Here is a 56,763-nt window from a genome sequence, read left to right on the forward strand (position 1 = left end):
AGCCGGAGCGCCGACCCGACCCGCGCGAACGGCACCTCCGCGCGGAGCAGCGCGTCCACGTCCCGGACCACCACCGCGTGCCCGGTCGTCTGCACCGTCTCGAACCGGGCGGTGAACGCGCCGCCGGGGTCGGCGTGCCGAGCCAGCATCCAGAGCGCCCCACCGGCGAAGAGCGCCGGAATCCCGATGATCAACAGCACCGTTCCGAGCAGCGCCCGCACGACCCGCATCCGCTCCGTCCCCCTCCGTAGCCGAGTACCCGGCCGACCTTACCGACGTCGGCCTCTTGATCAGCGGATATCCACGGTCGAGGATCCGGAAAAGCCGTCGGCCCGCCGGATCACCGGCGGGCCGGGGCGTCGATTCGTGACTCAGGCCGTCGGCTCCCGGCGGGTACGCGCGAACGCCAGCCCGCCGAGCAGCAGGCCCGCCGCGCCGGCGACCAGTCCGGCGATGCCGAGGCCGGTCGCCAGGCCCACGCCCTCGGCCTCGACCGCGTCGTCACCGTCGTCGTCCGCCGGGGCGGTGGGGCTGGCCGACGCGCCGGCCGCGGTGAGGGCGAGCACCGGCGCCGGGTTCTCCGGCTCCTCGGCGCCGGGCGTCGGCTCCTCGATCCAGCGCTGCACGTTGCCGTCGGAGTAGGTCTGCAACGTCTTGAAGACCATCCGGTCCACCTGCGGCAGCGGCCCCAGCGAGACCGGGAACTCCTGGAACTCGCCGGGCTTGACCCCCGCGTTCCCGGCGGCCGTCCAGGTCACCTTCGACACCACCTCGCTGAGCTGGCTGCCGTGCACCTCCACCGGCGGGTCGACCTTGCGCCTCTCCACCGCCACCGTCCAGCCGGGCACCGGCATCGTCGACACCGAGCCGACCGGGGCGTTCTCCGGCAGCACCACCTCCACCTTGGTGGTGGACGCCGTGTCGCTCTCGTTCGGCACCCGGAACGCGATCCGGGCGTACCCACCCTGTGTCGCGTCCTTCGGGTTGACCGTGACGTGGGCCGACGCGGGCGCCGCGAAGCCGAACACCGCGGTGGCGACGGCGCCGAACGCCAGCGCGGCGGCGGCAGTGAAGGAACGCCGGTGACGGATCATGGACGGGGACCTCTCTAACGGATCGGCACGGTGGCGGTCACCGTGGCCTGGTCGATGTCGGACGTACGGGCGGTGACGCGCAGCTGCCACTCCCCCGCCGCCGGCAGGTTCATCTCGCCGGTCGCGTGGTTGTCGGTCAACGGCAGCAGCGGAACCTCGATCGGTTCGATCCCGGCCGACGGCAGCGCGGCGGTGGCCTTCCACTCGACCACCGGCTGCGGCCGGTTGTCCTGCGTGTACGCGTAGAAGTGCACGGTGTTGTTGCCCCGCTCGGCCGGGTCGATCTCGATCTGGAGCGAGAAGAGGGAACTCGACACGGTGGTCGAGAAGTAGCCGGCCTCGGAGCCGGCCACGTCGGTGGCGGCGGTGCGCGCCGGGGTGGTCTGCACCAGGATCGCGGTCACGCCGAGTACCACCGCGGTGACGGCCAGCTCCACCCAGACCGCCCGGCGCACCTGTCCCGGCCGCTCCACCCCGGTACGCCGGCGCACCAGCTGGCGGGAGTACGCGGCCACCCCGATCACCAGCGCGAACAGCGCGATCTTGGCCAGCACCAGCCGGCCGTACGTGGTGTCCACCAGGGCGCCCGGGGTGGCCACCTCGATCAGCGCCTGGACGGTGCCGGCGAGCAGCAGCGCGGAGACCGCCAGCGCCGCCCAGCGCGACCAGATCGGCAGGATGGCGCCCAACTCCCGCTCGTCAGCCCGGGGCAGCAGGAAGCCGGCGAGCATCACCAGCCCGCCCAGCCAGACCGCCATGCTGCCCAGGTGCACCGCGTCGACGACCACCGACACCGCCGGCGCCGGCGAGGCCGCCGGGTGCCCAGCCACCGGCCAGGTCAGCAGCGCGGCCCCGCCCAGCACGCCCAGGATGACCAGGTCGGCCCGGCCGACCGGCCCGGCCAGCAGCGGGCGGAGCAGGAACGCCGCCGCGGCCAGCAGACCCAGCCGGACCAGGTGGGCGGCGCCGAAGGTGCTGCCCAGCACCGCGCTCAGCCCCTCCCCGGTCACGTCGAAGAGCCCACCGCCGGCCGTGTACGGCACCTGGAGCAGCAGGTTCGCCACGGTGGAGAGCGCCACCAGGCCGAGGCCGGCCCAGACCAGCCGGGCCGGGCCCCGCCGGGACAGCCGCCGCGGCCAGAGCGCGGCGAGCACCAGCGCCGGGCCGACGAGCAGCAGCAGCCCGACGTAGCCGACGTACTTGGCGACCTTGACCGCGGTGCCGACCACCGGGTCGGCGCGGCTGTCGTCACCCGTGTCGACCGGAGGCGCCGAGGGCGCGCCGACCGAGTAGGTGAACGCCCCGGAGACCGGGTGACTGTCGGCGGAGATCACCCGGAAGCTGACCAGGTAGGTGCCCCGCCCGGCGGCCGGGTCCACCGGGATGGTCACCACCGAGCCCTCGAAGGTCGGCTCACCCCGGTCGGCGCGGTCACCGTCCGGGGCGATCACCCGGATCTTGCCGGGCACCTTGCGTACCGACTCGCTGAACGTCAGCACGACCTCGGCCGGGGCGCTCGGCAGCACCGAGGAGGAGACCGGGCTGCTGCTCACCAGCACCGCGTGGGCGCTGGCGGGGCCGGCCGGGGCGATCAGCAGGGCGACGACGGCGACCAGCAGGCCGGCGGTGGCGGTCAACCGGGCGGACCAGCGGCGGATGGCGACAGTCATGCCGATCATGCTCGCCGACGACGGCCCGCCGCGGCGACCCGGCGTCACCCGCGCCCCACCGCGACTGCCGTCGACAACGGCCGGTCCGGCTCGCCGCTGACCCGGCCGAGCGCCCAGAGCAGGCCCGCCTGGACCACGGCGGCCAGGTGGCCGACCTCGTGCACCAGGGCCGTGGTGGAGTTGGCGATGTCCACCGCACTGGTGCCGGCCAGGCAGACCGCCAGCACCAGAGCCACCGGCACGAACGCGCGGGCCCGCTCGGGCCGCCAGGCGGCCAGCGCGAAGCCGACCGCCAGCGCCACGTCGAACGACGCCATCTCCCGGCTGGTGTGCGAATCCACCGACACCCCCAGCCCGGCGAGCAGGATCGGCAGCGCGATGGCCAGCTGAGCGACCGCGGCCACCGCGACCGCCACCCGCAGCAGCTGCCGGCGGGCGCGCGCCGCGGCCGCCGCCGTCCGCCCGGCGGCCAGCGGGTCGGCGGCGACCGCCGCCAGCACCGAGGCGGTCAGATCCGGTACGGCCACCGCCCGCACCCGCACCAGCCGGGTCACCCGCTCGGCCCGGGCGAGCCAGTCCCGGCAGCCCGGGCAGCCCTCGGTGTGCGCGTCCAGCGCCGCCGGCGCCGTCCGCGGATCCACGCCGTCCAGCCGCGCCGACAGCGCCGCGCGTACGTCGTCGCATGTCATGAGCGGGTAGTCGGCCCGGGATCGGGAAAAGTTCCCGGCGTGGCGCAGGACATGGAAGGGCCGAAGGACCCTCCCGCCCGGCACGGCGCCGCGTAACCTGGTCTGTCGTGATCCCCGCACCGCGCGACGCCACCGCCGCCGGTCCGGCCGACCCGGCCGGTGCCGCCCGGCGGGAGTCGGCGACCGGCTGGGCGCTCGCCGCCCGCGACGGCGATCCGGTGGCCCAGGCGGCGTTCGTCCGGCTCACCCAGGCCGAGGTGTGGCGCTTCGTCGCCGCCCTGGTCGACCCGGACAGCGCGGACGACCTCACCCAGGAGACGTACCTGCGGGCGTTCCGGGCGCTGCCGTCGTTCGAGGGCCGCTCCAGCGCCCGCACCTGGCTGCTCGGCATCGCCCGCCGCACCTGCGCCGACCACCTGCGCGCCGTGGTGCGGCGGCGGCGGCTCAACGAACGGCTGGCCAGCCACGCCTGGACCGACCGGCCGCACCCCGACCCGGCCGGCCACCTCGGCGCCGCCGACCTGGTCCGCCGGCTGCCCGCCGAGCGGCGCGGCGCGTTCGTGCTCACCCAGTTGCTCGGCCTGTCGTACGCCGAGGCCGCCGTCGTGGAGGGAGTGCCGGTGGGCACCATCCGCTCCCGGGTCGCCCGGGCCCGCACCGACCTGGTCGAGGCGGTCGGCGACGCCCTCGCCGGGTGATCCGGGAACTTCCAGCGGAGCCGGAACGACCAATGACCGTGACCGCACCGAGCATCCGGGCCGCCCGCTGGCCGGCCCTCCGGCCCTGGCTCGGCATCGCCGCACGGCTGGGCCTGGCCGCCGTCTGGTTGCTCGCCGGCGGCTCCAAGATCGACGATCTGGCCGCCTCCGGCCGCGCCGTGCACGCCTACCAGATCCTGCCTTACGACGTGGCGACCGCGGTCGGCGCCGCGCTGCCGTTCGTGGAGCTGGCGCTGGGCGTACTGCTGCTGCTCGGGTTGGCCACCCGGCTCGCCGCCGGAGTCTCCGCGGCGCTGCTGGTGGTCTTCATCGCCGGGATCGCCTCGGCCTGGAGCCGGGGCCTGGCGATCGACTGCGGCTGCTTCGGCAGCGGCGGGCAACTCGCCCCGGGCCAGGCACCGAGCTATCTCCCGGAGATCCTCCGGGACCTGGGATTCCTGGCACTCGCCGGGTTCCTGCTGATCTGGCCCCGCACGCCCGTCTCGGTCGACGGCTGGCTGACGGGCGACGCACCCGTGGAGGACGAGGATGAGTAGTCGCAAGGCGCAGAAGGGGGCGGCCCGGGTGGTTCGCGAACAACTCGCCCGGGAGCGGCGCCGCAAGCGGACGCTCTGGGTGTCGATCGGTGCCGTGCTGGTGCTGGTCGTCGCCGGCCTGATCGGCTGGAGCCTCTACTCCAGCCAGCAGGCCGACGAGTTCACCGCCCCGCCGGGCGCCAACGAGCCCGGCACCGGCGTCGTGCTCGGCGCCGGACCGGTCACCATCGACCTCTACGAGGACTACCTCTGCCCGGCCTGCAAGCAGTTCCAGCAGGTCAGCGGCGACACGATCGACCAACTGGTCAGCGAGGGCAAGGCCAGGGTCGTCTTCCACCCGGTGGCCTACCTGAACCGCTTCTCCACCACCGACTACTCCACCCGGTCGTCGGCCGCCTCCGGCTGCGCGGCGGAGGGCGGCAAGTTCAAGGAGTTCACCGACGTGCTCTTCGAGCGGCAGCCGCCGGAGGGTGGCGCCGGCCTCAGCGACGACGAGTTGATCGACATCGGGGCGGGCGTCGGGCTGGACCGGGACGACTTCGGCTCCTGCGTGCGGGACGGCACGTACGAGCCGTGGACCGAGCACGTCACCGAGGAGGCCAGCAAGGCGAACGTCACCGGCACCCCGACCATCCTGGTCGACGGCAAGCCGGTCGCCGACCGCAGCCCGGAGGGGATCAGGGCGGCCGTGGAGGCGGCCGGGAAGTGATCCGTGTCCTGCTGACCCGCGCCGGGCTGGTGCTCGCCGGGGCGCTCACCGCCATGCTCGCCACCGCCGCGCCGGCCGCCGCGCACGGCGCGGACGCCCCGGACGGCACCGACTACCGCAGCGCGGTCACGTCGGTCACCCCGGCCCGGCCGGGGCTGAGCGTACGGGTGGTGGAGGCGGGCGCCCGGTTGCAGCTGACCAACACCGGTGACGCCGCGGTGGAGGTGCTCGGCTACTCCGGCGAGCCCTACCTGCGGGTCGGCCCGGACGGGGTGTACGAGAACCGGCGCTCCCCCGCGACGTACCTGAACCGGACCATCGCCGGCGACACGAAGCTGCCGGCCGAGGCCGACCCGGCCGCCGCGCCGGACTGGCGGCTGGTCGACGACTCGTCGACGGTGCGCTGGCACGACCAGCGAGCGCTCTGGCGCGAGTCGGCGCCGCCGCCGCAGGTGCGGGCCGCCCCCGACCGGGAGCACCGGGTGCGGGACTGGGTGGTGCCGCTGCGCGCCGGCGGCGAGCCGGCGGAGATCCGCGGCACGCTCGACTGGGTGCCGCCGCCGGACGCGTACCCCTGGTGGGCGGCGACCACGGTCGGGCTGCTCGCCGTGGGCGCACTCGGGCTGCTCCCGGCCCGGTCCGCGGCCGGTGCCCGGGCGGTGGCCGGGCTCGGCACGCTGCTGGTCGCCGGCGGGCTCGCCGCCGTCGTGTTCACCGTCGGCCGCGAGGTCGACGCCGGCGCCCGGGGCGTCGGCGGGCTGCTCACCGGCCTGCTGGGCGGGCAGGTGTGGGCGTTGCTCACCGGGCTCGGCGCGATCGCCGCCGGGGCCTACGCGCTGGCCCGCCGGCCGGCCGCCGACTTCGCGCTGGCGCTGGCCGGTGCCTGCCTGGCGCTCTTCGCCGGGGTGGCCAACGCGGCGGTCTTCGCCCGCGCCGTCGCCCCGGTGCCCTGGCCCGGCAGCACGGCCCGGCTCCTGGTCGCCCTGGTGCTCGTCGCCGGCGCCGGCGCCACCGCGGCCGGCGCCCTCCGCCTGCACGCCGCCTCCCGCCAGCGCACCCCGACCGCCGCCCCCACCCACCGCTGACCGTCCCGGCCTGCCTGCGGTCGCACGGGCGCCGTGGCACGGCTCGGGATGCCGCCGCGAGCGTTGCGCCGCCGGCCGTCGAACTGGGCGCTGGACGGCCGTTGCCCGGCCACCACCCGCGCGCCACCCGGGCGGGGTCAGCGCGGGGCGGGGGTGAAACCGTACGGCAGCTCCAGCCGGTGCCGGCCGAGCAGGTCCGGGTCGGCCAGCAGGTCGGCGGTGGGGGCGTCGGCCACGATCCGGCCGGCGTCCAGGATCACCGACCGCTCGCACAGCTCCAGCGCGTACGGCAGGTCGTGGGTGACCATCAGCAGGGTGACCGGCAGGCCGCGGAGGATCTCGGCCAGTTCCCGCCGGGCGGCCGGGTCGAGGTTCGACGAGGGCTCGTCGAGCACCAGGATCTCCGGGTGCATGGCGAGCACGGTGGCCACCGCGACCCGGCGACGCTGGCCGAAGGAGAGGTGGTGCGGGGCCCGGTCCCGGTGTTCGCCCATCCCGACCGCGGCGAGGGCCTCGTCCACCCGGGCGGCCAGCTCCGCGCCGCGCAGCCCCAGGTTGGCCGGGCCGAACGCCACGTCCTCGGCCACGGTCGGCAGGAAGAGCTGGTCGTCCGGGTCCTGGAAGACGATCCCCACCCGGCGGCGCACCTCGGCGAGGGTGGCCCGGTCCTGGCTCACCGCCAGCCCGCCGACGCGCACGCTGCCCTCGGTGGGCGTCAGGATGCCGTTGAGGTGCAGCACCAGCGTGGTCTTGCCGGCGCCGTTCGGCCCGAGCAGCGCCACCCGCTCGCCGCGCGGCACGGTCAGGTCGACCCCGTGCAGGGCCACGTGCCCGTCCGGGTACGCGTACCGCACGCCACGGACGTCCAGGCTGGGAGGTGTCGGCTGCACGACACCGATCATCTCAGCACGACGGCAGTGGCGGCGACGGCGGCCGCCAGGACCGGCACGGTGGCCGCGACCAGCCACTGCCCGGCCGTCGCCGCACCGGCACCCTGCCACACCGCCGGCATCCGCCCCGAGTAGCCGCGCGACAGCATCGCCAGGTAGACCCGCTCGCCCCGCTCGAACGCGCGCAGGAAGAGCGCCCCGACGCCGGCGGCGAAGCCGCGCAGCTGCCAGAGGAAGCGTGGGTCGTCGCCCCGGGAGACTCGTGCCACCCGCATCCGGCGGGCCTCGCCGACCAGCACGTCCAGGTAGCGCAGCATGAACGTCGCGATCTGGGTGAGGATCTGCGGGCAGTGCAGCCGGTCCAGGCCGACGATCAGGTCCCGGGTGGTGGTGGTCGCGGCCAGCAGCAGCGAGGCGAGCACGCCCAGCGTGCCCTTGGCGAGGATGTTCCATGCCCCGTACAGGCCGTCCTCGGACAGCCGCAGGCCGAGCAGCTCGACCCGGTCACCGACGCCGAGGAACGGCAGCGCGACCGCGAACAGCACGAACGGCAGCTCGATCAGCGCCCGGCTGAGCAGCCAGCCGGGACCCACCCGGGCCAGCGCCGCGACCACCGCCACCAGCAGGGCGTACGCGCCGAACGCCCAGAACGCGGTGCGCGGGGTGGCCACCACCGCCAGGGTGAAGACCACCATCGCCACGATCTTGACCTCGGGCGGGAGCCGGTGCACCGGTGAGCCCGACTCCCGGTACAGCACGTGCGCGTGTCCGGCGCCCATCGTCGTACCGCCGCTCAGCCGGCGGTACCGGCGCGCTGCCGCCCGTCGACGGCCGCACCGGAGGCGCCGTCGGCGGCGGCTCCCCCGGCGGCCGCCGAGCCCCGGCGGCGGACCAGCCAGAAGGCGCCGCCGGCCACAGCGAAGGTGAGCAGCACGCCGACCACCCCGGACAGGCCGGTGGAGAGGAACTCGTTGTCGACGCCCGAGACGCCGTAGTCGGCCAGCGGGCCGCCGATCTCGTGCTCCCGCTCCGCCCGTGCGGGGCAGTCGCCGCCGGTGATGTTGTCGTCGGCGTCGAACGTGCAGCCCTCGCGCAGCGACGAGTCCAGCCCGTCCGGGTGCGACGAGGCGAAGTTGCTCACCAACCCGGCCAGCAGCAGGGCCACCAGCAGCCCACCGACGACGAACCCCCAGGAACGCTTCCTCACCGGACACCTCCGACGGCCGGGACGGGCGCCGGCGCTGCCGGCTTCAGGGCGCGCAGCGCATAGACGAGGTCGGGCCGCACCTTGGCGACGGTGACCACCGTGGTCGCGGTGATCAGACCCTCGCCGATGCCGATCAGCAGGTGCGCGCCGGCCATCGTGCCGGCCAGGCCGCCCAGGTTGCCGCCCAGGTCGGTGGTGCCGCCGAGCCAGTACTGGCCGACGAAGCCCATCGCCGCGACCACCACGCTGACCAGGGCGGAGACGAACGCGGTCACGCCGAGGCCGGCGGGGGTGCGCGGCAGCACCCGCAGCAGCAGCGCGATCAGCAGGTACGCCGCGGCGGTACCGAGGACCGCCATGTTGGTGATGTTGAGACCGAGCATGGCCACCCCGCCGTCACCGAAGACGAGCGCCTGCACGACCAGCACCACCGCCACGCAGAGCGCGCCGACCCACGGGCCGACCAGCATCGCGGCGAGCGCCCCACCGAGCAGGTGGCCGCTCACCCCGGCGGTGAAGATCGGGAAGTTGAGCATCTGCACGGCGAAGATGAAGGCGGCGACCAGGCCGGCCATCGGGGCGAGCCGGTCGTCCAGGTCGGCTCGGCCACGCAGGACGCAGAACGTCATCGCGACCAGCGCCACCGCCGCGAACACCGCGGCGACGGGACCGTCGATGATCCCGTTCGAGATGTGCATCGCCAGGGTTTCCACGCGACCTCCCACGCGACGGCGGGCCTCTCCACGCCGGCAGGCTCAGCCTATTTCCCGCACCGTGCTGTTGCCAATATGTGGCAACAAGCCATGGTCTTGATCACGGCCACCCCGGGCGCCGGGCCCGGCTCGCGGAACCGGGGGCGACGCGGCGACACCCCGCGCTCCGTCCCGGGCCCGGCTCGCCGTCGGGGCGACCCGCTGGGGTGACTGCCGCGCGAAACCGGCCGGTCGGCCGCCCGGCGCCACCGGCCCGGCCGGCCCGGGCGGCGGTAGGGTCTCAGCCATGACCGCGCCCGAGCGACTCTCTCCCGGCGACCCCGCGCCCGAGTTCAGCCTCCCCACCGACACCGGGGACACCCTCACCCTGGCCGACCTGCGCGGCCGCAAGGTCGTGCTGTACGCCTACCCGGCGGCCATGACGCCCGGCTGCACCAAGCAGGCCTGCGACTTCCGCGACTCGCTCGCCTCGCTCCAGGCGGCCGGCTACGAGGTGGTCGGCATCTCCCCCGACAAGCCGGCGAAGCTGGCGAAGTTCCGCGAGCGCGACGCGATCACTTTCCCGCTGGTCTCCGACACCGACAAGAGCGTGCTCAGCGCGTACGGCGCCTACGGCGAGAAGCAGATGTACGGCCGCACCGTCACCGGCGTGATCCGCTCGACCTTCGTCATCGACGCCGACGGGAAGATCGAGCGCGCGCTCTACAACGTCAAGGCCACCGGACACGTCGCCAAGCTGCGCCGGGACCTCGGGCTGGACTGAGGCTGTCGTACCGGGCCACTACGGTGCGTACGTGGTCCGGTACAAGTACACCCCGGAGGCGCTCGCCGCCGCGGCGGCCGTCGCGCGCAGCGTCACCGAGGTGATGCGGCTGCTCGGAGTGCGGATTAGCGGCGGCTCGCACGCGCACATCAGCCGCCAGATGAAACGCTTCGGCATCGACACCTCCCACTTCACCGGCCAGGCCCACAACCGAGGCGGTCGCGGCCGCCGGATCCCGCCGCCAGCGCTGCTGGTCAAGTTGCCGGAGGGCGCGCGACGGATCCCCGGCGCCCGGCTCAAGCGTGCCCTCGCGGCGATCGGTCTGCCGGAGAACTGCGAGGCCTGTGGCGTCGGGTCGACGTGGCAGGGCACCCGGCTGACCCTGCACGTCGACCACATCAACGGCGACTTCCTGGACAATCGGCCACACAACCTCCGGTTGCTCTGCCCCAACTGCCACAGCCAGACGGCCACCTACGCCGGCCTCCGGCGGCCCGCGGTCGTCGCACCTGACGTGGTTTACGATCCTGAGGCTGTCACTCCAACCGGCTTCCCCATCGGCAGGCGACTACCCAGGCCGCCAGAATCGCCTTGGAAGCTGGTGGAATACAGCATGAAGGGGCCGTAGCCCAACTGGCAGGAGGCACACGGTTTAGGTCCGTGACAGTGCGAGTTCGAATCTCGTCGGCCCTACTCACCATCCTGTCCGATCAACGAGGGCAGGTGGTTGAACATCGCGCCACAGCCATCCGGTGGAAGCGGATCGCTCTCGGATGCGCGCATCCCTGTCGGAAGCGTCACGATCGCGGGCTGCCGGACCGCCGTCCGGGCCAGGATGGCGGGCGTGAGTCTGCGTTTCGTCCTCGACCCCGAGCTGACCCCCGAGCTGCGCGAGCAGATCGTCGCGCTCTGGGTCGACGTCAGCAACGCCGGCGGTGCCGTCGGTTTCGTGGCGCCGGTGACGGCGGCCGAGGTCCGCGCCACCGCCGATCCGACGTTCGCCGGCATCGTGGGCGGCCCGGACCGCCTGCTGGTCGGGTACGCGGGCGAGCGGCTGGCCGCCGTGCTGATCTTCAGCGACAACCGGTTCGACCTGAAGGCGCACTGGTGCGTGCTGAAGCGGGTGATGGTGCACCCGGACACCCAGGGCCGCGGGTACGGCGCCGCGCTGATGCGCGAGGCCGAGCGGCTGGGCCGCGAGCTGGGCTGGGAGGCGCTGCACGTGACGCTGCGCGACGGTCTCGGCCTGGACCGGTTCTACCGCGGCCTCGGCTACCGGGAGATCGGGCGGCTGCCCGGCGCGCTGCGCGTCGCACCCGGCGACGACCGCGACGAGATCCTGATGTGGCTGGACCTCGTCGACCGCCGCGGCGCCGCCTGACCAGCCCGGCACCGAGCGGCTGGTCCGCCGCCGGCCCGGCCGGGTCGGCGCGGTCGACGGTCCAGCTGCGCGCCGGCTCAACCCTCGTCCGGTCGGGTCTGCCGGCGAGTGTGCAGGTGCAGGTCGCGGAGCAGGCACACCTCGGCCAGGTGGTGGATCAGCTCACGGTTGATGTGCAACACCAGCGCCGCCAGCGGTTGCTCGGCGTACGGTCCCTCCGCCTCCCCGCACGGGCGGGCGAGGGGCACCGGCTCCCAGAAGTACTCGTCGTCGGTGAGCCCGTCGAGGCGGTCGCGCAGCTGCCTGGTCCAGTGCCAGGCGAGTTGGTCTCGGAGCAGCGGGTTCCAGGTCTGGTCGGTCATGGACCCAGCCTCCCGCTGATTGCGGACAGAAACGTTCCGTGAGCCGTGCGACGATGTGCGGGTGACCGTCGAGGGGACGACCGAGCGGGTGCTGCGGTTGCTGGCCCTGCTGCAGCGGCGGCCGTCCTGGACCGCCGCCGAGATCGCCGCCGAGTTGGGCGTCACCGACCGTTCGGTGCGCCGCGACGTCCAGCGGCTGCGCACGCTCGGCTATCCCGTGCACGCGACGGCGGGCGTCGGCGGTGGCTATCAGCTCGGCGCGGGTACCCGGCTGCCGCCGTTGCTCCTCGACGACGAGGAGGCGATCGCCACGGCGGTTTCCCTGCGGCTGGCCTCCGGCGGCACGGTCGCCGGGGCGGGCGAGGCGGCACTGCGGGCGCTCGCCAAGCTCGACCAGGTGATGCCGGCCCGGTTGCGCGCCGAGGTGCGGGCGGTGCACGGCGCCACCGCGACCCTGGTCGACCCCGGCGTCGAGATCGACGCGGAGCTGCTGGTGACGCTCGCCCGGGCCTGCCGGGACGCGGTGCGGGTGCGGTTCCGGTACGCCGGCCGCGACGGCGGGGAGCGCAAGCGCACGGTCGAGCCGGTGCGGATGGTCACCACCGGCCGCCGCTGGTACCTGATGGCCCGGGACGTCGACCGCGACGGCTGGCGCACCTTCCGGCTGGACCGGATGCGCGAGGTGGTGGCGACGACCTGGCGCTTCCGGGTGCGGGAGCATCCGGATCCGGTCGCCTACGTGCAGCGGTCCGTCACCGAGGCGCCGTACCGGTATCTCGCCCGGGTGCGGCTGCACGCCGGGCCCGACCGGGTGCGGGAGCTGGTGCCGCCGCAGGTGGGGCGCGTCGAGGACGATCGCGACGGGTGGTGCGTGCTCGTGGTCGGCGGGGAGAACCTGGACTGGCTCGCGGCGCAGGTGGCCCGGCTGGGCTTCGAGGCGGAGGTGTTGGAGCCGCCGGAGCTGCGGGAGGCCGCCGCCCTGCTGGCCCGCCGCCTGGCGGCGATGGCCGGGAGCGGTGCGACTGTCAGCCCGTGAGCTGCCGGGCGTGTAGCAGCCGGGCGCAGCTCTCGGCGAGTTGCCGGATCGGCTCGGCGGCTTCGGGGCGGGTGCGCAGCGCGTCCTCCAGCCGGACCCGCCACAGTCCTGCCTCGACCAGCAGCCGGTCGCCGTCGGTGTTCCAGCTCAGCCGGTCCCGGGTCTCCCGCAGGGACTGTTGGTAGCCGGGCCCGAGCAGTTCGCCGAGTCCGGCGCCGAGCCGGTCGAGGACGGCGTCGTCGGTCACCGCCCGGACGAGCACCCGGGCCGCGTCCCACGCCACCCGGGGTTGGTGGATCACCGGCATGTCGGCTCCTTCGTCGGTGCGACCGTTTCGGTCATCATCGATCCGCACCGGGCCGCCGGCAAGCCCCTGAACGGCGACGTCGCGGCGGCCGGTCAGCCGTCGACGCGTACCGGGTCGCCGACGGCCACGGTGCCGGTCTGCGCGGGCACGAGGTGGAGTCCGAACAGCAGCTTCTGCTCGACCTTGCGGTGGCGGGCGAGGGTGCGCAGCGGTTCCTTTCCGCGTACCCCGGTCTCCTGGTCGGTGGTGGTGACCACGCAGCGGTCGCAGTGCCCGGCGGCGCGGAAGCGGACCCCGCCGATCTCCAGCGGTCGCCCGGCCCAACCGTCCTCGGCCCAGGCCGGGGCGCCGTCGACCACCAGGTTGGGCCGGAACCTGCTCATCGGCACGGGCTCCTCGCCGGCCTCGGCGAGCCAGTCGTTGAGCGCGGCGAGCGAGGCGGTGCTGGTCAGCAGCAGCGGGTAGGCGTCGGCGAAGCTGACCTGGTCGCCGGTGTCGTACTCGCGGTCGCCGGCGGGGATGTGCCGGGTCGGCTCGGCCAGCCAGACCAGCCGGACCGGCCGGTCGAGCAGCCCGCTGAGCCAGCCGTCGGCCGCCGGCCCGGCGGGCAGCGCCGGGACCGGCAGCTTCCGGCTGCGGAAGGTCCGCACCGCTACCGGTGCGCCGCCGGCCGGCTCGGGCACGTCCAGGTCGGGCCGGCCCGGCGCGCGCAACAGCAGGCCGCCGTCGCGCACGGTGGCGCGCAGGGCGACCAGGCGGGTGCTCTCCCGCTGGGTGACGCCGACGCCGGCGGCGTCGACCACCATCCAGCGCCGGTCGCCGGCCAGGCCCCACGGTCGCACCCGGGCGTCGTGGTGGTCGAGCCGGTGACAGCCCTTGACCGGGTACGTGTGGATCCCGCTCAGCCGCATCGGATCACCATGCCACGCCGATGCCGTCTCCCGGGTACCAGTGGTTGGCCGGGGTCTCCCGGTAGGCGAGAAATCGCCGGCCGGTGCGTTCGGCGTGCTCGGCGAGGACGTTGGTGGCGGTGACGTTGTCGGTGAGCAGCAGCGCGTTCGGGGCCAGTCTGCTCTCCACTGCCTCGAACTCGCGCCTCTCGTGGGCCCGGCTGTGGTCGCTGTCGTGCAGGAAGAGGTCGACCGGGCGGTCCAGCGCGGCGATGGAGGCGATCGAGTCGCCGATCACCAGGTCGACCACCTCGGACCAGGGCGCGGTCCGGGCCAGGTAGCCGGCCTCGGGGTTGATGTCCAGCGAGGTGACCCGGCCGGGGTGTCCGTCGGCGGCGTTGCGCAGCAGCGCGGCGGCGAGCACGCAGCTGCCGAGTCCCTTGTCGACACCGGTCTCCACCACGTGGGCCGGGCGGGTGGCCCGGACGATGGCGTACCAGCCGATCCGGCGGGCGTAGCGGACCTGCCTGTCGGCGAGACCGCGGCGGGCGGCGCCGGCGGTTGCCTGCTGGATGTGCTGGCGCAGGGTGTCGTCGGACTCGATCTCGTCGAGGTACGCGCGGACCTGCTTGACCGGGATGTCGCAGACCACGCTGACGAACCAGGCGAGGTGGTGGCGGCTCAGCTTGGTCAGGTCGTAGGTGTAGTTGTGATGTTCGCGCGACGTGAGCAGCCAGCGCGCCGAGGTGCGCAGCACCTTGGCGTCGTGGCGGGCGACCCGGGCCAGCCGCTTGGGGAAGGCGGCCACCGGGGCGAGTGGGGTGCGGGCGATGGCCCGTCGGAGCTTCGTTGCGTCCACCGGAGCGTTGTACCAGCCCGAGGGAAACGGCGGGTGTGAAAGTTTTCATTCACCAGGCGGGCTCGTCGGCACGAACGGTGGGTACGCGAGCCGGAACCGGAATCAGTAGCATCGCGGCATGCGTCATCGCCAGGAGTACGCGGAGCCCGAGACCCGGTTCTTCGACGAGCAGTCGGCGCCGGAACCGACCGAGCAGCCGCGGCCGCGGCGGCGCCGGTGGCGGAAGATCGCGCTGATCACCTTCCTGGTGGTGGCGCTGCTCGGTGGCGGCACCGCGATCGCGGGCGGACTCTACCTCCGTTCGGTCGAGTCGGACATCGACCGGGTCGACGCCTTCAGTGGCGTGCCGGAGGCGGAGCGGCCGCAGGCGGTCGCCAGGGGCGCTCTGAACATCATGATTCTGGGCAGCGACTCGCGCGATCCGGAGAACACCACCGGCTCGCGGACCGACACCATCATCGTCGCGCATCTGCCGAAGGACCGGTCGAGCGCGCAGCTCATCTCCATCCCCCGGGACACCTGGGTGCGTGTACCGCGGTCGAAGGACGGTAACCACGGCGGGCGGGACGCCAAGATCAATGCAGCCTTCGCCTGGGGCGGGGTACCGCTGATGGTGCAGACCGTGGAGAAGTTCACCGGCGTCCGGATGGACCACGTCATGATGATCGACTTCGCCGGGTTCAAGGAGATCATCGACGCGTTGGGCGGCATCGAGGTCGACGTGGAGAAGACGTTCACCTCGATCCACCCGCCGAGGCGCACCTTCCAGAAGGGCGTGCAGCGGATGGACGGTGAGGCGGCGTTGGACTACTCGCGGCAGCGCCAGCAGTTCGCCGACGGCGACTTCGCCCGCATCCGGCACCAGCAGCAGGTGATCAAGGCGATCCTTGACAAGGCGGTCTCCGGGGGCATCGTCACGAACCCGGCCCGGCTCAACTCGTTCGTCAAGGCCACCTCCAGCGCGGTTTCCGTGGACGAGAAGATGTCGCTGCTCAGCATGGCGACGGACCTGCGCGGGCTGCGTGGCGGCAACCTCACCTTCCTGACCAGCCCGACGAAGGGCACCGGTCGGGTCGGCACCGAGAGCGTCGTGTTCGCCAGCACGGAGAAGGTCGGGCCCTTCTACGACGCGGTCCGCCGCGACGCGGTGCCGGAGATCCTGTCCGCCGCAAAGTAGGAAGGTGGACTGGCCTGTCGGCTATGGCGGCAGGACCGGACCGGTCGTATCCTGCGGTCGCCCTCTGCGTCGTGACACGTGACCAGGGGCTTCACGGGGGAAGGGTCAACCATGTCAAGTCAGCCGGTGACGAGCCCTGCCGCACCCACGCCGCACCTCGGCGACGTGGCGCAGCGGACGGCAACGCCGCCACACAACGCCGTTGCTGACCAGGATGTCCTGGTGCCGGCCGGTCCGGAGACCGACGACCAGGAGGCCGACCCGCGCTCGGGTCTGGACACGACAACGGTCCTGCCGTACGCCAAGTCCCGGGCCGCGTCCGGGACGAGCTGGCTTCGCGCCTGGATGATGACGCTCCCCATCGACGTCGCCGCGCTGGTCGCGCCGCTGTTGCTGTCGCAGAACTACTGGCGTGGGACGCTCGCCAACGCCGCGCTCACCGTGGCCATCTTCGCGGCCGGCGGGCTCTACCGGGCGCGCCGGCACGTGAGCATCCTCGACGAACTGCCGAGCCTCTGCGGGCGGCTGCTGGCCTCGGCCGCGGTCGTGGCCATCATCGCGGCGGAGCGTCACTCCTCGGTGGAGTACGTCGGTGGGTTCATGCGGGGCGTGGCGCTGTCGGCGGTGCTGGTGATCCTCGGCCGGACCGTCAGCAGGTCGCTCACCAAGCTCGTCCGCAAGCGCCGGTGGGTGGAGCACAACGCCATCATCATCGGCAGCGGGCCCATCGGGCTCGAGCTCGCCCGGCTGCTGCGCCGCTACCCCCAGTACGGTCTGCGGTTCGTCGGGTGCGTCGACGTCCCGTCGCGCCAGGGCACCGGGGTGCTTCCGATGAGCGGCACCCTGGACGACCTCGAACACCTGATCCGGCTGGTGGACTGCGACGTCCTGGTCATCGCCGACCCGGACTGCCCCGAGTCCGCCCTCATGGAGACCCTGCTACGACCGCGCAGCTCCTCCTGCGACCTCTGGGCCGTGCCGCGGCTGTGGGGCTCCCGCTCCCACGGCGGCTACCCGGATCACATCGGAGCGATCCCGATCGTCAAGATCGGCGACATCTCCCTCTCCGGCCCGCGGTGGGCCATCAAGCGGGCCTCCGACGTGCTGTTCGCCGCGGTCGCGCTGATCGTGCTGAGCCCGGTGCTGCTGCTCTGCGCCGTCGCGACGTTCATCGACGGTGGCCGTGGCATCTTCTTCTACCAGGAGCGGATCGGCCGGTACGGCAAGCCGTTCAAGGTCATCAAGTTCCGGTCGATGCGGCCGGTGAACGAACAGGAATCCCAGACGAACTGGTCGATCGCGCACGACAAGCGGGTCGGTCCGATCGGCCGGTTCATGCGCCGCACCTCGCTGGACGAGCTGCCCCAGCTGTGGAACATCCTGCGCGGCGACATGAGCGTGGTCGGGCCGCGGCCCGAGCGGCCGTACTTCGTCGAGAAGTTTTCGGCGGAGTACCCGACCTACGCGGCTCGCCACCGGGCGCCCGTCGGCCTCACCGGGCTCGCGCAGGTCAGTGGCCTGCGGGGCGACACCCCGATCTCCGACCGGGCGCGGTTCGACAACTACTACATCGAGAACTGGTCGCTCTGGCTGGATGTCAAGGTCGTGCTGCGTACGGTCACCGAGGTGTTCCGCGCCGGGGGTCGTTGACCCGGGCGGCCAGTCAGTGACGCACCAGCGCCCCGGCTCGGGCGGAGGCGCTGGTGCTCACGGGTTACCGGTGGGAGGCGGTCCGCCTCGACGACGTCGAGCGGCGGGCCGCGTTCGCCTCAACGAGGGCCCGGGTGGCGGCTTCTGCGCGCTGACCGACGACAGGATCACGGCATGCCGGCCGGATCCCACCTCCGCGCCGCCGACGATTGCTGAACTGCTTCCCGGTGCCGGTCGGCAACCTCGTCGGCACGCGGCTCGCCGGCGGTCCCGGGCGCAGGCACGGTCACGGGCGCAGGCACGGTCACGGGCGCGGGCGCGGGCACGGTCACGGGCGCGGGCTCGGCCGCCCGCGGCGTGGGCACGCGCGCGGCAGGTACGGCGAGCGCGGCGTCGGCCGCGCGGATGCTGTCGAGCGACCGGAGAAGGGCCCGCCGCAGCCGTTTCGCGGCCGGGCGTTCGACCAGCCGGTGGACGAGGTACGCGAGCAGCAACAGCCCGGCGATCGTCGCCCCCAGCAACACCCACGCGGGAAGGTACGGCCGGGCCGCGGCGATGACGGTCAGGCCGATCTGCGCGTGCAGCAGGTACAGCGGGTAGGTGAGGGCGCCGGCGGTGGTCAGCCATCCCCACCGGATGCGGTCGGACCTACCGTTCGCGATGACCGCCATGACGACGAAGAAGACCGTGACGCAGGCTGCAGCGGGCAGGAAACTGCTCGTGTCGTACGTGTCGATCTCGGCCCACAGGCGGGAGATAGCGATGATCCACGAACACCCGACAATGCCCCACAGCAGTGCGTTCGCCCCGAACCGGTACATCAGGTAGAAGGCGATTCCGGCGATGAAGTACTGGGCGTAGCCGCGCCCGAGGAACATGGAGACCGCGGCGTTGTTCGCCCACGGGGCGGCCAGTGACGCCAGCGTCCACAACGCACAGAACGCCACCACGCGCCGGACGGTCACCCCACGCGCCACCACCACGAGCGCGAACAACACGTAGAACAGCAGTTCCACGGAGAGCGTCCAGTAGGCCTGCTCGACGTCGGGGACACCCATGAGCGACTGCAGCATGGTCATGTTGACCAGGACGTGGGTCCAGTCCCGGTGCGTGGCGAAGACCGGAAACAGGACGAGGACCGTGGTGGTCGCCACGACAGCGAACCAGTACGCGGGGTAGAGCCGAACCACCCGCGCGACCGCGAACTCCCCCACGGAGCGGCCCCAACTGCTCATGCAGATGACGAAGCCACTGATGAGGAAGAACATCTCCACCCCGAGCCAGCCGTACGCCGCCGCGCCGGCCAGCCCGGGGAAGAGCTGATCTGTCGGAGCCCGCCAGGCGTCGTCGCGCACGCCCTCCCCGTGCAGGAGGTGGTACACGACGACCATCAGCGCAGAGAACAGCCGCAGACCGTCGAGCACGACGAGGCGATCGTGCCCGGCACGCCGGACGGCACCGTGAGACTCCATGGCCTTCCTCACTGGGTCGAGCGGCCCGCTGGTCCGCGACGAGCGCTGACGATGGGGCGCGGCAGGCTACCGACGGAACTGCTCAGGGTTCGGCCACACGGCTGCGTACGCCTTGGCGAGCTGCTCACGCACCGCGTTCGAGCTGTGGAAGTCCAGCGCCCACCGCTTGCCGGCGGCGGCGAGCCGGTGGCCTCTGGCCGGATCGGTGAGCACACTGGTCAACTCGTCCACCCAGGCCTGCGCGTCCGCTCCCACCACGACCTCGTGATCGTGCCGTACCCCCGCTCTGCGGGCAACCTCGGGCGTGGTCACCGCGGGAACACCCGCCGCCAGGGCCTGGATCAGCTTCATCTGCACACCCGTACCGCGCCAGACCGGGACGATGGCCGCCGAGGCCGGCGGGTAGTAGGGGGCGACGTCGGGAACGTTGGCGTGGATCTCGACACCGCTGCCCCGGAACGCCTGGACGGAGGCGGGCGGGTTGGTCCCGACGATGTCGAGTACGGCGTTCGGGACCCGCTTCCGCACCTCGGACCAGCAGTTCCTGAGGAACCACAGCAAACCGTCGACGTTGGCCTCGTAGGTCAGCCTCCCGACGAAGAGCACCCGCGGCTCCGCCGCCCGCGGGGTGCTGTCCTCCGGGTGGTCGTACGGGCTCCGCACGACGTACGTGTTCGGCCGCTCCTCGCCCGGCTCGAAGGGCGCCGACACCATCAGCGGCACCTGGCGAGCCACCAGGGCGTCCTCCCGTGCCTGCATGCGCGGCGCCTCGATCTTGCCCACCAGCTTCCACTTCGGGCCGGCGGTCTGGGCGAGCTGGCTGTAGTACTCGCTGCGGAACTCGTCGAGGTCCACGATCACCGGCACCGGCGCGCACCGCTCCACCAGGTGCACCGTACGGAAGACGTTGAGATGCACCACGTCGGGCTGCCACTGCCGGATCTCGCTGGCGAGCGCGGTCGACAGCTCAGGCACGTCGGCGTAGGCCTGCTGGAGCGACGTGCCGGTCGGCAGCGCCGTGGCACAACGGAGCATCGACGTGATCCGGTTGCGCGGCACCAGCACCGTGGACTCCACGGGCAGTTCCTGGGCCTGCCGCACCTCCTCGTCCGAACTGGTCAGGCCGAGGAAGTGGATCTGGTGGTCCCGGGCGAGAATCTCGAGCAGGGCCAGGCTCCGCGGGCGGATCTTCGAGGGGATCCAGGGAGCGACGAAAAGAATCTTCACAGCGGCAGTCTCCTGAGGGCGCGGGCCGAGAACTTGTCCATTGCGGTGCCGTACTTGTCGCAGTATGCAACCAGGCCAGAGCGGTACAGCCGGTTCTTGCCGACCGCACTGGTGCTCGTACTTTCCCGGTGCATGGCCCATGCGGTCCCGACCGACACGACGCGCCAGCCGGCATCGCGCAGCCGCCTGCAGAGGTCGACATCCTCGAAGTAGAGGAAGAAGGAGGGGTCGAACCCGTTGATCTCGCGGAACGCGGTGCTCCGGACCAGCATGCAGAATCCAGACACCCAGGCGACGTCCGCCGCCGCTGCCGACCCACTCTTGTCGAGGTAGTCCAGCATGGGGAGCCGGCTGCGGAGCCGCTGCGACTTGGCGAGTCCCCGCTTCACCCGGTCGGGAACCATGTGGTCGACGCGCAACGCGGCGAGCCATTCCTTGGCCAGGCTCACGTCCGGGCCCGCCGAGATGCCCGGCTCGCCGTCCGCGTACCGCATTTGAGGCGCGACGACTCCGATCTTCGCGTCGTCCTGAAGCGCCCGCACCAGTTCCGCGTACGAGTCGGGCGTGAGCGCGGCGTCCGGGTTCAGCAACAGGTACGCCTCGGCGTCGGGAAACTGCTCCACCGCCGCGTTGATCGCCTTGCCGAACCCCACGTTGGCCGAGCGGATGACGTGCGGGGTGTACTGCGCCGCGATCTCGACACTGTCGTCGGAGGACGCGTTGTCCACCACCACGATGTCGGCGACGGGCAGTTCCCGTAGGCTGCCCAGGCTCATGGGCAGGTCTCGGGCAGAGTTGTGGGAAACGACGACAGCTACTGTTTTCACACTTCGCTCGCGATCCTGGGAGTCATCGGTCACGCCGCCGACCTCGAGTGCCCGGCCGTGTGCGGCACGACCGGCATCGCCCGGTCGCCCCGCAGCACGGCATCACCCACGACGAGCAGCGACGCGTGCTTGAAGAGATAGGTCAGGGACACCGCCGCGGCCGCGCCGACCGCACCGAACAGCGCCGCGCCGCCGGCCACCGTGACGAGAAGCGCGACGGCGCTCACCACGCCGATCTTCGCCACCAGCGCCCCCCGGCCCACGCCCTGCAGCACGGCGCCGCAGGGCGAACTCGCGCAGAACGAGGGCACGCCTGCGAGCATCACCGCGATGACCACACCGGCCTTCGCATAGACCTCGCCGAACAACAGCTCCGCCAGCCACGGCGCGGCGGCCATCCCGACGGCGCTGATCGCGCCGACCAGCAGCACCACGGCGAGGTTCATCCGCCAGAAGAGCCGCCGTGCGTCGCCCGCCCGAGCGGTCGCCGAGTGCGGCACCAGCACGGCGCTGAGCGCGGACGGGATCGAAACGAACGGTGAGAAGATGCGGGACGCGGCGGCGTACAGTCCCGCGCCGGCACCCGGCACGACGAGCGAGACGACCGTCGCGTCCAGGACCCGCGCCTGCGCGGAAACGTTGCTGACCAGGTACGCCCGCGAGTCCAGCACCGCCCGCCACACGTCGGCGCCGGCGGCCGAGCCGGAGACCCGGACCACCAGACGCACGTGGACCTGCCCCAGCACCGACGCGACCAGCAAGCCGTACGCGAGCGAGGCGAAGGGTTCGCCGCCGAGGTTGACGGCGGTCACGAAGATTGCGACCTGCACGGCCTTCCGGCCCAGGATCGATACGACCGCGTGCCCCATCCGGCCGTCGGCGATCGCGAGCGACAACATCGTCTCGACGTTCTTGTCCAGCATCCAGCCGGCCGCGAGGAGCACGGCGATCCACGGCGCCATGGTGCCGGCGGTGAGGCCAAGGCCGATCGCCGCCGCGACGACCAGGCCACCGATCGTGGTGAGGACGTTCAGGCGCAGGCCAGCGCTGACGGCGGCGTCGTGCCCGAGTGCCCGCCACCGTAGGAGGGCGGTCGAGACGCCCGCGTCCGCGACGACGGCCAGGAAGGCCACCGCGCCGAAGTACCCGCCGAAGGCGCCGAAGCCCTGCGGGTCCACGTACCGGGCCAGCAGAACCATCGCGACGGCCTGCAGCCCGCTGCCGGCGATGCGGGAGGCGGCCAGAGCCGAGGCTCCGCCCATCACCCCGCGCACGTTCGGCCGCCGGGACGGACCCGCTGGATCTTCCGAGGCGGCCGGGCCGCGTCCCATCTCCTGCTCACCATCGGCGGCCCCGCCGCCCCGGTTCGCGCTCGCGTGGCCGTCGGGCGTCGGGGCATCGCCGCCCCGGTCACCGCGTCGGTCCTGGTGCTGGTGGTCCTCCACCAGCCACACGGTCGCCACCCCGAGGACGAGGAACCACAGCGGCAGCATGGACTCGGCCACGACGCCGTACGTGGTGGCCACGATCCCGAAGTAGGCCACCGTGAAGGTGAGGCAGAACGCCGGAAGGAGGGTCGGCCGGAGGACACCCTTCCACACGCACAGCACGGCCAACGCCGAAGCCGGCGTGAAGAGGATGACCGCGCCCGGTATGCCCAGTTCGACAGCGGCGAGCAGGATGCCGTTGTGCACCGGCACCCCTTGCGCCACGATCGGATCGATCCGGCCGACGACCTCCACATAGTTGTTGGGGCCGACGCCCCACCACGGTTTGCTGGCCAGGAACTGCAGTGCGCTGGACAGGAGCTGTGCCCGCGCGCCGCCGGCCGGGTCGGCGATCATCCGGAGGATGAACACGGGGGCCGCCGCCAGCACGCCGATGCCGAGCAGTACGAGCCCGATGACCGTCTGCCGGCGCCCGCGGCCGGTGCGGACCTCCGCCGCGCCCCGCCTGCGCAGCATCAACTCGCCCATCACGATCAGCATCAGGACCGCCAGCAGTCCGGTCCGGCTGCCGGTCAACGCGGTCGTCGCGAGCGCGGCGGCGGGCACCCCGTACCGCCCGACGATCGCGGGAAGCTGAAGCCGGCCGAGGCCGAGGCGGCTGTCCGGCCCGGTCGTCAGGTAGTAGAGCGCCAGCACCAGCACGATGGCCTTCGCGAGGTTGACCGGGTGGTTCAGCGTTCCGTTGGTCCGGTCGCCGAGGAAGCGGGCCGCTTCCACGGTCCCCATGGGGTTGAGCGGTACACCGAGCCGCTGGAGAGCAGCGCAACCGAACTGGGCGGCGATGACTCCGGCGGAGGTCAGTCTGAGCGCCGGGACGGCGGACCGGTGCATGGCAAGCAGACATCCCACCGCGAAGGCGAGCGGCGCGGACAGATACTGCACCGCTCCGACCAGCTCCCGGGTGGAGGCGCCGCCGCGTGTCACCATGCCGATGCCGATACACAAGGCCAGGGCGCCGATCCCCGCGGCCAGGACCGCCACCCAGCGCAGCCGCCGCCACGTCGTCGCCAGCAGCACGACGGAGGCGACGACGAGTGCGACCATCCAGGTCGATGGCGCGAAGACCGGGATGGCGATGCCGACGTGCCACGGCACGTCGCCCTTGCCGAAGGTCTTCGGTAGCAGGGCGAGGCAGGTCACCAGGACAGCCGCACTCAGGGCTACCGGCCATCCGGTGCGAGCGATGGCTGAGGCCGACGAACCGGTCCCTACCGTTACGGTCCGGCCCACTGGCGTACTTCCGCGCCCTCGTCGGGCTCCGTGCGGCGTCGCCGCGGCTGCCGCACGCCGGCCGCCACGGCCTTCACGAGTCCCGCGGCCATGGCCCCGCACGCGTAGCCCACGGCGGCTGCGCCCGGTCGCCCGACCCGTAGTCCTTCCGAGAAGACCCCCGCCATCCCCCGCATCGTGCCCTGGCGGCGGGCGTACGTCATGACCGATCCCAGGTAGTAGTCGCCCCGGTCGCGCGGGGTGGCCGAGCTGAGGTACTGGCGCGCCCAGTCGAGCTCGCGGGCCAGCGAGATCGAGCGCGAGACCCCGTCGCCGATCGCGTCGTACCTCGTCAGCGCGTCGTCCAGCTGCCGGACCACCAGCCCGGGCACGTTCCGGGACAGTTGCAGCAGCCAGGTCAGGTCCTGGTGCAGACTCAGCTCTTCGTCCAGGGGCACGGTCATCGGAAGCGACCGCGGGAAGAGGAGCGTGGAGGACGGGAGGAACGCCTGCCCGCGTTGGACCCGGTGCCGCCGCAACAGGTTGTTCTCCAGGCTGTGGCTGGGGTCGTAGGGCGCACGGGGCCAGGTCTCGGAGCCGTGTTCGAAGTCCACCACCACCCTGGTGGACGAGATCCAGGTCGACGACCCGGCGAGGCCGGCCTCGGCGATGTCCCGGACCTGGCGCTCGATCTTCGTCGGATGCCAGAGGTCGTCGTCGTCCAGGAACGCGACCAGGTCTCCGGCGCACCTCCGGACACCGGCCATGCGGGCGGCGTTACCGTTCCGGCGCTCGAGGTAGCGCATCAGCCGAACGCGTGGATCGTCAGGAAGGTCCGCATCGGCCTCCGAGTTGAGCACCACGTGGACCTCGGTGACCGGATGCGTCTGCCCGAGCACGGATTCGACGGCTCGGCGAAGTCCCGGCTTGCCGACCGAGGGGATGACGACGCTGACTGTTGGACGCCACGTCGCGGATCGCGTCGGCACTGTGGGATCCACCCGACCTTCCATACCAGTTTGGCTACGACGGAACCGCAACGCGCTCAGCTCGCTGCCGACCGTACGCGGGCACCACATGTTACAGAGCGCTGGCCTCGGGCGATGCCCCCGTGACCGCACCCCTTCCGCCGGCGGGATGGCCGCCGGCGGACACTACAAGGACAGGGTTGCCCGGATGCCGTTGGCCACCTTGCGCACCTCACTGACCTGCGCCCCGGTCGCTGTCATGCGGATGACGACCTGGCGGTCGATCACGCCTTCGGGCGTGCTCCGCCACCAACCGATCACCACCAGTCCGTATCGGTCCTTCCCGTTGATCTGCGGGGACTCGGCGAAGGTGACGTTCCCGGCCTGGACCCATTGCAGGCCCCACGCCTCCTCGGCCTTCCGGTACGCGGCCTGCACCTCGTCGCCACAGGGCTTCGGGCAGTTCCGGACGATGACCTCCCCGCCGACCTCCGGGACACCGGGACGCGAGATGCCGCAGAGATACCTGGCGAAGCCGGGCCCGCGCTGGCGCGCGTCGCAGGCCCAGGACTCGGGCACCTTGAAGGTGAAGCCCAGGCCGGCCGGACTCTCCTCCCTGACCCGGTCGGTGTCGGCGAACTGCGGCTCAGCGGGCCAGGATCCCGGCTTCGGCGGTTCGACACCGGGGCTGCGCGGTACGCCCGTGGGGAAGGCGACCGGCTCCGGGCTACTGGGTACGGTCGGGCTGGGGGACAGGCTCGGCCCGGCCACGGGTGTCCGGTCGCCGGACTGCCAGGCGAAGATGCCGACACCCGCGCCGAGCGCCACGACCACCGCGACCGCGACGCCGACCCACAGGCCGGTGCGCCGGCGGCGCGTGGGCGCGACCGGCCTCAGTGCCGGATAGCTGGTCGTTTCCGACGTCTGCCACTGCGACGGGGTGGCCGGCTCGGACGACGGCGGAACCGATACGGGAGAGGGCGGCGTCGACACCGGCCACTCCGCACCCGAGGTGGGCCGGGGGTCCTCCGGAGTCTGCTCGACGGCGGCCGTCGAGTTCTGCCCGCCGTCGGCGGGCGTTCCGCTGTGCTGCGCCGTCACCGCTGCCGAGGTCGGGTGGTATTCCAGGTCGAGGGCGAGGAAGATCTGCTCGGCTCTGGTGCCGCTGTCGGCCGCGTACGTGACCCACGGCTCCGGGCCGGAGAAGTCGGCGTGCAGGAAGCTCGGGCGGCCGTCCCGCCCCTTGAGGGCGTTCGCGGTGGAGGCGAAGGCCTCCCTCCAGCGCTGGTCGGCGGCGACGGCCGCGTCCAGGACGGCGACCGTCACGGCCCGGCCCTGGGCGTCGACCGCGGACCAGACCTTGCCTACTTGACACGACCCCAGCATCTGGAGGAATTGGAACGGAGTGCCTGGCTGCATTACCCACCCTCTTCGGTCACGGAGTGGATACTAGCGACCGGGCACCGACCGGTAACCGCCCGCTTGGTCAACGTTGGGGCCGCACGGCAAGATTGCTTCCCGTGGGGTTGAGACGCTGGCTCGCTGCCGCATTCATAATTCCGCTCCTGGCAGGCTGCGGGTCGTCCGGCGATGGCGATGCCGCACTCGGGCCGGTGGCCGCTTGGCACAACCCGGTGACGCCGGGCACCACCGGGATCATCGACCGGGACGGCCGGCCGTTCCAGCTGCACGTGCCGGCCGGGTACGACCCCGCCAGGAAGTTCCCCCTCGTCGTGCTGCTGCACGGCTACGGGTCCAGCGCCACCCAGCAGGAGCGGTACTTCGACCTCACCCCCGAGTCCGACCGCCGCGGTTTTCTCTACGCCATCCCGGACGGCACCGTCGACCGGGACGGCAAGAGATTCTGGAACGCGACCGAGGCCTGCTGTGACTTCCACGACAGCGGGGGGGACGACGTGGCGTACCTCGAACGGCTCCTCGACACCGTGGAGGTGGCGTACTCGGTCGACCCCGCACGGGTCTACCTGGTCGGCCACTCCAACGGCGGCTTCATGGCCTACCGGATGGCCTGTGAACGCTCGGTGCGGATCACCGCGATCGTCTCGCTCGCCGGCGCCGTCGACAACGACACGTCACTGTGCACACCCCAGCGGGCGGTCAGCGTCCTGCAGATCCACGGCACCGCCGATCCGACCATCAGGTTCGACGGCGGCATGAACGGCGGCCACCCGTACCCGTCGGTCGACACCACGCTCGCCACCTGGCGGCGCATCAACGGCTGCTCACCACAGGCCGACACCTCCGCCCCGCCGCTGGATCTCGAACCCCGGCTGCCCGGGGCGGAGACCGGCGTGACGATCTACTCCGTCGGCTGCCGCGACGCCACCCGGGTCGTCCTGTGGGACATCCGTGGCGGTGGCCACACGCCCACGTTCAGTGCGAACTTCGGCCCGGCCGTCATCGACTTCCTCTACGCGGGGCCGCCCCGACCCTGACCACGCTCCCTGGGCGTGAGCTGTCCGCCGCTCCTCGTGGCGGGGCACGTCGCGGTGCCGCCCACCCGTGCGGGCCACCTTGTGTCTGAATAATTTCATGCATAGTCTCAGCCTGTGAATGACGCCGTGCTGGACCTGTTCCACGGGGTCCGGCTCACTCCCACCCAGCGCCGGATCGCGCACTGCCTGGTGCAGCACGCCCCGGCCGCGGCCTACCTGTCGGCGGCCGAGGTGGCCGAGCTGGCCGGGGTCAGCCAGCCGTCGGTCACCCGGTTCGCGGTCGCACTCGGCCACGACGGCTACCCGGCGCTGCGCCGCCGGCTGCGCGAGCTGACCGCCGCCAGCACAGCCGGGCCGGACGGCGCCGGCAACGAACTACAGCAGGCGGTACGCGCCGAGATCGGCAACCTGGACCGGCTGGCCGGGCAGCTCGCCGACCGGGAGCCGATCGCCGAGAGCGGCCGGCTGCTGGCCGCCAGCCGTCCGCTGCCGGTGCTCGGCCTGCGGGCCGCCGCACCGCTGGCCGCGTACTTCGCGTACTTCGCCGCCAAGGTGCACCCGGACGTGCGGGTGCTCGACGACGGCGGCAGCCTGCTCACCGACCGCCTGGAACAGGCCGCCGAGGCCGGGGCGTCCGCCCTGCTCGCCTTCGTGCTCCCCCGCTACCCCCGGGAGACCCTGGACGCGCTGCGCGAGGCCCGGGCCGCCGGCCTGCGCGTGGTGGCGATCACCGACTCGCCGGTCAGCCCGGCCGCCGAGCACGCCGACGTGGTGCTGCCCGCGGCGGTCGGCGCGCACCTCGTGTTCGACCTGCACACCGCCCCGATGACGCTGGCCATGGTGCTGCTCGAGGCGATCTGCGACGCCGCACCGGCCGAGACCCAGCGCCGGCTGGAGGCGTTCGAGGCGTCCGCCGCCCGCCGTCAGTTGTTCCTCGGCTGAGAGGAGACCGAGATGTCCCAGGTTGTCCGCGCCGCCCGTGGCGCCGAGCGCACCGCCCGTGGCTGGCCGCAGGAGGCGGCGCTGCGGATGCTGATGAACAACCTCGACCCCGAGGTGGCCGAGCGCCCCGACGACCTGGTGGTCTACGGCGGCACCGGGAAGGCCGCCCGGGACTGGCCGTCGTTCCACGCGCTGGTCCGTACGCTGACCGACCTGCGCGACGACGAGACCATGCTGGTGCAGTCCGGCCGGCCGGTGGGCGTCATGCGCACCCACGAGTGGGCGCCCCGGGTGCTGCTGGCCAACTCCAACCTGGTCGGCGACTGGGCCACCTGGCCGGAGTTCCGCCGCCTCGAACAGCTCGGCCTGACCATGTACGGGCAGATGACCGCCGGCTCGTGGATCTACATCGGCACCCAGGGCATCCTCCAGGGCACCTACGAGACGTTCGCCGCGGTAGCCGCCAAGCGGTTCGGCGGGACGCTGGGCGGCACGCTGACGCTCACCGCCGGCTGCGGCGGGATGGGTGGCGCCCAGCCGCTGGCCGTCACCATGAACGGCGGCGCCTGCCTGATCGTCGACGTGGACCGCGGCCGGCTGGAGCGGCGGATGCACGACCGCTACCTCGACGAGATCGCCGACGACCTGGACGACGCGGTGGCGCGGGTGCTCGCCGCGAAGCGGGAGCGCCGGGCGTTGAGCGTCGGCGTGGTCGGCAACGCCGCCGTCGTCTTCCCCGAGCTGCTGGTCAAGGGGGTCGAAATCGACATCGTCACCGACCAGACCAGCGCGCACGACCCGCTGTCGTACCTGCCGGTGGGGGTGGAGCTGGCCGACGCCCGGGACTACGCGGCGGCGAAACCGGCCGAGTTCACCGACCGGGCCCGGGCGTCGATGGCGCGGCACGTGGCGGCGATGGTCGGCTTCGCCGACGCCGGCGCCGAGGTCTTCGACTACGGCAACTCGATCCGCGGCGAGGCGAAGCTGGGCGGCTATGAGCGGGCCTTCGACTTCCCCGGCTTCGTGCCGGCGTACATCCGGCCGCTGTTCTGCGAGGGCAAGGGTCCGTTCCGGTGGGCGGCGCTCTCCGGCGACCCGGCCGACATCGCCGCCACCGACCGGGCCATCCTCGACCTGTTCCCGGAGAACGAGTCGCTCGCCCGATGGATCCGGATGGCCGGCGAGCGCGTCGCGTTCCAGGGCCTGCCGGCCCGGATCTGCTGGCTGGGCTACGGCGAGCGGGACAAGGCGGGTGTGCGGTTCAACGAGATGGTCGCCTCCGGCGAGCTCTCCGCGCCGGTGGTGATCGGCCGGGACCACCTGGACTGCGGCAGCGTGGCCAGCCCCTACCGGGAGACCGAGGCGATGGCCGACGGCTCCGACGCGATCGCCGACTGGCCGCTGCTCAACGCGCTGGTCAACACCGCCAGCGGGGCGTCCTGGGTGTCCATCCACCACGGCGGCGGGGTGGGCATCGGCCGGTCCATCCACGCCGGGCAGGTCTGCGTCGCCGACGGCACCGCGCTCGCCGGGCAGAAGATCGAGCGGGTGCTCACCAACGACCCGGCGATGGGCGTCATCCGGCACGTCGACGCGGGCTACGACGACGCCCGCGAGGTCGCCGCCCGCACCGGAGTGCGCGTCCCGATGGCGGAGGGGTGAGCGTGTCCGACGACCTGGTCTGCCGGTTTCGCGCGCTGTGGAACGAGATCGCGCCGGTCGGCCGGGACGGGCGCACCGGCGGCTACCTGCGCTACGCGTTGACCGAGCCGGAACTGCACCTGCGCGCCTGGTTCCGCGACCAGGCCGACCGCCGGGACATGCCGGTCACCGACGACGGCAACGGCAACCTGTTCGCCTGGTGGGGTGACCCGGAGGCGGGCGACGCGGTGCTGACCGGCAGCCACTTCGACTCGGTGCCGCACGGCGGGGCGTACGACGGGCCGCTCGGCATCGTCAGCGCGTTCCTCGCGGTGGACGTGCTGCGGGCGGCCGGCGTGGCGCCGGTCCGGCCGCTGGTGGTGGCCGCGTTCGTCGAGGAGGAGGGGGCCCGGTTCGGCGTGCCCTGCCTGGGCTCCCGGCTGCTCACCGGGGCGCTGTCGCTGGACCGGGTGGCCGCGCTGCGCGACGCCGCCGGCGTGAGCTTCGCCGAGGCGCTGGGCGCCCCGCCGGCCGGCGACCGGCCCGAGCTGCTCGGCCGCTTCTCGGCCTTCGTCGAGCTGCACGTGGAGCAGGGCCGGGCGCTGGTCGAGACCGGCGCGCCGGTGGCGGTGGCCAGCGCCATCTGGCCGCACGGCCGCTGGCGCTTCGACTTCCGCGGCGAGGGCAACCACGCGGGTACGACCCGGATGACCGACCGCCGGGATCCGATGCTCACCTACGCGTTCACCGTGCTCGCGGCGAACAAGGAGGCCCGGCTGCGCGGTGCGCACGCCACCATGGGCCGGGTGACCGTGGAGCCGAACGCCACCAACGCGATCCCGTCCCGGGTGACGGGGTGGCTGGACGCCCGGGCGGCCGAACCGGAGACGCTCGCCGGCCTGGTCGCCGCGGTGCACGGCAAGGCGGTCGAGCGGGCCCGCCGGGACGGCACCGAGCTGACGCTGGCCGAGGAGTCCGCGACCCCGCTGGTCGCCTTCGACGCCGGCCTGGCCGACCGGCTCGCCCGGCTGCTCGACGCGCCGGTGCTGCCCACCGGGGCCGGCCACGACGCGGGCGTGCTCGCCGGCCACCTGCCCACCGCGATGCTCTTCGTGCGCAACCCGACCGGGATCTCGCACTCCCCGTCGGAGTGGGCCACCGACGCCGACTGCGCCGCCGGGGTGCGGGCGCTGGCCCGGGTGCTCCAGGAGCTGGCATGCGCGTGAGCCACGCCGGCGGACCGGGGTCGTTGGGCCCTGCGGGGCCGCTGTCGCGGACGATCCGGGCGGGCCGGCGGGGGTCCTGGGCGACCCCGGACCGCGCGGTGGCGCGCACGATTCAGCTCCGAGGGGGGCGACGGAGATGACCGCGAGCCGCTGGCTGGCCGAGTACGCCTGGCTGCCCGAGCACGCCGAACCGACCCCGGACGTGCTGATCGAGACGACCGACGGGCGGATCACCGCGGTGATGCCGCTGACCGCCGGCAGCGCCGGGGTCACCGCCGGGGTCGAGGTGTACGCCGACGCCGTCCGGCTGCCCGGCCTGACCCTGCCCGGGCTGGCCAACGTGCACTCGCACGCCTTCCACCGGGCGCTGCGCGGGCGCACCCAGGGCGGCCGGGGCGACTTCTGGAGCTGGCGCGACCAGATGTACGCGGTGGCCACCCGGCTCGACCCGGACTCCTACCTGGCGCTGGCCCGTGCCGCGTACGCCGAGATGGCGCTGGCCGGGATCACCTGCGTGGGCGAGTTCCACTACCTGCACCACGGCGCGGACGGCGTGCCGTACGGGGACCCGAACGCGATGGGCGCGGCGCTGGTGGAGGCCGCCGCCCAGGCCGGCGTGCGGATCACCCTGCTGGACACCTGCTACCTGACCGCCGGCGTCGACGGCCGACCGCTCACCGGCCCGCAGCGGCGCTTCGGCGATGGCGACGCGGTGCGCTGGGGCGAGCGGGCGGCGGCGTTCACGCCGGCCGGCGGGCACGCCCGGGTCGGCGCCGCGGTGCACTCGGTACGGGCGGTCCCGGCCGAGCAGTTGAGCACGGTGGCCCGGTGGGCGCGGGAGCGGGACGCGCCGCTGCACGTGCACCTGTCGGAGCAGCCGGCCGAGAACGACGCCTGCCGGGCGCTGCACGGCTGCACCCCGACCCGGCTGCTGGCCGAGCACGGCGTGCTCGGCCCGGCCACCACCGCTGTGCACGCCACCCACCTGACCAGCGGCGACCTGGGGCTGCTCGGGGAGCACCGCACCGGGGTCTGCCTCTGCCCGACCACCGAACGCGACCTGGCCGACGGCATCGGCCCGGCCCGGCGGATGGCCGATGCCGGGGTGCCGCTGAGCCTGGGCAGTGACAGCCACGCGGTGGTGGACCTGTTCGAGGAGGCCCGCGCGGTGGAACTGGACGAGCGGCTGCGCACCCGCCGGCGGGGGCACTTCGCGGCCGCGGAGCTGGTGACGGCGGCGACCGCGGACGGGCACGCCGCGCTCGGCTGGACGGACGCCGGGCGGATCGCCGTCGGGGCCCGGGCCGACCTGGTGACGGTCCGGCTGGACAGCGCCCGCACCGCCGGCGTACCCCCGGTCGGGGTGTTCTTCGCGGCCGGCGCGGCCGACGTCACGCACGTGCTGGTCGACGGGCGCCCGGTGGTGCGCGACGGGCGGCACCTGACCGTCGACGTGCCGGCCGAGCTGAGCCGCGCCGTGGCGGAGGTGACACCGTGAGCGCGAGGAGTGAGCCGGTCTTGCGAGCCCCGCAGTCGCGAACCGAGGTGACACCGTGAGCGCGAGGAGTGAGCCGGTCTTGCGAGCCCCGCAGTCGCGAACCGAGGTGACACCGTGAGCGCGAGGAGTGAGCCGGTCTTGCGAGCCCCGCAGTCGCGAACCGAGGTGGCGCCGTGAGCAGCCTGCTGGTCGACAACATCGGTGAGCTGGTCACCAACGTGCCCGGGACCGGCGAGGGCGGTCCGCTGGGGCTGCGCCGCCGGGCGGCGGTGCTGGTCGAGGCCGGCGAGGTGGTCTGGGTCGGCCCGGCCCGGGACGCGCCGGCCGCCGACCGGCGGATCGACGTCGCCGGGGCGGCGGTGCTGCCCGGCTTCGTGGACAGCCACGCCCACCTGGTCTTCGCCGGTGACCGGGCCGCCGAGTTCGCCGCCCGGATGAGCGGGCAGCCGTACACCGGGGGCGGGATCCGCACCACGGTGGCCGCCACCCGGGCCGCCACCGACGGCGAGCTGCGCGGCACCGCCCGCCGGCTGCGCGGCGAGGCGCTGCGGCAGGGCACCACCACCATCGAGGTCAAGAGCGGGTACGGCCTCACCGTCACCGACGAGGCCCGCTCGCTGCGGATCGCCGCCGAGGTCACCGACGAGACCACCTTCCTCGGTGCGCACGTGGTGCCCGCCGAGTACGCCGCCCGGCCGGACGACTACGTCGGGCTGGTGTGCGGGCCGATGCTGGCCGCCGCGGCGCCGCACGCCCGCTGGATCGACGTCTTCTGCGAGCGGGGCGCGTTCGACGCCGACCACACCCGGGCCATCCTGACCTGCGGGCAGGCCGCCGGGCTGGGCGTGCGGGTGCACGCCAACCAGCTCGGCCCCGGGCCGGGCGTCCAGCTCGGCGTGGAGCTGGGCGCGGCCAGTGTCGACCACTGCACCCACCTGACCGACGCCGACGTCGACGCGCTCGCCTCGACCCGGGTCGACCCCGGCGACGGCGATGCGCCGCACACCAGCACGGTCGCCACCCTGCTGCCCGGCGCCGAGTTCTCGACCCGCTCGCCCTATCCGGACGCCCGCCGGCTGCTCGCCGCCGGGGTCACCGTGGCGCTGGCCACCGACTGCAACCCCGGCTCGTCGTACACCTCCTCGATGCCGTTCTGCGTGGCGCTCGCCGTCCGCGAGATGCGGATGACCCCGGCGGAGGCGGTCTGGGCCGCGACCGCCGGCGGCGCGCGGGCGCTGCGCCGCGACGACGTCGGGGTGCTGCGTCCCGGGGCCCGGGCCGACCTGGTCGTCCTGGACGCCCCGTCCCATCTGCACCTGGCCTACCGGCCCGGTGTGCCACTGATCCGCCAGGTTCTGCACAACGGAGTGCTGCAATGACCGTGACCATTCAGTCCACCGGAATCTCCGCCGCCGACGTGCTCGCGGTGGCCCGCGGCGCCGCGAAGGTGGTCCTCGACCCGGCCGCGATGGAGGCGATGGCCACCAACCGGGCGATCGTGGACGGCATCGAGGCCGCCGGCCGCCCGGTTTACGGGGTCTCCACCGGGTTCGGGGCGCTCGCGAACACCTTCGTCGCGCCGGAGCGGCGGGCCGAGCTGCAGCACGCGCTGATCCGCTCGCACGCCGCCGGGGTGGGCGGGCCGATGCCGCGCGAGGTGGTCCGGGCGATGATGCTGCTGCGGGTCCGCTCGCTCGCGCTGGGCCGCTCCGGGGTCCGGCCGCTGGTCGCCGAGGCCCTGGTCGACCTGCTCAACCACGACATCACCCCGTGGGTGCCGGAGCACGGCTCGCTCGGCGCCTCGGGCGACCTGGCGCCGCTGGCGCACTGCGCGCTGGTGCTGCTCGGCGAGGGCTGGGTGCTCGGCCCGGCCGGCGAGCGGGTCGACGCAGCGGACGCGCTGCGCCGGGCCGGGCTCAAGCCGGTCGAGTTGGCCGCCAAGGAGGGCCTGGCGCTGATCAACGGCACCGACGGCATGCTCGGCATGCTGCTGCTGGCGATCCACGACGCCGCGCACCTGTTCGCCATGGCGGACGTGACCGCCGCGCTGGCGATCGAAGCGATGCTCGGCTCGGAGCGGCCGTTCCTGCCGGAGCTGCACAGCATCCGGCCGCACCCGGGTCAGGCCGCCTCGGCGGCGAACATCCACCGGCTGTTGCAGGACTCCCGGGTGATGGACTCGCACCGCGACGACCTGGCGCACGCCGTGCAGGACGCGTACTCGATGCGGTGCGCGCCGCAGGTGGCCGGGGCGGCCCGGGACACCCTGGAGTTCGTCCGCACGGTGGCCGGGCGGGAGCTCGTGTCGGTGGTGGACAACCCGGTGGTGCTGCCGGACGGCCGGGTCGAGTCGACCGGCAACTTCCACGGCGCGCCGCTCGGCTTCGCCGCGGACTTCCTGGCCATCGCCGCCAGCGAGGTGGGCGCGATCGCCGAACGGCGGGTGGACCGGCTGCTGGACGTCACCCGCTCCCGGGAGCTGCCGGCGTTCCTCTCCCCCGACGCCGGGGTCAACTCCGGGCTGATGATCGCGCAGTACACCGCGGCCGGCATCGTCGCGGAGAACCGCCGGCTGGCCGCGCCCGCCTCGGTGGACTCGCTGCCCACCAGCGGGATGCAGGAGGACCACGTCTCGATGGGCTGGGCGGCGACCAAGAAGCTGCGCACCGTGCTGGACAACCTGACCAGCGTGCTCGCGGTGGAGCTGCTGGCCGCGGTACGCGGACTCCAGCTGCGCGCGCCGCTGGCCCCGTCACCGGCCGGCCGGGCGGCGGTCGAGGCGCTCGGCGGGATCGCCGGCGAGCCGGGCCCGGACGTCTTCCTCGCCCCCCTGATGGAGGCCGCCCGATCCGTGGTGGCCGGGCCCGACCTACGCGTCGCCATCGAACGCCAGATCGGCCCGCTCGGCTGACAGGTACCGCGCCCAGCCTCGACGAGCCGCTCCGACGACGTCCGCCCCACCGGCCCCGGCCGGTGGGGCGCTGTCGGTCGCCGTTGCTAGGGTTCGCCACCGTGACCGATGACGCCGTGCCGACGGCTGACGTCCCCGACCCCCACGCACCGGACGTCGGGCGGCGCGCGCTCGACGACGAGATCCGAGCCTTCGTCCGCCGTCAGGTAGCGCTGGCCGAGCTGCCGGCGGTGGCCATCGTCGCCGAGACGGTGGAGTACCTGCAGGACGAGGCCGATCCGGCCCGGATCGCCGAGCTGACCTGGCCGGTAGTGGGCGAGGAGCTGAGGGCACACCTCGCCGCGCAGGAGAGCTGGCCCGAGGTGACCGACAGCGACCGGCTGACCGCCGCCTTCCGGGCGCTGACCGCCGACGGCATCGTGGCCCGGGAGAACTTCACCTGCTGCCAGAACTGCGGCCTCAGCGAGATCGGCGCGGACGTGCCGCGGTCGATCGCCCCGCGCGGCTACGCCTTCTACCACCGGCAGGACGCCGAACGCGGCGTCGACGGGGAGGGTGTGCACATCGCGTACGGGCTGTTCGGCCAGCCGCCGTCGGCCGCCGTCGGCGAGGAGGTGGCGGCGGCACTGCGGGCGGAGGGCCTCACCGTGCGGTGGGACGGCCAGACGGGTAGCCGCATCCACGTGCCGATGGTGTGGCGGCGCCGCCGGGTGGGGCGGCTCGCCGCCGTACCGGCCATGGTGGACGACGACATCGAGACCGATGTGGAATTGCTCGGCGGGTGGTCCGGGGTGCACGCCGCCGGGGACGGGCCGGCGTCTGCGGGCCGCCTCACCGCTCTGCACCTGCCCTGGCTGCCCGCCGCCGTCCAGGTACGCCTCACCTGCGAAGGCCGGTCCGTGACGGTCCGGCGCGAGGGCGACGCCCTGGTCGGGGCGTACGCCGACCCGGGCGTGCCGGAGTTGACAGTCGGCCGGTACGACGGCATGGAGTTGGTCCGGCGGCTGCGCGGCCGGCCACCGGGCGGCGGGTCGGCTCCCGCCCCGGTCGGCTTCCTCGAGGTGTCCGCCGACCACACTGGCGGCTCCGACCGGGACGTACCGATGGACCTGGCGGAGGTGCTGGCCCTGGTGCGGGCCATGCGCCCACTGAGCTACGACTTCATCACCTGCGTCGGCCGCTCGGGTGGCTGCGTCCAGACCACCTGGCAGCCCGGTGGCCTCTGGGTGGAGAAACTGGACACCGAGGCGGCCGTGTCGGTCGGGCGGTACGCGACCCTGGCCGAGGTGGAGCGGATGCTCACCGTGCTGGCCGTGGAGGACCGGGTCGCGGTGCGGGAGCTGGGCGACCTGACCACGCTACGGCACCGCTGAGCGACCGCCGTCAGGTGGTTGGCGGCAGCACCTTGGCGGCGAGCTTGGCCAGCTCGCGCAGCGCCTTCCCGCGGTGGCTGACCGCGTCCTTCTCCTCCGGCGTCAGCTCGGCGTTGGTCCGGTCCTGCCCGTCGCCGAGGAAGATCGGGTCGTAGCCGAAGCCGCCGTCGCCGCGCGGCGACCGCAGCAGCCGGCCGGGCTGCCGGCCGTCGACCAGGTGCTCCTTGCCGCCGGGCAGGACCAGCGCCACCGCGCAGACGAAGGACGCGCCGCGATGCTCGTCCGGCAGGTCGGCGATCTGGTCCAGCACCAGCTGGAGGTTGGCCTGGTCGTCGCCGTGCCGGCCGGCCCAGCGGGCGCTGAACACCCCGGGCATCCCGTTGAGCGCGTCGACCGCCAGCCCGGAGTCGTCGGCGACGGTCGGCAGGCCGGTACGCCGGCAGCCCTCCCGCGCCTTGATCAGGGCGTTCTCGGCGAAGGTCAGGCCGGTCTCCGGCAGTTCCGGGTACTCCTCCACGTCGTCCAGCCCGAGCAGCGCGATCCGGTGCGCGCCGAGCGCGCCGTCGAGGATCCGCTGCAGCTCGATGAGCTTCTTGCGGTTACGGGTGGCGAGCAGGACCTTGTTCATGACAGCGCCTTCCGCTGAGCCTCGGCCAGTTCCACGCACCCCGCCACGGCCAGGTCGAGCAGGGCGTCCAGTTGCTCGCGGGCGAACACGCCCGCCTCCCCGGTGCCCTGCACCTCGACGAACTCGCCGGTGCCGGTGCAGACCACGTTCATGTCGACCTCGGCGGCCACGTCCTCGGCGTAGTTGAGGTCCAGCCGGGGCTCGCCGGAGATCACGCCGACGCTGATCGCGGCCACCGAGCGGTGCATCACCTTCTCCGGCTTGCCGGCCAGCGCCTTGCGCTCGGCCAGCCAGGTCACCGCGTCGTGCAGGGCCACGTACGCGCCGGTGATCGCGGCGGTCCGGGTGCCGCCGTCGGCCTGGAGCACGTCGCAGTCGAGCACGATCGAGTTCTCGCCGAGCGCCTTGAGGTCGATGGAGGCCCGCAGGCTGCGACCGATCAGCCGGGAGATCTCGTGGGTACGGCCACCGACGCGGCCCTTGACGCTCTCCCGGTCGGAGCGGGTGTTGGTGGCCCGGGGCAGCATCGCGTACTCGGCGGTGACCCAGCCGAGCCCGGAGCCCTTGCGCCAGCGGGGCACCCCCTCGGTGACGCTGGCGGTGCAGAGCACCCGGGTGTCGCCGAACTCCACCAGGACCGAGCCTTCCGGGTGGGTGCTCCAGCCCCGGGTCAGCGTCACCGGTCGGAGTTGGTCGGGCCGCCGCCCGTCAGGTCGCGCCATGCCTGCACCCTATGCAATGCGGTGATCGAACCGTCCCGGGGTGTCCCGACCGGGCCGCGCGGTGCCCGCTCAGATGTCGTAGCTGGCGCCGGGGCGGACCACCTCGAGCGGACCCGCGTACGCGGCGGCGGCCGAGGCGACGGTGTGCGCCTCACTGCCCCAGGCGGCCACCAGGTGGGTCAGCAGCAGCCGGCCCACGCCCGCCTTGGTCGCCGCCTCGCCGGCCTCCCGGCCGGTCAGGTGCAGGTCCGGCGGGTTGTCCACGCCGTCGAGGTAGCTGGCCTCGCAGAGGAAGACGTCGGCGTCCTGGGCCAGCCGCAGCAGCGCGTCGCAGGGCGCGGTGTCGGACGAGTAGCAGAGCGCCCGGCCGCCGTGCTCCAGCCGCACGCCGTACGTCTCGACGGGGTGGTTGACCCGGTCGACGGTGACGGTGAACGGGCCGATCGGGAAGGTGCCCGGCTCCAGCGCGTAGAACTGGTAGACGTCCTCGACCGTGCCGTCGTCCTGGCCGTAGACGGCGGAGAGCCGGTCCGGCGCGCCGGCCGGCGCGTACACCGGCAGCGGCGGGTACGGGCCGTCCGGGGCGTACCGGCGGACCACCACGTACGACGCGGCGTCGAGGATGTGGTCGCAGTGCAGGTGGCTCAGCAGGATGGCGTCCGGGGTCTTCAGCCCGGCGTAGCGCTGAAGGGTGGAGAGCGACCCCGACCCGAAGTCGACCAGGAGCCGGAAGCCCTCGGCCTCGACCAGGTACGCGGAGCAGGGGGACTCGGGCCCGGGGAAGCTGCCGGCGCAGCCCAGCACCGTCAGTCGCATGAGGTTGTCTCACCGTCACGCTGCGTAGTGCCCGCGCCGGCCCGCGCTCCGCCGATGATCTCTACCGACGCGTACGCCACGCTGCGCAGCCTACGCTGGCGCGCCCACGGGCAAGAATGATCCGCTGGAAGTTGTCACCAACGTGACACCCGCTCCGCGGGCGGGCCGGGACACGGCCGGGGCCACCGGCGTCCCGCCGATGACCCCGCCGTCCAACCCGCCCGGATCAGGCCCAGAGCTGCCCCTCCAGGGCGTCCTCGGCGTCGGCCAGCGTGCCGCCGTAGGCGCCGGTGGAGAGGTACTTCCAGCCGCCGTCGGCGACCACGAACGCCACGTCCGCTCGCCGGCCGTCGCGGACCGCCTCGTGCGCCACCGCCAGGGCGGCGTGCAAAATGGCACCGGTGGAGAACCCGGCGAAGATGCCCTCCACCTCCACCAGTTGCCGGGTGCGCAGCACCGCGTCCCGGGTGCCCACCGAGAAGCGGCGGGACAGCACCGTCGCGTCGTACAGCTCCGGCACGTAGCCCTCGTCGATGTTGCGCAGGCCGTAGACCAGCTCGCCGTAGCGCGGCTCGGCGGCGACCACCTGGATGCCGTCGACCTTCTCCCGCAGGTAGCGCCCGGTGCCCATGAGCGTGCCGGTGGTGCCCAGGCCGGCCACGAAATGGGTGATGGTGGGCAGGTCGTGCAGCAGCTCCGGCCCGGTCGTCTCGTAGTGTGCCCGGGCGTTCGCGTCGTTGCCGTACTGGTAGAGCATCACCCAGTCGGGGTGCTCGACGGCGATCTGCTTCGCGGTGGCGACCGCCTGGTTGGAGCCGCCGGCTGCCGGCGAGAAGATGATCTCAGCGCCGTACATCCGGAGCAGTTGCACCCGCTCGGTCGAGACGTTCTCCGGCATCACGCAGACCAGCCGGTAGCCGCGCAGCTTCGCCACCATGGCCAGCGAGATGCCGGTGTTGCCGCTGGTCGGTTCGAGGATGGTGTCGCCAGGCCGGAGCCGGCCGGCCTCCTCCGCCGCGCGGACCATGAACAGGGCCGCCCGGTCCTTGATGCTCCCGGTCGGGTTCCGGTCCTCCAGCTTGGCCCAGAGACGTACCGGCGGCGCCCCGTCGGGCACCGTCGGCGAGAGCCGAGGCAACCCGACCAGGGGCGTGCCGCCACAGGCGTCGAGCAGGCTGTCGTACCGCGCCACGGCGGCCGCCTCAGCGGGCGGTCGGGATGCGGCCGCCGGCCCGGGTGGCGAGCGCGTGCTGGGCGATCGCGGCGGCGGCCGCGAAGCCGAACGCGCCACCGGCCACGGCCGGCAGGATGGTGACGCTGTCTCCGTCGGAGAGCTTGGCGTCGAGCGCGCCGAGGAACCGGACGTCCTCGTCGTTGACGTAGACGTTGACGAAGCGGTGCAGCGCGCCGGCCTCGGTGACCAGCCGGCCGCGCAGCCCGGCGTGCCGGGAGTCCAGGTCGGCGAGCAGGTCGCCCAGGGTGTCGCCGGTGCCCTCGACGACCTTGGCGCCGCCGGTGTAGCTGCGCAGGATGGTGGGGATGCGAACCTCGATGGCCATGATTGTCGTGCTCCTCTTTCGGGTGTGCCGGACGGTGACGGGACGTGGGACAGGTGTTACGGCGCCGGGATCAGCGGCCGGAACACTCGTAGTCGACCGTCGCCGGGCTCTGCCCGAACATGTAGGACTGCACGGCGTGCGGGTCCACCCCCGCGTCGAGGATGCGCACCGGTTCCTCGGTCACCACGCCGTCGACGATCCGGAACGAGCGGATCTCCTCGGTGTCGGGCTCCCGGGTGGAGACGAGCAGGTAGTGCGCGCCCGGCTCACCGGCGAAGGAGACGTCCGTCCGGGACGGGTAGGCCTCCGTGGCGGTGTGCGAGTGGTAGATGACGACGGGTTCCTCGTCCCGGTCGTCCATCTCCCGCCACACCCGCAACTGCTCCATCGAGTCGAACTCGTAGAACGTCATCGAGCGGGCGGCATTGTCCATCGGGATGTGCCGGGTGGGGGTGTCGCTGCCGGCGGGACCGGCGACCACGCCGCACGCCTCGTCGGGGTGGTCCCGACGAGCGTGGGCGACGATCGCGTCGACGATCGACCGGTCGATGCTCAGCACGCGTCCCAGCCTAACTCCTGCCGGGCGGCAGCTTAAGGTGGTGCCGGTCACGCCTAGTCGATCAAGGCGTTGAGCAGCGACTCCTGGAGATATCCGAGGTAGGCGTAGACCGACAGTTGGAACACCCGGCTGGAGGTCGGGTCCTCGGCGACCGCGTCGTCGAGCTCCTCGCCGAGGTCGGTGCCGTCCTTGATCTCCAGCCGTACGCCCATCGCCAGCCGAGCGTCGTTGAGCGCGCGCAGCCACGCCTCGGCCGCCTCGGCGTCGAGCCGGACCTCGCCGCCGGCCTCGCCGGGCAGCGCGGCCAGGATCGCCCCGGCCTGGTCGATCTTGGCGGTCTTCAGGTCGCCCTCGGTGTACCGGCGGAACTCGGCGGTGCCGCCCGGGTCGTCCGGGTAGACCTCGGGGAAGAGCCGGCAGACCACCGGGTCGGAGTGGTCGAATCCGTCGGTGAGCAGGCCGACCACCTCGGAGGCCACCTTGCGGAGCACCCGGACCTCGTCGGCGGCGAAGGTGGCGACATAGCGGCCGCCCTGGCGGCGGAACATGCTCACGGCACCATCCCTGTTCGCGACTGCGGGGCTCGCAGACCCGGCTCACTCCTCGCGCTCACGAGCGGTCCACCGTCGCCCAGAGCCCGTACGCGTGCAGCTGCGACGCGTCGTGCTCCATCCGCTCGCGGGCGCCGCTGGAGACCACCGCCCGCCCCTTGTGGTGCACGTCGAGCATGAGCCGCTCGGCCTTCTCCCGGCTGTAGCCGAAGAGCTTCTGAAACACCCACGTCACGTACGTCATCAGGTTGACCGGGTCGTCCCACACGATCGTCACCCACGGCCGGTCGGCAGCCGGCATCTCTTCGGTGTCCGGCGTCTCGACCGGTGCAACCTGCGGAGCCGTCATGCCCCCCATCGTGCCACCGCTCTCGGCGAACCGAGGAACCGGAACGCCGGCCCGCCGCGGATCGCCGTGCGCCGCCGCCCCCACCGCTGGTCGGGCGCGGGCGGCGGCGCACCCGGCGGGGCGGCCGGCCGGGGCTGCGGGGACGCCGTCAGGCGAGCAGGATGCCGTGGTCGACCGCATCGGCCAGCACCGCCGAAAGCGAGAGGCGGACCACCTCGAACCGCCGGGAGACCTCCCGGGACAACTCCAGCTCGATCTCGCGCAGCGCCCGCTGGGCCCACGCGCGGGCGGCGTTGGTGTCGTCGTTGCCGGGGCTGCGCCAGTGCTGCCAGCAGCCGCCGGAGAGGGCGACCGCCACCGGCGGCAGCACCTCGGTCCGGGGCGCTCCCGGATAGCCGGCGAGCGCGTCGATCGCCGCCGCTCCGGTCAGCCCGGCCACCCCGGCCGTGCTGGTGACCAGCAGCACCCGGTCGAGGTCCTGCCCGGCGGGGTGGTCGGCGAGGCCCCAGCGCGCCGCGGCGAGGATCCGCCGGCGCACCCCCTCGGGCAGCGGCGCGCCGAAGACCAGCCCGGCGCACTCCTCGACGATGCCCCGCACGGCCTGGTCGCACTGGGCGGTGGCCAGCAGCGAGAGCGCTTCCATCTCGCGGTCGAGCAGCTGCGGCAGGCCGGCGCAGCCGACCCCGAAGACGATCTCCTGCACCACCCGCAGGTGGGTGTTCGCCAGCTCCAGCGCGAGGTGCTGACGGATCCGCCGGGCGCACGAGCGGGCCCGCCGGTCGAGCCCTTCGGACCAGTCGCCCGACTCGGCGAGCACCGGCACCCGGCCGTGCGCGCCGGGCAGCACCGGCGGTTCGGAGCTGGCCCGGCGCAGCCCCTCGTCGGCGGCCCAGCCGACCAGGGCCCGACGCAGGTCGGCGCCGTCGTCGTCGCCGACCGGGAACCAGCGGGCGTCCGCCAGCCCGGGCACCGCGGACAGCAGGGCCGCACGGTGCGCCGCGACGGTGACCGCTACCGGGTCGACCGTCTCGGCGCCGGGACCGTGAGGGGCGGCCCCGGTGCCGGCCGGCGGGACGGACGCCCCCGCGTCCTCCGTCGTCGCCGCGCCGTCGGGCACCGGGGCCCAGCCGGTGGCACCCGGGGTGACCGCGAAGAAGATCTCGACCTCGGCCCGGGCGACCTCGGCGAGCAGGTTGAGCTCCGCGGCGGTGAACGCCTGGTCGGCGGCGATCACGAAGAGCAGCGCGCCGGCGCGGCCGACCGCGTCGAGCAGCAGCGCGCCGCTCGCCGCGCGGAGGGCCCCGGTGTCGGGCGTGTCGACCACGTTGAAGTGCCGCAGCAGCGGATCCGGCAGGCTCAGCTCCACCCGGCGCGGCGGCCGGGCCAGCGCCGGACCGGCGGCCAGCGGGTCGGCGCCGTAGGCGTGCGGCTGCCGGTAGCCGGGCACGTACGCCGCCCGGGTCGACACCCGGGCGTGCCGCACCACCAGCCAACTGCCGGCGGGCACGGCGAGCATCGCCGGATGCACCCGCAGCAGGCCGGCGAGCACCTCCGCCCGGCCGGCGCCGGCCGGCCCGGCCGCGACCACGGCCAGCGGTTCCTGCGGACCCGGCTCGGTCACCCCGACGCGGCTGGGCAACGGCCCACATTGCGGCAGGTCGGCTGGCCCGGCCGTGTCGTCGGGCACGTCAACCCCAGGAAGAGCGCCGGACTTCATCGGTAAGCGGCCTCCAAGGCAGGCGGCCGGTTGCGGCCGGCCGCGTAGAACATCCGGTTCGCACCCCCGGATGCCGGAAGCGTACGGGCGTTTTGACCCCCCACCCGAACACTTCGAATACTCAGCAGTAATCGCGAGATTACTCAACTTCGGTGCGTGACGATGTGCACGCGGACGGAATCCGGTCGATATGCTGCCCGGATGAGTCGGTGGAGTTTCGTCGGCCGAACAGATGAGCTCAACCGTCTGTTGTCGGCGGTGACCGGCACGGAGGGACGCGGGATCTTCTTCAGCGGCAGCGCGGGCATCGGCAAGAGCCGGCTGCTGCGTGAGGGGGTGGCCGCCCTCCCCCGCGACGGGTACGCGATCTGGTCCATCGCGGCCAGCGCCACCACGGCCGCGCTGCCGTTCGGCGGGCTGGTCCAGGTGCTCCCGGCCGAACAGCCGCAGGGCCTCTCCCCGGCCGGCATCCTGCGCTGGGCGGTGGACGTGCTGCAACAGCAGGCCGCCGGCCGCCGGATCGTGCTCGCGATCGACGACGCCCACCTGCTGGACCCGCCCTCGGCCGCGCTGGTGCACCTGGTCGCCCGGGCCGAGAACGCGATCGTGATCGGCACGCTGCGCAACGGCGAGCAGATCCCGCTGCCCATCCGGGCACTCTGGACCGACGACCTGGTCGACCACGCCGAGCTGAGCCCGATGGCGCCGGCCGACACCGCCGGGCTGCTCGCCGCCATCCTGGAGGGTCCGGTCGACGCCACCTCCGCCGACCGGTTGGGCCGGCTCTCCGCCGGCAACCCGCTGCTGCTGCGCGAGCTGGTGCACGCCGCCGCCGGCAGCGGGGAGCTGACCCGCACGTACGGGATCTGGAAGTGGACCGGCCGGTTCGAGCTGGCGCCCAGCCTGACCGACCTGATCGACACCCGGATCGGCCAGCTCACCCCCGGCGTACGGGCGGTGGTGGAGCTGGTGGCGTTCGGCGAGCCGCTCGGCCTGCACCTGCTCAACCAGGCCGTCGACCCGGCCGACGTGGAGACCGCCGAGGAGCGCGGGCTGGTCACCATGGTCCAGCACGACCGGCGGCTCAACGTCCGGTTGGCCCACCCGCTCTACGGCGAGGTGATGCGCCGGCAGTGCCCGGTCAGCCGGACCCGCCGGTTGCAGGCCCGGCTGGCCGAACTGCTGGAGCAGGTCGGCAAGCGCCGCCGCGACGACCTGCTCCGGGTGGCCGTGTGGCGACTCGACTCGGGCACCGCGCAGGACCCGGCCATGCTCCTCGACGCGGCCGGGCAGGCGTTCGCCCGGTACGACGTACCGCTGGCGACCCGGCTGGCCCGCGCGGCGCTGGACGCCGGCGGCGGATTCGACGCCGCGGAGCTGCTGGCCACCATCCTGATGTTCGCCGACCGGCCGGACGAGGCGATCGAGGTGCTCGACGCGGTCTCCGCCGACATCGAGGGCGACCGGCGACTCAGCCGCTGGCTGACCGTGCGCGGCATGGTCAGCTACTGGGGGCTGAGCCGGGAGTCCACGGTGGAGGAGATCTCGGCCCGCGGCGCGGCCCTGCAGGACTCCGCCGACCAGGCCCGGGTGCTGGCCTTCGAGGGCACCATGCGGCTGCACCGGCTGGACACCGCCATCGCGCTGCGGCTCGGGCAGACCGTGCTGGACCGGCCGGCGGCCAGCGTCGCGGCGCGGGAACTGGCCCGCAGCACGATCGCCTACCTCCAGGCCGCGCAGGGCCAACTGCGCCGCAGCGCCACCGCGATCAACCAGGTGCAGGCCGAGGCGGCCCGGTGGCGGGCCGACATGCCGTACCTGCAACTCGCCCTGGAACTGGCCCGCGGCACCCGGCTGGCGCTCGCCGGCGACCTGGCCGGCATCGACGCGATCGTGGCCGACGAGTTCGCCGACCTGGCCGGCGCGGGCGACTTCCGGCTCGGCACCGGCTACCTGGCCATCCTCCAGGCGTACGCGGCCCGGCTGCGCGGCCGCAGCGACGAGGCGCTACGGACCAGCCTCGGCGCCTGCGCGGTGCTGGCCACCAGCCGGGTATACGCCGGGTTGGCGCAGGCCGAGCGGGCCCAGGCGGCGGCGCTGCGGGGCGACGCGGCGCAGGCGGCCGAGGCGATGGCCGAGGCCGACCGCACCCACGCGCCCGGCATGGCGGTGCTCTACCCGTGGCTGGAGCAGGCCCGGGGGGCGGTGCTGGCCGCCGGCGGCGACGTGCCCGGCGCGGTGAAGCAGCTGACCTCGCTGGCCGAGCGGCTGCGCACCGACGGGTTCGCCGGCCACGAGGTGCACGTGCTGCACGACCTGGTCCGGCTCGACCAGGCCGACTCCCAGGTCGGCCCGACCTGCTCCGACGGCAGCCGGCGTACCATCGCGCAGCGGCTGGCCGAACTCTCCGAACGGGTGGACGGGATGCTGCCGCCGCTGCTGGCCCGGCACGCCCGGGCCGCCGCCGGTGGCTCCGCCGAAGAACTGCTGGCCGTCGCCGACGGATTCGCCGCGCTGGACCTGACCGTCTACGCCGCCGAGACGACCGCGGCCGCGCTGCGCCGGCTGCGCGAGCAACGGTCGCCGGCCGCGGCGGCCGCCAGGGAACGGCTCGCCGCGCTGCTCGGCCGCTGCGATCTGATCCGCACCCCGACGCTGCAGGCCGGCATGCCGTCGCTGTCCGAGCGGGAGTGGCAGGTGGCCCGGCTGGCCGCGGCGGGGGTGAGCAGCCGGGCGATCGCCGAACGGCTCTTCCTCTCGGCGCGCACGGTGGAGAACCACCTCCAGCGGATCTACAGCAAGCTCGGCGTGACCGGCCGCGCCGAACTGCACGCCGCGCTGCGGACGATCCCGGGCCACGAGGACGGCGCACCGGAGTGAACTCTAGGCTGGGGCGGTGAGCACCCTTCGCCCCGCGCTGCTGACCGACCACTACGAGCTGACGATGATCAGCGCGGCGCTGCGCGACGGCACCGCCGACCGCCGCTGCGTCTTCGAGGTGTTCACCCGGCGGCTGCCCACCGGCCGCCGCTACGGCGTGGTCGCCGGCACCGGCCGGCTGGTCGAGCTGATCCGCGACTTCCGCTTCGACGCCGACGAGGTCGACTTCCTGCGCCGGACCGGGGTGGTCGACGAGCAGGCCGCCGCCTGGCTGCGCGACTACCGCTTCACCGGCGACGTCCACGGGTACGCCGAGGGCGAGCTCTTCTTCCCCGGTTCGCCGATCCTCACCGTCTCCGGCGGCTTCGCCGAGTGCGTGGTGCTGGAGACGCTGGTGCTCTCCGTGCTCAACCACGACTGCGCGGTGGCGGCCGCGGCCGCCCGGATGGTCACCGCGGCCCGCGGCCGCACCCTGATCGAGATGGGCTCCCGCCGGGCGCACGAGGAGGCTGCCGTCGCCGCGGCCCGCGCGGCGTACCTGGCCGGCTTCCGGTTCACCTCCAACCTGGCCGCCGGCCAGCGGTACGGCATCCCGACCGCGGGCACCGCGGCGCACGCGTTCACGCTGCTGCACGACGACGAGCGGGCAGCCTTCGCCTCGCAGGTCGCCACCCTGGGCAAGGACACCACGCTGCTGGTCGACACGTACGACATCACCCAGGGCATCCGGAACGCGATCGCGGTGGCCGGGCCGGAGCTGCGGGCGGTCCGGATCGACTCCGGCGACCTGGCCGTGATCGCGCAGCAGTCCCGCGAGCTGCTCGACTCGCTCGGCGCCACCGAAACGAAGATCATCGTCTCCGGCGACCTGGACGAGTACTCGATCGCCGCGCTCGCCGCCGAGCCGGTCGACATGTACGGAGCCGGCACCTCGGTGGTGACCGGCTCCGGCGCGCCGACCGCCGGCCTGGTCTACAAGCTGGTCGAGGTCGACGGGCGGGCGGTGGTGAAGCGCTCCGAGCAGAAGGCCACCATCGGCGGCCGGAAGGTGGCCGTACGCCGGCACAAGCCGACCGGCACCGCCACCGAGGAGGTCATCGTCCCGCAGGGCGAGCCGGAGCGGCAGCCCAACGACCGGCTGCTGCAACGGCCGTTGCTCACCGGGGGCGAGCCGGTCGAGCTGCCGACCCTGGACGAGTCGCGGGAGCACCTGCGGCAGTGTTTGATCTCCATCCCCTGGGAGGGGCTGAAGCTCTCCGCGGGCGACCCGGCCGTGCCGGTCACCGTCGTCCCCGCGAACTGAACCGGCAAGTCGTACGCGGACCGAACCGAGAGAGGAGCACCCGGTGGGCAAGGCGCTGATCATCGTCGACGTGCAGAACGACTTCTGTGAGGGCGGGTCGCTGGCGGTCGGGGGCGGGGCCGGCGTGGCGGCCGGCATCACCCGGCTGCTCGCCGACGAGCCGGGCCGCTGGGACCACGTGGTGGCGACCAAGGACTACCACATCGACCCGGGCGCGCACTTCGGCGATCCGCCGGACTTCGTGGACTCGTGGCCGCGGCACTGCGTGGTGGGCACCCCGGGCTCCGAGTTCCACCCCGACCTGGCCACCGACCGGGTCGAGGCGATCTTCCACAAGGGCGAGCACGCGGCCGCGTACTCGGGCTTCGAGGGGCACACCGACTCCGGCGAGTGCCTGGCCGACTGGCTGCGCCGGCACGGGGTCGACACGGTGGAACTGGTTGGGATCGCCACCGACCACTGCGTCCGGGCCACCGCGCTGGACGCCGCCGAGGAGGGCTTCCACACCACCGTGCTGCTGGACCTGACCGCCGGCGTCGCCCCGGACACCACCGACGTGGCGCTGCGGTCCCTGGACGGCGCCGGCGTGAACCTGCGCGGGAAGCCTGTGATCAGGGCCGCATGAGGCGGTAATCGGTTGGCGAGTGTCGTACTCCCGGTCGAGGATGTCCGGCGGAGGTACGGACCGTCGTGAACCTGAAGCCTTACCGGGAGGCACTCGCCCTGCCCGGTCTCCGGTCGCTGCTGCTGGTGGCGGTGCTCGCGCGCGTCCCGCTCACCGCGACCGGGATCACGCTGACCTTCTACGTCGTGCAGGACCTCGGGCGCGGTTACGGCGCGGCGGGCCTGGTCGGCGCGGCGATCACCGTGGGCTCGGCGATCGGCGGCCCGCTGCTCGGCCGGCTGGTGGACCGCCGCGGCCTACGGCCGGTGCTGGTGCTGACCGGGGTCGCCGAGGCGATCTTCTGGTCCACCGCACCGCTGCTGTCGTACCCGCTGCTGCTCCCGGCCGCCTTCGTGGCCGGGGCGCTGGCCCTGCCGATCTTCTCGGTGATCCGGCAGTCCATCGCCGCGCTGGTCCCGGCGGAGCGGCGTCGGCCGGCCTACGCCCTGGACTCGATGTCCGTCGAGCTGTCGTTCATGGTCGGCCCGGCCCTGGCCACGGCGGCGGTCGCCACCATCTCCGCCCGCACCACCCTCTACCTGGTCGGCGCCGGGATCGTCGCGGCCGGTGTCGGGCTCTGGCTGCAGAACCCGCCGATCCGGGCCGCCAGCGAGGCCGTCGGCCCGCGGGTGCGCGTTCCCCGGCGGGAGTGGCTCACCCCGCGGCTGCTCGCCGTGCTCGCGGTGAGCACGGCCGGCACGCTGGTGCTGGGCGGCACGGACGTGGCGGTGATCGCGGTGCTGCGGGAGAGCGGCGAGGTCGGCTGGACCGGGGCGGTGCTGTCCATGTGGGCGGTCGCCTCGCTGGTCGGCGGCTTCGCGTACGGCGCGGCCAGCCGCTCCGTCTCCCCGCTGGCGCTGATGGCCGCGCTCAGCCTGTTCACCATCCCGATCGGGCTGGGCGGCTCGCACTGGTGGCTGCTCGGCCTGGCCCTGATCCCGGCCGGCCTGCTCTGCGCGCCCACCATCGCGGCCACCTCGGACGCGGTGAGCCGGCTCGCGCCGGCGGCGGTCCGTGGCGAGGCGATGGGCCTGCACGGTTCGGCGGTCACCGTCGGCATCGCGGTCGGCGCCCCGCTGGCCGGCGCGGTCATCGACGCGCGGGCCCCGTGGTGGGGCTTCGCGGTCACCGGCGCGATCGGCGTGCTGGTGGCGCTGGTCGTGCTCCCGATCGAGCTGCGCCGCCGCCGTACGGTGGCCCTGCCGGTGCCCGCGCCGGACGCCCCGGAAGCCGAACTCGCCCCGGCCACCGCCGGCTGACCTCCCGGGGGCCCGTCTCGTCCTCGGTGGCGGCCACTGATCGACTCGGCGTGCGACATGTCGGGGTGTCCCCGCGTGCCGGTGAGAGCCGACATGCCGCACTCCGAGTGGATCTCACGCGGCCCTGACCCAGTCCGGCCCATCCGAGGCGCACGACGGCGACGGCCGGGCCGCCGAGGACGGGGTGGCCCGGACTGACCAGGGCGGGTGCCGGGCCAGGACCAGGGCGGGTGCCGGGCGAGGACCAGGGCGGGTGCCGGGCCAGGACCAGGGCCGGTGGTCGGGCCGCCCGGGGTGCGTGGTCGGAGGCGTCAACGGCGACGGGCGCCGTCCCCGAGTGGGGAGCGGCGCCCGTCGTACGTGGAGCTGAGCGTCAGTTGCGGTCGACGTCGCTGGCGACGTCCTCCCGGTAGCTGGCGCCGCCGTCCGACTCGCTGGTCAGCGGCTTGGCGCCGCCCTCGGGCGGGCCGGCCAGGGTCTGGCCGGCGGCCAGCTCGGGGAACTTCAGGTCGAACGCCGGCCGCTCGGAGCGGATCCGCGGCATCCGGTCGAAGTTGCGCAGCGGCGGCGGCGAGCTGGTCGCCCACTCCAGGGAGTTGCCGTGGCCCCAGGGGTCGTCGACCTCGACGACCGGGCCGGCCTTGTACGACTTCCAGCAGTTGTAGATGAACGGCAGCGTGGAGATACCGGTGATGAACGCACCGACCGTGGAGATCATGTTCAGCGTGGTGAAGCCGTCACCGGGCAGGTAGTCGGCGTACCGCCGCGGCATGCCCTCGTTGCCCAGCCAGTGCTGCACCAGGAACGTGGTGTGGAAGCCGATCATGGTGAGCCAGAAGTGCACCTTGGCGAGGCGCTCGTCGAGCATCCGGCCGAACATCTTCGGGAACCAGAAGTAGATGCCGGCGAAGACGGCGAACACGATCGTGCCGAAGAGCACGTAGTGGAAGTGCGCCACCACGAAGTACGAGTCGGAGACGTGGAAGTCCAGCGGCGGGCTGGCCAGCAGCACGCCGGTGAGACCGCCGAAGAGGAACGTCACCAGGAAGCCGATCGACCAGAGCATCGGCGACTCGAAGCTGATCTGGCCGCGCCACATGGTGCCGATCCAGTTGAAGAACTTCATACCGGTGGGCACGGCGATCAGGAAGCTCAGGAAGCTGAAGAACGGCAGCAGCACCTGGCCGGTGGCGAACATGTGGTGCGCCCAGACGCTCATCGACAGGGCGGCGATGGCGAGGGTCGCGGCGACCAGGCCCTTGTAGCCGAAGATCGGCTTGCGGGAGAAGACCGGGATGATCTCGCTGATGATGCCGAAGAACGGCAGCGCGACGATGTACACCTCGGGGTGGCCGAAGAACCAGAACAGGTGCTGCCAGAGCATCGGCCCGCCGGTCGCCGGGTCGTAGACGTGGGCGCCCATGAGGCGGTCCGCGGCGAGCGCGAAGAGCGCGGCGGCCAGCAGCGGGAAGACCAGGATCACCAGGAGGCTGGTGACCAGGATGTTCCAGGTGAAGATCGGCATCCGGAACATGGTCATGCCGGGCGCGCGCAGGGTGAGCACCGTGGTGATCATGTTGACCGCGCCGAGGATGGTGCCCAGACCGGAGATGGCCAGACCCATGATCCACATGTTGGCGCCGACACCCGGGGAGTGCTCCACGCCGCTCAGCGGGGCGTAGGCGAACCAGCCGAAGTCGGCCGCGCCGCCCGGGGTGATGAAGCCGGCGGTGGCCATGGTGCCGCCGAAGAGGTACAGCCAGTACGCGAAGCTGTTCAGCCGCGGGAACGAGACGTCCGGCGCGCCGATCTGGATCGGCACGATGTAGTTGGCGAAGGCGAACACGATCGGCGTCGCGAAGAACAGCAGCATGATCGTGCCGTGCATGGTGAACAGCTGGTTGTACTGCTCGGGCGACAGGAACTGCAGCCCGGGCCGGGCCAGCTCGGCCCGCATGACCAGGGCCATCAGGCCACCGATCATGAAAAACGCGAACGCGGTGACCATGTACATGATCCCGATCTGCTTCGCGTCCGTGGTACGCAGCAGCCGCGCGATGGCCGAACCCCTGACCGGCGCTCGGACCGGCCAGGGCCGGGTCACGACCGGCTTGGGTGCGACGGTGGTCACGAGTGGCCTCCGGTTCTGGGTTGTCCCGCTCGGCACGCGTTGTTGTCTGCGAGCCGTCATCCGCAAGGAGGATAGTCCCCGGCAGGTGGCAGCGCCGCGTGGGGTCGCCGGGTACCCTCCGCCAACCCGAGCCGGCGCCCGGCCACCGGCCGACGCCCCTACCCGGCCCGTCGATCCGTCACAGCGGGCCGAGCAGCAGCCGGTAGTGCTCGCCGAAGATCCGGCCGCCGCGGCCGCGCAGCAGCGGGTCGCGCAGCGCCGGGGGGACGTCCCGGGTCCGGTTGCGGTCCCGGGTCCGGTCCCGCACCCATCGGGTACGCGGGCGGCGGCGGCTCTCGTACGCGGTCAGCGCGGCCTCGACGCTGCCGGCGGCGCACAGCGACTCGGCGAGCACCACGGCGTCCTCCAGCGCCATCGCGGCGCCCTGGGACAGCGTCGGCGCGGTGGCGTGCGCGGCGTCGCCGACCAGCAGCACCCGGCCGCGGGACCAGCGCCCCAGCTCGACCTCGTCGGTGATGCCGACGTGCACGTGCTCCAGCGCGTCCAGCACCTCCGGCACCGGTCCGCCGTACGAGCCGAAGAGTTCGCGCAGCCGCGCCACCGGGTCGGCCGGCGGCCGGGTGCCGGTCTCGTCGGCGTAGCAGTGCAGCCGCCCGGCGCCGATCGGCACCACCAGGAAGCCGGCCCGCTGCCCGAGCAGCGCGGTCCACTCGTCGACCCGCGGGCCGTCGCGGACCACGCCCCGGTAGACCACCTGACCGGTGGGGCGCGGCGGGCCGCCGAGGGCGGCCAGGGTACGGATCGAGGAGCGCGGCCCGTCCGCGCCGATCACCAGGTCGTACTCGGTGCTGGTGCCGTCGACGAAGGTGACGCCGACCGCGTCGGGCAGCAGGTCGATGGTGCGGACCTCGGCGCCGTGCCGGACGGCGCCGCCGGCCCCGGTGAGCAGCACCCGGTGCAGTTCGCCCCGGGGCAGTGCCCGGCACTCGCCGACGCCCGCCCAGAGCGCGTCGAGGTCGACTTCGCAGAGCGGGGCTCCGGCGGCGTCGAGGAACCGCTGCCGGTGGATGACCTGGCCGAGCGGGCGGACCGGGCCGTCGAGGCCGAGCCGGCGCAGCGCCCGGGCGGCGTTGCCCGGCAGGTAGAGACCGGTGTCGGTGAGTTCACCCGGGGGAAGCTTCTCGGTGACGTCGGGCCGGAAGCCCGCCATCCGCAGCGCCCGGGCCACGGCCAGACCGGCGATGCCCGCGCCGACGACGAGGATGCGCAGGGGAGAGCCACCCATGGTGGTGTACGCCTCCGGAGGGGTTCGGCACGCGTTGGAGGCAAGACACTACTCGGCGCTACCGACTCGCACCAGAGTCAATCGGTCCACGCGTGACACTCCTCGGCGAAGCGGTCGGGTCGGCCGGCGGATCGCCGACCGACCGCACGGCGTCAGCGTGACAAACCTCACCTTCTCCGCCAATACCGCAGCACCATTGCGCCAGAGTTTCAGAGGTGTAAATGTGTCGACGAAGCGTGGGAGCGCTCCCGTCCGGGTCCTCGTCCGACATGTCCGGCGTCTTCGACGTCGTATGCCAAGGAGCATCATGAAACGTCCACTCCGGGCCCTCGCGGCGGCCGGCCTGCTCGCCGCCGGCTCGATCGTCGCCGTGGCCCTCGGCGGCACCGCCTCCGCCGACACCCAGATCTGCGAGCAGTACGGCTCGACCACCATCCAGGGCCGGTACGTGGTGCAGAACAACCGCTGGGGCACCAGCGCCCAGCAGTGCATCAACGTCACCGACAGCGGCTTCGAGATCACCACGCAGAACGGCAGCAACCCCACCAACGGTGCGCCCACCGCGTACCCGTCGGTCTACCTGGGCTGCCACTACACGAACTGTTCCCCCGGCACCAACCTGCCGATCCAGGTGAGCCAGATCAGCAGCGCCACCAGCAGCATCAGCTACCGGTACGTCAGCGGCGCCACCTACAACGCCTCGTACGACATCTGGCTGGACCCCACGCCGAAGCGGGACGGGGTGAACCAGATGGAGATCATGATCTGGTTCAACCGGCAGGGCTCCATCCAGCCCATCGGCTCGCCGGTCGGCAGCGCCACCCTCGCCGGCCGGACCTGGGAGGTCTGGCGGGGCAGCAACGGCTCCAACAACGTGATCTCGTACGTGGCGCCGTCGGCGATCAGCAGCCTGACCTTCAGCGTGCTCGACTTCATCAACGACGTCCGCAACCGGGGCGCGATCACCAACTCCTGGTACCTGACCAGCATCCAGGCCGGCTTCGAGCCCTGGCAGGGCGGCGTCGGGCTGGCGGTGACCTCGTTCTCGGCCGCCGTCAACGGCGGCGGCAACCCGACCACCCCGCCGCCGACCACTCCTCCGCCGACCACCCCGCCGCCCGGCGGCTCGGGTTGCTCGGTGAAGTACACGCCCAACTCGTGGAACAACGGGTTCACCGCCGACGTGCAGATCACCAACACCGGGTCGAACGCGATCAACGGCTGGACGCTGACCTACAGCCTGCCCACCGGGCAGCAGGTGACGAACGCGTGGAACGCCACGGTGAGCCAGAGCGGGTCGACGGTGACCGCGCGGAACCTGAGCTGGAACGGCTCGATCACGCCGGGCGGCACGGCGAGCTTCGGCTACCAGGGCACGCTGAGCGGGGCGTACTCCTCGCCCACCAGCTTCAACCTCAACGGCGTCGCCTGTTCGCGTAGCTGAGGAACCGACGGCGGGTGCGGCCCCGCGCGAGCGTGGGGCCGCACCCGCATCCGGTTCAGACCCGGGTGAGTCGGACGGCGTCGGCGATGATCAGGCCGCTGGCCGAACTCCACCGGCTCACCGCGACCCGGTTGGCGTCCCCGGCCGGCAGCGCGAACGTGCCCAGCGTCCGCCACTGCCCGCCGGTGGCCCGCTGGTCGACGTGGACCGTCTGGTTCCCGCTCGACGTGGCGATGATGTACGGGGTCGAGGAGTTGTATCCGGCGTTCGCCGGCCACCAGGCGTCGACCCGGTAGCTGCCGGCCGCCGGCACGTTGAACTTGTACCAGGCGGCGTCGCTGGCCAGGACCGGATCGGCGAAGCGGTAGTCGGCGCCGTAGCGCTGCCCCGAGTACGACGACGTACCCCAGTTGGTGCTGGCGGTGAACCGGCCGGCGGTGGCGTTGTCCACGATCGACGACCAGGTCGGGGTGCCGGCCATCTTCGCCGCGACGTCGGACCGCATCACGTTCAGGTCGATGAAGGATGGGTCGATCTTGCCGGTGGTGCTGGTCTCCCGGTGGCCTCGCGCGTAGCTGGCGTCCTTGCCGAGCCGCTGCAGCACGGCGGCGGTGGCGGCGACGGACGCGTTGTACTGCGCCGCGGTCATCTCCTGGCTGACGCCGTTGTAGTCGATCTCCCAGCCGATCAGCATGGTGTTGCCGTCGCCGGCCGGGATGGGCCCGCTGGCCCGGGCCGTGCCGGCGTGGTTGCAGCGGCCGGCGGAGATGACGTGGAAGACGCCGTGGTAGTCGACCAGGGCCTGGCAGAGCGGGCCGGGCAGGTCGGACCGGCCGTTGATGCAGATGTTCAGCGCCGGGTGCGGGTTGCTGGCGCTGGAGGTGGCCGCCGTGTGGTGCCAGAGCACGCCGATCGGGTCGAAGGATCCGGGGCGCATCCGGTTGAGCCAGTCGCCCTCGACGACGACCTGGACGCCGGCCGAGCGCAGCACGTCCACCAGCCAGGGAATGGTGGCCATCAGGACTCCCCGAGCAGGTCGGCGAGGCACTCGGGCTTCGGGGCGGCGAGCGGCGCGGCACTCGCCGCGGCGGGGCGGACGGCGACGACGGTCAGCGCGCCGGCCACCAGGGCCGGGATGCCGAGCAGACCTCGACGCCGCAGACGGACGGTTCGGGAGGTGGCCATGGCGCTCCTTCAGCGGGGCGGAGGGGTACGACGGATCGACGATCGTCGTGACGCGCACGGTATATCGTCACGAGCGTCTATGTCGATACCCTTCATCGCCGTAGCTTCGGCTGAAGGAAATTGGCAAGAAGCGGACGCCGACGGGCGGCCCTCACCGCCGTCCGGGCCCACGCCGGCCGGGTACGCCCGGCCGGCGGCTCAGCGGCTGCCCAGCGCGTCGATGTCGCGTATCTCCTCGGCGGTCAGCGCGAACTGGAAGACGTCCGCGTTGGCCCGGATCCGCTCCGGCGTCACCGACTTCGGGATCACCACGATCTCGTGGTCGATGTGCCAGCGGAGCACCACCTGGGCCGGCGAGACGCCGTGCGCGCCGGCGATCCGGGTGAGCACCGGATCGGACAGGTCGCTCCGCTTGAACGGGCTGTAGCCCTCCAGCACCACACCCCGGTCCCGGTGCTCGATGTGCCAGTGGCGGTCGTACAGGGCGGGACTCCACGGGATCTGGTTGACCGCCGGGTTCTCCTCGGTGGCCTGGATCAGCTCGTCGATCTGCGCGGTGCTGTAGTTGCTCACCCCCACCGCCCGGGCCAGCCCCTCGTCCCGGGCGGCCAGCATCTCCCGCCAGACCGGGATGCTGTCCGCCGGGTTCGACGGCGGCCAGTGCACCAGCCACAGGTCGACGTGGTCGGTGCCGAGCGCGCGCAGGCTCGCCTCGA

55 protein-coding genes and 1 tRNA gene (2 of these 56 only partly in view) are annotated in these 56,763 nt (G+C 73.3%); 24 read left to right on the top strand and 32 right to left on the bottom strand.

Going from position 1 to position 56,763, the window contains the following annotated elements; translation table 11 throughout:
• The 4 genes from FHX32_RS25965 to FHX32_RS25980 all read right to left on the bottom strand — a co-directional run.
• Positions 1–230, bottom strand: the beginning of a protein-coding gene (locus FHX32_RS25965) for a hypothetical protein (RefSeq protein ID WP_167188476.1). 835 nt of this gene lie to the left of the window's left edge; only the first 230 of its 1,065 coding nucleotides appear in the window; its start codon is at positions 228–230; the stop codon falls past the left edge of the window.
• Between the two features lie 141 nt (positions 231–371).
• Entirely contained in the window at positions 372–1,094 is a 723-nt protein-coding gene (locus tag FHX32_RS25970; protein ID WP_167188479.1) for a YcnI family protein, read from the bottom strand.
• 14 nt (positions 1,095–1,108) lie between these two features.
• The gene (locus FHX32_RS25975; protein WP_167188482.1) at positions 1,109–2,773 is read right to left on the bottom strand and encodes a copper resistance protein CopC/CopD; all 1,665 of its coding nucleotides are present in this window, start codon (positions 2,771–2,773) and stop codon (positions 1,109–1,111) included.
• Positions 2,774–2,808: 35 nt separating this feature from the next.
• Complete coding sequence (locus FHX32_RS25980; RefSeq protein ID WP_167188486.1) at positions 2,809–3,453, bottom strand: zf-HC2 domain-containing protein; 645 nt, start codon at positions 3,451–3,453, stop codon at positions 2,809–2,811.
• Between the two features lie 107 nt (positions 3,454–3,560).
• Between FHX32_RS25980 and FHX32_RS25985 the strand changes: the two genes are divergently transcribed.
• The 4 genes from FHX32_RS25985 to FHX32_RS26000 are packed head-to-tail and all read left to right on the top strand — an operon-like array spanning position 3,561 to position 6,502.
• The gene (locus tag FHX32_RS25985) at positions 3,561–4,151 is read left to right on the top strand and encodes a sigma factor (RefSeq protein ID WP_167188489.1); all 591 of its coding nucleotides are present in this window, start codon (positions 3,561–3,563) and stop codon (positions 4,149–4,151) included.
• 32 nt (positions 4,152–4,183) lie between these two features.
• Positions 4,184–4,708: a MauE/DoxX family redox-associated membrane protein gene (locus tag FHX32_RS25990; protein ID WP_167188492.1), complete on the top strand. Its 525-nt coding sequence runs from the start codon at positions 4,184–4,186 to the stop codon at positions 4,706–4,708.
• The gene (locus tag FHX32_RS25995) at positions 4,701–5,417 is read left to right on the top strand and encodes a thioredoxin domain-containing protein (protein ID WP_167188495.1); all 717 of its coding nucleotides are present in this window, start codon (positions 4,701–4,703) and stop codon (positions 5,415–5,417) included. Before FHX32_RS25990 ends, FHX32_RS25995 begins: the two co-directional genes overlap by 8 nt.
• The gene (locus FHX32_RS26000; RefSeq protein WP_486481321.1) at positions 5,414–6,502 is read left to right on the top strand and encodes a hypothetical protein; all 1,089 of its coding nucleotides are present in this window, start codon (positions 5,414–5,416) and stop codon (positions 6,500–6,502) included. The genes FHX32_RS25995 and FHX32_RS26000 overlap by 4 nt, the downstream gene beginning before the upstream one ends.
• Positions 6,503–6,639: 137 nt before the next feature.
• Here the strand turns inward: FHX32_RS26000 and FHX32_RS26005 are convergent, their stop codons facing one another.
• From FHX32_RS26005 to FHX32_RS26020, 4 genes are read right to left on the bottom strand one after another with little or no spacing between them, the layout of a single operon-like run.
• Entirely contained in the window at positions 6,640–7,404 is a 765-nt protein-coding gene (locus FHX32_RS26005) for an ABC transporter ATP-binding protein (RefSeq protein ID WP_167188498.1), read from the bottom strand.
• Positions 7,401–8,171 carry a cobalt ECF transporter T component CbiQ gene (gene cbiQ / locus FHX32_RS26010; RefSeq protein ID WP_167188501.1) on the bottom strand — a complete coding sequence of 257 codons (771 nt, stop codon included), beginning with the start codon at positions 8,169–8,171 and terminating at the stop codon, positions 7,401–7,403. The genes FHX32_RS26005 and cbiQ overlap by 4 nt, the downstream gene beginning before the upstream one ends.
• A 14-nt stretch (positions 8,172–8,185) precedes the next feature.
• On the bottom strand, positions 8,186–8,599 hold the full coding sequence (locus FHX32_RS26015; RefSeq protein WP_167188504.1) for a PDGLE domain-containing protein: 414 nt from the start codon (positions 8,597–8,599) through the stop codon (positions 8,186–8,188).
• On the bottom strand, positions 8,596–9,312 hold the full coding sequence (locus FHX32_RS26020) for an energy-coupling factor ABC transporter permease (RefSeq protein WP_167188507.1): 717 nt from the start codon (positions 9,310–9,312) through the stop codon (positions 8,596–8,598). The genes FHX32_RS26015 and FHX32_RS26020 overlap by 4 nt, the downstream gene beginning before the upstream one ends.
• A 286-nt stretch (positions 9,313–9,598) precedes the next feature.
• Between FHX32_RS26020 and bcp the strand changes: the two genes are divergently transcribed.
• The 4 genes from bcp to FHX32_RS26040 all read left to right on the top strand — a co-directional run bounded on the left by bcp (position 9,599) and on the right by FHX32_RS26040 (position 11,456).
• A complete protein-coding gene (bcp, locus tag FHX32_RS26025) occupies positions 9,599–10,075 on the top strand; it encodes a thioredoxin-dependent thiol peroxidase (protein WP_167188510.1) in 477 nt (158 codons plus the stop codon).
• Positions 10,076–10,106: 31 nt separating this feature from the next.
• Complete coding sequence (locus FHX32_RS26030; RefSeq protein ID WP_208419200.1) at positions 10,107–10,703, top strand: HNH endonuclease signature motif containing protein; 597 nt, start codon at positions 10,107–10,109, stop codon at positions 10,701–10,703.
• Positions 10,694–10,768 (top strand) — tRNA-Leu (locus FHX32_RS26035). Before FHX32_RS26030 ends, FHX32_RS26035 begins: the two co-directional genes overlap by 10 nt.
• Positions 10,769–10,919: 151 nt before the next feature.
• Entirely contained in the window at positions 10,920–11,456 is a 537-nt protein-coding gene (locus FHX32_RS26040; protein WP_486481322.1) for a GNAT family N-acetyltransferase, read from the top strand.
• 77 nt (positions 11,457–11,533) lie between these two features.
• Here FHX32_RS26040 and FHX32_RS26045 read toward each other — a convergent pair whose 3' ends face one another.
• Positions 11,534–11,818, bottom strand: a complete 285-nt coding sequence (locus FHX32_RS26045) for a hypothetical protein (protein ID WP_167188516.1) — start codon at positions 11,816–11,818, stop codon at positions 11,534–11,536.
• A 61-nt stretch (positions 11,819–11,879) separates the two neighbouring features.
• Between FHX32_RS26045 and FHX32_RS26050 the strand changes: the two genes are divergently transcribed.
• Positions 11,880–12,854, top strand: a complete 975-nt coding sequence (locus tag FHX32_RS26050; protein ID WP_167188519.1) for a helix-turn-helix transcriptional regulator — start codon at positions 11,880–11,882, stop codon at positions 12,852–12,854.
• Here the strand turns inward: FHX32_RS26050 and FHX32_RS26055 are convergent.
• The 3 genes from FHX32_RS26055 to FHX32_RS26065 all read right to left on the bottom strand — a co-directional run bounded on the left by FHX32_RS26055 (position 12,844) and on the right by FHX32_RS26065 (position 14,910).
• On the bottom strand, positions 12,844–13,161 hold the full coding sequence (locus FHX32_RS26055) for a hypothetical protein (RefSeq protein ID WP_167188522.1): 318 nt from the start codon (positions 13,159–13,161) through the stop codon (positions 12,844–12,846). The genes FHX32_RS26050 and FHX32_RS26055 overlap by 11 nt on opposite strands.
• A 92-nt stretch (positions 13,162–13,253) precedes the next feature.
• On the bottom strand, positions 13,254–14,072 hold the full coding sequence (locus tag FHX32_RS26060; RefSeq protein WP_167188525.1) for an MOSC domain-containing protein: 819 nt from the start codon (positions 14,070–14,072) through the stop codon (positions 13,254–13,256).
• A gap of 4 nt (positions 14,073–14,076) precedes the next feature.
• The gene (locus tag FHX32_RS26065) at positions 14,077–14,910 is read right to left on the bottom strand and encodes a class I SAM-dependent methyltransferase (protein ID WP_167188528.1); all 834 of its coding nucleotides are present in this window, start codon (positions 14,908–14,910) and stop codon (positions 14,077–14,079) included.
• Positions 14,911–15,028: 118 nt separating this feature from the next.
• On the opposite strand from FHX32_RS26065, the gene FHX32_RS26070 reads away from it, so the two are divergent.
• Together FHX32_RS26070 and FHX32_RS26075 are read left to right on the top strand one after the other, a co-directional pair.
• Positions 15,029–16,087 (top strand): LCP family protein, encoded by a 1,059-nt coding sequence (locus FHX32_RS26070; protein ID WP_167188531.1) that lies wholly within the window; start codon positions 15,029–15,031, stop codon positions 16,085–16,087.
• A 345-nt stretch (positions 16,088–16,432) separates the two neighbouring features.
• Positions 16,433–17,737 carry a sugar transferase gene (locus tag FHX32_RS26075; protein WP_208419403.1) on the top strand — a complete coding sequence of 435 codons (1,305 nt, stop codon included), beginning with the start codon at positions 16,433–16,435 and terminating at the stop codon, positions 17,735–17,737.
• Between the two features lie 167 nt (positions 17,738–17,904).
• On the opposite strand, the gene FHX32_RS26080 is transcribed toward FHX32_RS26075, so the two are convergent.
• From FHX32_RS26080 to FHX32_RS26105, 6 genes are all read right to left on the bottom strand, one after another.
• The gene (locus FHX32_RS26080) at positions 17,905–19,161 is read right to left on the bottom strand and encodes an acyltransferase family protein (RefSeq protein ID WP_167188537.1); all 1,257 of its coding nucleotides are present in this window, start codon (positions 19,159–19,161) and stop codon (positions 17,905–17,907) included.
• A 114-nt stretch (positions 19,162–19,275) separates the two neighbouring features.
• Positions 19,276–20,436, bottom strand: a complete 1,161-nt coding sequence (locus FHX32_RS26085; RefSeq protein WP_167188540.1) for a glycosyltransferase — start codon at positions 20,434–20,436, stop codon at positions 19,276–19,278.
• On the bottom strand, positions 20,433–21,296 hold the full coding sequence (locus tag FHX32_RS26090) for a glycosyltransferase family 2 protein (protein ID WP_167188543.1): 864 nt from the start codon (positions 21,294–21,296) through the stop codon (positions 20,433–20,435). Before FHX32_RS26090 ends, FHX32_RS26085 begins: the two co-directional genes overlap by 4 nt.
• Positions 21,293–24,103, bottom strand: a complete 2,811-nt coding sequence (locus FHX32_RS26095) for an O-antigen ligase family protein (RefSeq protein ID WP_167188546.1) — start codon at positions 24,101–24,103, stop codon at positions 21,293–21,295. Before FHX32_RS26095 ends, FHX32_RS26090 begins: the two co-directional genes overlap by 4 nt.
• Complete coding sequence (locus FHX32_RS26100; RefSeq protein WP_167188549.1) at positions 23,986–24,969, bottom strand: glycosyltransferase family 2 protein; 984 nt, start codon at positions 24,967–24,969, stop codon at positions 23,986–23,988. The genes FHX32_RS26095 and FHX32_RS26100 overlap by 118 nt, the downstream gene beginning before the upstream one ends.
• A 165-nt stretch (positions 24,970–25,134) precedes the next feature.
• Positions 25,135–26,334, bottom strand: a complete 1,200-nt coding sequence (locus FHX32_RS26105; RefSeq protein ID WP_167188552.1) for a hypothetical protein — start codon at positions 26,332–26,334, stop codon at positions 25,135–25,137.
• A gap of 227 nt (positions 26,335–26,561) precedes the next feature.
• On the opposite strand from FHX32_RS26105, the gene FHX32_RS26110 reads away from it, so the two are divergent.
• The 8 genes from FHX32_RS26110 to FHX32_RS26145 all read left to right on the top strand — a co-directional run bounded on the left by FHX32_RS26110 (position 26,562) and on the right by FHX32_RS26145 (position 36,995).
• Positions 26,562–27,404 (top strand): alpha/beta hydrolase-fold protein, encoded by an 843-nt coding sequence (locus FHX32_RS26110; protein WP_167188555.1) that lies wholly within the window; start codon positions 26,562–26,564, stop codon positions 27,402–27,404.
• A 114-nt stretch (positions 27,405–27,518) separates the two neighbouring features.
• Positions 27,519–28,346, top strand: a complete 828-nt coding sequence (locus tag FHX32_RS26115) for a MurR/RpiR family transcriptional regulator (protein WP_167188558.1) — start codon at positions 27,519–27,521, stop codon at positions 28,344–28,346.
• A gap of 12 nt (positions 28,347–28,358) precedes the next feature.
• Positions 28,359–30,008 carry a urocanate hydratase gene (hutU, locus tag FHX32_RS26120; protein ID WP_167188561.1) on the top strand — a complete coding sequence of 550 codons (1,650 nt, stop codon included), beginning with the start codon at positions 28,359–28,361 and terminating at the stop codon, positions 30,006–30,008.
• 2 nt (positions 30,009–30,010) lie between these two features.
• On the top strand, positions 30,011–31,213 hold the full coding sequence (locus tag FHX32_RS26125; protein WP_486481323.1) for an allantoate amidohydrolase: 1,203 nt from the start codon (positions 30,011–30,013) through the stop codon (positions 31,211–31,213).
• A 136-nt stretch (positions 31,214–31,349) separates the two neighbouring features.
• On the top strand, positions 31,350–32,711 hold the full coding sequence (locus tag FHX32_RS26130) for a formimidoylglutamate deiminase (protein WP_167188567.1): 1,362 nt from the start codon (positions 31,350–31,352) through the stop codon (positions 32,709–32,711).
• Between the two features lie 173 nt (positions 32,712–32,884).
• Positions 32,885–34,090, top strand: coding sequence for an imidazolonepropionase (gene hutI / locus FHX32_RS26135; RefSeq protein WP_167188570.1), 1,206 nt, complete (start codon positions 32,885–32,887; stop codon positions 34,088–34,090).
• Positions 34,087–35,622: a histidine ammonia-lyase gene (gene hutH / locus FHX32_RS26140; protein WP_167188573.1), complete on the top strand. Its 1,536-nt coding sequence runs from the start codon at positions 34,087–34,089 to the stop codon at positions 35,620–35,622. Before hutI ends, hutH begins: the two co-directional genes overlap by 4 nt.
• A 101-nt stretch (positions 35,623–35,723) precedes the next feature.
• The gene (locus tag FHX32_RS26145; protein WP_167188576.1) at positions 35,724–36,995 is read left to right on the top strand and encodes a DUF6891 domain-containing protein; all 1,272 of its coding nucleotides are present in this window, start codon (positions 35,724–35,726) and stop codon (positions 36,993–36,995) included.
• 10 nt (positions 36,996–37,005) lie between these two features.
• Here the strand turns inward: FHX32_RS26145 and rdgB are convergent, their stop codons facing one another.
• The 9 genes from rdgB to FHX32_RS26190 form a co-directional block, all read right to left on the bottom strand.
• A complete protein-coding gene (gene rdgB, locus FHX32_RS26150; protein ID WP_167188578.1) occupies positions 37,006–37,623 on the bottom strand; it encodes an RdgB/HAM1 family non-canonical purine NTP pyrophosphatase in 618 nt (205 codons plus the stop codon).
• Positions 37,620–38,345, bottom strand: coding sequence for a ribonuclease PH (gene rph, locus FHX32_RS26155; RefSeq protein ID WP_167188581.1), 726 nt, complete (start codon positions 38,343–38,345; stop codon positions 37,620–37,622). The genes rdgB and rph overlap by 4 nt, the downstream gene beginning before the upstream one ends.
• A gap of 69 nt (positions 38,346–38,414) precedes the next feature.
• On the bottom strand, positions 38,415–39,161 hold the full coding sequence (locus FHX32_RS26160; protein WP_167188584.1) for an MBL fold metallo-hydrolase: 747 nt from the start codon (positions 39,159–39,161) through the stop codon (positions 38,415–38,417).
• Positions 39,162–39,387: 226 nt separating this feature from the next.
• Positions 39,388–40,353: a pyridoxal-phosphate dependent enzyme gene (locus FHX32_RS26165; RefSeq protein WP_167188587.1), complete on the bottom strand. Its 966-nt coding sequence runs from the start codon at positions 40,351–40,353 to the stop codon at positions 39,388–39,390.
• Between the two features lie 10 nt (positions 40,354–40,363).
• Positions 40,364–40,720, bottom strand: a complete 357-nt coding sequence (locus FHX32_RS26170) for a MoaD family protein (protein WP_088995707.1) — start codon at positions 40,718–40,720, stop codon at positions 40,364–40,366.
• Positions 40,721–40,790: 70 nt separating this feature from the next.
• Positions 40,791–41,279, bottom strand: a complete 489-nt coding sequence (locus FHX32_RS26175; protein WP_088995708.1) for a M67 family metallopeptidase — start codon at positions 41,277–41,279, stop codon at positions 40,791–40,793.
• A gap of 53 nt (positions 41,280–41,332) precedes the next feature.
• Positions 41,333–41,827: a DUF2017 family protein gene (locus tag FHX32_RS26180; protein WP_208419409.1), complete on the bottom strand. Its 495-nt coding sequence runs from the start codon at positions 41,825–41,827 to the stop codon at positions 41,333–41,335.
• A gap of 61 nt (positions 41,828–41,888) precedes the next feature.
• Positions 41,889–42,179, bottom strand: a complete 291-nt coding sequence (gene clpS / locus FHX32_RS26185; protein WP_167188593.1) for an ATP-dependent Clp protease adapter ClpS — start codon at positions 42,177–42,179, stop codon at positions 41,889–41,891.
• Positions 42,180–42,327: 148 nt separating this feature from the next.
• Positions 42,328–43,896: a P-loop NTPase family protein gene (locus FHX32_RS26190; RefSeq protein ID WP_167188597.1), complete on the bottom strand. Its 1,569-nt coding sequence runs from the start codon at positions 43,894–43,896 to the stop codon at positions 42,328–42,330.
• 201 nt (positions 43,897–44,097) lie between these two features.
• On the opposite strand from FHX32_RS26190, the gene FHX32_RS26195 reads away from it, so the two are divergent.
• The 4 genes from FHX32_RS26195 to FHX32_RS26210 all read left to right on the top strand — a co-directional run bounded on the left by FHX32_RS26195 (position 44,098) and on the right by FHX32_RS26210 (position 50,002).
• Complete coding sequence (locus FHX32_RS26195; RefSeq protein ID WP_167188600.1) at positions 44,098–46,776, top strand: LuxR C-terminal-related transcriptional regulator; 2,679 nt, start codon at positions 44,098–44,100, stop codon at positions 46,774–46,776.
• 16 nt (positions 46,777–46,792) lie between these two features.
• Positions 46,793–48,079 (top strand): nicotinate phosphoribosyltransferase, encoded by a 1,287-nt coding sequence (locus FHX32_RS26200; RefSeq protein WP_167188603.1) that lies wholly within the window; start codon positions 46,793–46,795, stop codon positions 48,077–48,079.
• A 43-nt stretch (positions 48,080–48,122) separates the two neighbouring features.
• Positions 48,123–48,704, top strand: coding sequence for an isochorismatase family protein (locus tag FHX32_RS26205; RefSeq protein ID WP_167188606.1), 582 nt, complete (start codon positions 48,123–48,125; stop codon positions 48,702–48,704).
• A 65-nt stretch (positions 48,705–48,769) separates the two neighbouring features.
• Positions 48,770–50,002: an MFS transporter gene (locus FHX32_RS26210; protein ID WP_167188608.1), complete on the top strand. Its 1,233-nt coding sequence runs from the start codon at positions 48,770–48,772 to the stop codon at positions 50,000–50,002.
• Positions 50,003–50,375: 373 nt separating this feature from the next.
• Here the strand turns inward: FHX32_RS26210 and ctaD are convergent, their stop codons facing one another.
• Together ctaD and FHX32_RS26220 are read right to left on the bottom strand one after the other, a co-directional pair.
• Complete coding sequence (ctaD, locus tag FHX32_RS26215) at positions 50,376–52,133, bottom strand: aa3-type cytochrome oxidase subunit I (RefSeq protein WP_167188611.1); 1,758 nt, start codon at positions 52,131–52,133, stop codon at positions 50,376–50,378.
• Between the two features lie 178 nt (positions 52,134–52,311).
• A complete protein-coding gene (locus tag FHX32_RS26220) occupies positions 52,312–53,418 on the bottom strand; it encodes an FAD-dependent monooxygenase (RefSeq protein ID WP_167188615.1) in 1,107 nt (368 codons plus the stop codon).
• Positions 53,419–53,725: 307 nt separating this feature from the next.
• On the opposite strand from FHX32_RS26220, the gene FHX32_RS26225 reads away from it, so the two are divergent.
• On the top strand, positions 53,726–54,862 hold the full coding sequence (locus FHX32_RS26225) for a glycoside hydrolase family 12 protein (protein WP_167188618.1): 1,137 nt from the start codon (positions 53,726–53,728) through the stop codon (positions 54,860–54,862).
• Between the two features lie 55 nt (positions 54,863–54,917).
• Here the strand turns inward: FHX32_RS26225 and FHX32_RS26230 are convergent, their stop codons facing one another.
• From FHX32_RS26230 to FHX32_RS26240, 3 genes are all read right to left on the bottom strand, one after another.
• Complete coding sequence (locus tag FHX32_RS26230; RefSeq protein ID WP_167188621.1) at positions 54,918–55,880, bottom strand: golvesin C-terminal-like domain-containing protein; 963 nt, start codon at positions 55,878–55,880, stop codon at positions 54,918–54,920.
• Positions 55,880–56,047 (bottom strand): hypothetical protein, encoded by a 168-nt coding sequence (locus tag FHX32_RS26235; protein ID WP_167188623.1) that lies wholly within the window; start codon positions 56,045–56,047, stop codon positions 55,880–55,882. Before FHX32_RS26235 ends, FHX32_RS26230 begins: the two co-directional genes overlap by 1 nt.
• Positions 56,048–56,245: 198 nt before the next feature.
• A protein-coding gene (locus FHX32_RS26240; protein ID WP_167188626.1) for an aldo/keto reductase family protein crosses the window boundary here: on the bottom strand, positions 56,246–56,763 show its 3' portion. Its footprint extends 268 nt past the window's final position; 518 of the gene's 786 nt are visible here — the last part of the coding sequence; the start codon falls outside the window, past its right edge; the stop codon is at positions 56,246–56,248.

It is taken from the genome of Micromonospora sp. CNZ280 (assembly GCF_011759515.1).

Excerpts from the sequence above, each read along its gene's own strand:
- FHX32_RS26190 (WP_167188597.1), bottom strand. The coding sequence starts at position 43,896 with ATGAAGTCCGGCGCTCTTCCTGGGGTTGACGTGCCCGACGACACGGCC.
- FHX32_RS26070 (WP_167188531.1), top strand. The coding sequence starts at position 15,029 with ATGCGTCATCGCCAGGAGTACGCGGAGCCCGAGACCCGGTTCTTCGAC.
- FHX32_RS26105 (WP_167188552.1), bottom strand. The coding sequence starts at position 26,334 with ATGCTGGGGTCGTGTCAAGTAGGCAAGGTCTGGTCCGCGGTCGACGCC.
- FHX32_RS26180 (WP_208419409.1), bottom strand. The coding sequence starts at position 41,827 with ATGTTCCGCCGCCAGGGCGGCCGCTATGTCGCCACCTTCGCCGCCGAC.
- FHX32_RS25975 (WP_167188482.1), bottom strand. The coding sequence starts at position 2,773 with ATGATCGGCATGACTGTCGCCATCCGCCGCTGGTCCGCCCGGTTGACC.
- bcp (WP_167188510.1), top strand. The coding sequence starts at position 9,599 with ATGACCGCGCCCGAGCGACTCTCTCCCGGCGACCCCGCGCCCGAGTTC.
- FHX32_RS26195 (WP_167188600.1), top strand. The coding sequence starts at position 44,098 with ATGAGTCGGTGGAGTTTCGTCGGCCGAACAGATGAGCTCAACCGTCTG.
- clpS (WP_167188593.1), bottom strand. The coding sequence starts at position 42,179 with ATGACGGCTCCGCAGGTTGCACCGGTCGAGACGCCGGACACCGAAGAG.
- FHX32_RS25980 (WP_167188486.1), bottom strand. The coding sequence starts at position 3,453 with ATGACATGCGACGACGTACGCGCGGCGCTGTCGGCGCGGCTGGACGGC.
- rdgB (WP_167188578.1), bottom strand. The coding sequence starts at position 37,623 with ATGAACAAGGTCCTGCTCGCCACCCGTAACCGCAAGAAGCTCATCGAG.
- FHX32_RS26075 (WP_208419403.1), top strand. The coding sequence starts at position 16,433 with ATGATGACGCTCCCCATCGACGTCGCCGCGCTGGTCGCGCCGCTGTTG.
- FHX32_RS26225 (WP_167188618.1), top strand. The coding sequence starts at position 53,726 with ATGAAACGTCCACTCCGGGCCCTCGCGGCGGCCGGCCTGCTCGCCGCC.
- rph (WP_167188581.1), bottom strand. The coding sequence starts at position 38,345 with ATGGCGCGACCTGACGGGCGGCGGCCCGACCAACTCCGACCGGTGACG.
- FHX32_RS26220 (WP_167188615.1), bottom strand. The coding sequence starts at position 53,418 with ATGGGTGGCTCTCCCCTGCGCATCCTCGTCGTCGGCGCGGGCATCGCC.
- FHX32_RS26005 (WP_167188498.1), bottom strand. The coding sequence starts at position 7,404 with ATGATCGGTGTCGTGCAGCCGACACCTCCCAGCCTGGACGTCCGTGGC.
- FHX32_RS25990 (WP_167188492.1), top strand. The coding sequence starts at position 4,184 with ATGACCGTGACCGCACCGAGCATCCGGGCCGCCCGCTGGCCGGCCCTC.
- FHX32_RS26130 (WP_167188567.1), top strand. The coding sequence starts at position 31,350 with ATGACCGCGAGCCGCTGGCTGGCCGAGTACGCCTGGCTGCCCGAGCAC.
- FHX32_RS26045 (WP_167188516.1), bottom strand. The coding sequence starts at position 11,818 with ATGACCGACCAGACCTGGAACCCGCTGCTCCGAGACCAACTCGCCTGG.
- FHX32_RS26060 (WP_167188525.1), bottom strand. The coding sequence starts at position 14,072 with ATGCGGCTGAGCGGGATCCACACGTACCCGGTCAAGGGCTGTCACCGG.
- hutH (WP_167188573.1), top strand. The coding sequence starts at position 34,087 with ATGACCGTGACCATTCAGTCCACCGGAATCTCCGCCGCCGACGTGCTC.
- hutU (WP_167188561.1), top strand. The coding sequence starts at position 28,359 with ATGTCCCAGGTTGTCCGCGCCGCCCGTGGCGCCGAGCGCACCGCCCGT.
- cbiQ (WP_167188501.1), bottom strand. The coding sequence starts at position 8,171 with ATGGGCGCCGGACACGCGCACGTGCTGTACCGGGAGTCGGGCTCACCG.
- FHX32_RS26230 (WP_167188621.1), bottom strand. The coding sequence starts at position 55,880 with ATGGCCACCATTCCCTGGCTGGTGGACGTGCTGCGCTCGGCCGGCGTC.
- FHX32_RS26235 (WP_167188623.1), bottom strand. The coding sequence starts at position 56,047 with ATGGCCACCTCCCGAACCGTCCGTCTGCGGCGTCGAGGTCTGCTCGGC.
- FHX32_RS25995 (WP_167188495.1), top strand. The coding sequence starts at position 4,701 with ATGAGTAGTCGCAAGGCGCAGAAGGGGGCGGCCCGGGTGGTTCGCGAA.
- FHX32_RS25970 (WP_167188479.1), bottom strand. The coding sequence starts at position 1,094 with ATGATCCGTCACCGGCGTTCCTTCACTGCCGCCGCCGCGCTGGCGTTC.
- FHX32_RS26055 (WP_167188522.1), bottom strand. The coding sequence starts at position 13,161 with ATGCCGGTGATCCACCAACCCCGGGTGGCGTGGGACGCGGCCCGGGTG.
- FHX32_RS26160 (WP_167188584.1), bottom strand. The coding sequence starts at position 39,161 with ATGCGACTGACGGTGCTGGGCTGCGCCGGCAGCTTCCCCGGGCCCGAG.
- FHX32_RS26170 (WP_088995707.1), bottom strand. The coding sequence starts at position 40,720 with ATGGCCATCGAGGTTCGCATCCCCACCATCCTGCGCAGCTACACCGGC.